At 64.8% G+C, this 56746-nt stretch carries 47 protein-coding genes, 3 tRNA genes and 2 pseudogenes; 24 read left to right on the top strand and 28 right to left on the bottom strand.

The annotated features are described in order from the left end of the window. Nucleotides 1–53: 53 nt before the first annotated feature. The gene (locus RS027_RS05965; protein ID WP_311955010.1) at nt 54–926 is read right to left on the bottom strand and encodes a phosphoribulokinase; all 873 of its coding nucleotides are present in this window, start codon (nt 924–926) and stop codon (nt 54–56) included. Then, entirely contained in the window at nt 926–2236 is a 1311-nt protein-coding gene (gene purD / locus RS027_RS05960; protein WP_311955009.1) for a phosphoribosylamine--glycine ligase, read from the bottom strand. The genes RS027_RS05965 and purD overlap by 1 nt, the downstream gene beginning before the upstream one ends. Nucleotides 2237–2408: 172 nt before the next feature. On the opposite strand from purD, the gene RS027_RS05955 reads away from it, so the two are divergent. Next, on the top strand, nt 2409–3122 hold the full coding sequence (locus RS027_RS05955) for a 16S rRNA (uracil(1498)-N(3))-methyltransferase (RefSeq protein ID WP_311955008.1): 714 nt from the start codon (nt 2409–2411) through the stop codon (nt 3120–3122). Between the two features lie 17 nt (nt 3123–3139). On the opposite strand, the gene rloA3 is transcribed toward RS027_RS05955, so the two are convergent. The 12 genes and pseudogenes from rloA3 to rnr all read right to left on the bottom strand — a co-directional run. Next, a complete protein-coding gene (gene rloA3 / locus RS027_RS05950; RefSeq protein ID WP_311955007.1) occupies nt 3140–3703 on the bottom strand; it encodes a retropepsin-like aspartic peptidase RloA3 in 564 nt (187 codons plus the stop codon). 95 nt (nt 3704–3798) lie between these two features. Beyond that, on the bottom strand, nt 3799–5001 hold the full coding sequence (locus RS027_RS05945; RefSeq protein WP_376717582.1) for a lytic murein transglycosylase: 1203 nt from the start codon (nt 4999–5001) through the stop codon (nt 3799–3801). Between the two features lie 188 nt (nt 5002–5189). Beyond that, on the bottom strand, nt 5190–6281 hold the full coding sequence (gene hemH / locus RS027_RS05940; RefSeq protein WP_311955005.1) for a ferrochelatase: 1092 nt from the start codon (nt 6279–6281) through the stop codon (nt 5190–5192). 171 nt (nt 6282–6452) lie between these two features. Next, nucleotides 6453–6755, bottom strand: a complete 303-nt coding sequence (locus RS027_RS05935; protein ID WP_311955004.1) for a DUF6482 family protein — start codon at nt 6753–6755, stop codon at nt 6453–6455. Nucleotides 6756–6929: 174 nt separating this feature from the next. Further along, nucleotides 6930–7217, bottom strand: a complete 288-nt coding sequence (locus RS027_RS05930; protein WP_311955003.1) for a hypothetical protein — start codon at nt 7215–7217, stop codon at nt 6930–6932. Between the two features lie 104 nt (nt 7218–7321). Further along, entirely contained in the window at nt 7322–9547 is a 2226-nt protein-coding gene (dnaB, locus tag RS027_RS05925; protein WP_311955002.1) for a replicative DNA helicase, read from the bottom strand. Between the two features lie 160 nt (nt 9548–9707). Next, nucleotides 9708–10154, bottom strand: a complete 447-nt coding sequence (rplI, locus tag RS027_RS05920; RefSeq protein WP_311955000.1) for a 50S ribosomal protein L9 — start codon at nt 10152–10154, stop codon at nt 9708–9710. A 28-nt stretch (nt 10155–10182) separates the two neighbouring features. After that, a complete protein-coding gene (locus tag RS027_RS05915; RefSeq protein ID WP_311954998.1) occupies nt 10183–11034 on the bottom strand; it encodes a hypothetical protein in 852 nt (283 codons plus the stop codon). 12 nt (nt 11035–11046) lie between these two features. Continuing rightward, nucleotides 11047–11274 carry a 30S ribosomal protein S18 gene (gene rpsR / locus RS027_RS05910; RefSeq protein ID WP_311954996.1) on the bottom strand — a complete coding sequence of 76 codons (228 nt, stop codon included), beginning with the start codon at nt 11272–11274 and terminating at the stop codon, nt 11047–11049. A 62-nt stretch (nt 11275–11336) separates the two neighbouring features. Then, complete coding sequence (gene rpsF / locus RS027_RS05905; protein WP_311954995.1) at nt 11337–11750, bottom strand: 30S ribosomal protein S6; 414 nt, start codon at nt 11748–11750, stop codon at nt 11337–11339. Nucleotides 11751–11903: 153 nt separating this feature from the next. Beyond that, nucleotides 11904–12659 carry a 23S rRNA (guanosine(2251)-2'-O)-methyltransferase RlmB gene (gene rlmB, locus RS027_RS05900; protein ID WP_376717581.1) on the bottom strand — a complete coding sequence of 252 codons (756 nt, stop codon included), beginning with the start codon at nt 12657–12659 and terminating at the stop codon, nt 11904–11906. Between the two features lie 12 nt (nt 12660–12671). Further along, nucleotides 12672–15016, bottom strand: a pseudogene (rnr, locus tag RS027_RS05895) (ribonuclease R); the annotation flags it as partial. A gap of 336 nt (nt 15017–15352) precedes the next feature. On the opposite strand from rnr, the gene RS027_RS05890 reads away from it, so the two are divergent. From RS027_RS05890 to RS027_RS05880, 3 genes are all read left to right on the top strand, one after another. Further along, nucleotides 15353–15439, top strand: a tRNA-Leu gene (locus tag RS027_RS05890). A 62-nt stretch (nt 15440–15501) separates the two neighbouring features. Next, nucleotides 15502–15588, top strand: a tRNA-Leu gene (locus RS027_RS05885). A 43-nt stretch (nt 15589–15631) separates the two neighbouring features. Then, a tRNA-Leu gene (locus tag RS027_RS05880) sits at nt 15632–15718 on the top strand. A 162-nt stretch (nt 15719–15880) separates the two neighbouring features. Here the strand turns inward: RS027_RS05880 and RS027_RS05875 are convergent. Both RS027_RS05875 and RS027_RS05870 read right to left on the bottom strand, forming a co-directional pair. Continuing rightward, nucleotides 15881–16738 carry a DNA/RNA non-specific endonuclease gene (locus RS027_RS05875; RefSeq protein WP_311954992.1) on the bottom strand — a complete coding sequence of 286 codons (858 nt, stop codon included), beginning with the start codon at nt 16736–16738 and terminating at the stop codon, nt 15881–15883. A 30-nt stretch (nt 16739–16768) separates the two neighbouring features. After that, entirely contained in the window at nt 16769–17044 is a 276-nt protein-coding gene (locus RS027_RS05870; protein ID WP_311954991.1) for an Lrp/AsnC family transcriptional regulator, read from the bottom strand. 200 nt (nt 17045–17244) lie between these two features. Between RS027_RS05870 and RS027_RS05865 the strand changes: the two genes are divergently transcribed. Beyond that, entirely contained in the window at nt 17245–17559 is a 315-nt protein-coding gene (locus RS027_RS05865; RefSeq protein ID WP_311954990.1) for a high-potential iron-sulfur protein, read from the top strand. A 15-nt stretch (nt 17560–17574) separates the two neighbouring features. On the opposite strand, the gene RS027_RS05860 is transcribed toward RS027_RS05865, so the two are convergent. Then, on the bottom strand, nt 17575–19599 hold the full coding sequence (locus RS027_RS05860; RefSeq protein ID WP_311954989.1) for an oxidoreductase: 2025 nt from the start codon (nt 19597–19599) through the stop codon (nt 17575–17577). A gap of 303 nt (nt 19600–19902) precedes the next feature. Here RS027_RS05860 and RS027_RS05855 point away from each other — a divergent pair, with 303 nt between their 5' ends. Further along, nucleotides 19903–20244, top strand: coding sequence for a hypothetical protein (locus tag RS027_RS05855; protein WP_311954988.1), 342 nt, complete (start codon nt 19903–19905; stop codon nt 20242–20244). Between the two features lie 139 nt (nt 20245–20383). Beyond that, the gene (locus RS027_RS05850) at nt 20384–21973 is read left to right on the top strand and encodes a GNAT family N-acetyltransferase (RefSeq protein WP_311954986.1); all 1590 of its coding nucleotides are present in this window, start codon (nt 20384–20386) and stop codon (nt 21971–21973) included. 20 nt (nt 21974–21993) lie between these two features. Here the strand turns inward: RS027_RS05850 and RS027_RS05845 are convergent, their stop codons facing one another. Together RS027_RS05845 and RS027_RS05840 are read right to left on the bottom strand one after the other, a co-directional pair. Next, nucleotides 21994–22290: an MGMT family protein gene (locus tag RS027_RS05845; RefSeq protein ID WP_311954985.1), complete on the bottom strand. Its 297-nt coding sequence runs from the start codon at nt 22288–22290 to the stop codon at nt 21994–21996. A 25-nt stretch (nt 22291–22315) separates the two neighbouring features. Continuing rightward, nucleotides 22316–23785 carry an alanine/glycine:cation symporter family protein gene (locus tag RS027_RS05840; RefSeq protein WP_311954984.1) on the bottom strand — a complete coding sequence of 490 codons (1470 nt, stop codon included), beginning with the start codon at nt 23783–23785 and terminating at the stop codon, nt 22316–22318. 236 nt (nt 23786–24021) lie between these two features. Between RS027_RS05840 and RS027_RS05835 the strand changes: the two genes are divergently transcribed. From RS027_RS05835 to RS027_RS05815, 5 genes are all read left to right on the top strand, one after another. Then, nucleotides 24022–25020 carry a succinylglutamate desuccinylase gene (locus RS027_RS05835; RefSeq protein ID WP_311954983.1) on the top strand — a complete coding sequence of 333 codons (999 nt, stop codon included), beginning with the start codon at nt 24022–24024 and terminating at the stop codon, nt 25018–25020. Between the two features lie 132 nt (nt 25021–25152). After that, entirely contained in the window at nt 25153–25923 is a 771-nt protein-coding gene (locus RS027_RS05830; protein ID WP_311954982.1) for an ABC transporter ATP-binding protein, read from the top strand. 55 nt (nt 25924–25978) lie between these two features. After that, nucleotides 25979–26683: an ABC transporter permease gene (locus RS027_RS05825; RefSeq protein WP_311954981.1), complete on the top strand. Its 705-nt coding sequence runs from the start codon at nt 25979–25981 to the stop codon at nt 26681–26683. Then, nucleotides 26683–27411 carry an ABC transporter permease gene (locus RS027_RS05820; RefSeq protein ID WP_311954980.1) on the top strand — a complete coding sequence of 243 codons (729 nt, stop codon included), beginning with the start codon at nt 26683–26685 and terminating at the stop codon, nt 27409–27411. The genes RS027_RS05825 and RS027_RS05820 overlap by 1 nt, the downstream gene beginning before the upstream one ends. Before the next feature lie 114 nt (nt 27412–27525). Then, on the top strand, nt 27526–28296 hold the full coding sequence (locus RS027_RS05815) for a transporter substrate-binding domain-containing protein (RefSeq protein ID WP_311954979.1): 771 nt from the start codon (nt 27526–27528) through the stop codon (nt 28294–28296). Between the two features lie 18 nt (nt 28297–28314). Here the strand turns inward: RS027_RS05815 and RS027_RS05810 are convergent, their stop codons facing one another. Continuing rightward, entirely contained in the window at nt 28315–29430 is a 1116-nt protein-coding gene (locus tag RS027_RS05810) for a 5-(carboxyamino)imidazole ribonucleotide synthase (RefSeq protein WP_311954978.1), read from the bottom strand. A gap of 46 nt (nt 29431–29476) precedes the next feature. Further along, nucleotides 29477–29977: a 5-(carboxyamino)imidazole ribonucleotide mutase gene (gene purE, locus RS027_RS05805; RefSeq protein ID WP_311954977.1), complete on the bottom strand. Its 501-nt coding sequence runs from the start codon at nt 29975–29977 to the stop codon at nt 29477–29479. Nucleotides 29978–30179: 202 nt separating this feature from the next. Here purE and RS027_RS05800 point away from each other — a divergent pair, with 202 nt between their 5' ends. The 4 genes from RS027_RS05800 to RS027_RS05785 all read left to right on the top strand — a co-directional run bounded on the left by RS027_RS05800 (nt 30180) and on the right by RS027_RS05785 (nt 35809). Next, nucleotides 30180–30461: a hypothetical protein gene (locus RS027_RS05800; protein ID WP_311954976.1), complete on the top strand. Its 282-nt coding sequence runs from the start codon at nt 30180–30182 to the stop codon at nt 30459–30461. A gap of 285 nt (nt 30462–30746) precedes the next feature. Then, entirely contained in the window at nt 30747–31523 is a 777-nt protein-coding gene (gene dsrO / locus RS027_RS05795) for a sulfate reduction electron transfer complex DsrMKJOP subunit DsrO (RefSeq protein ID WP_311954975.1), read from the top strand. Further along, nucleotides 31507–32721 (top strand): NrfD/PsrC family molybdoenzyme membrane anchor subunit, encoded by a 1215-nt coding sequence (gene nrfD / locus RS027_RS05790; protein WP_311954974.1) that lies wholly within the window; start codon nt 31507–31509, stop codon nt 32719–32721. Before dsrO ends, nrfD begins: the two co-directional genes overlap by 17 nt. After that, nucleotides 32714–35809, top strand: a complete 3096-nt coding sequence (locus RS027_RS05785) for a molybdopterin dinucleotide binding domain-containing protein (RefSeq protein ID WP_311954973.1) — start codon at nt 32714–32716, stop codon at nt 35807–35809. Before nrfD ends, RS027_RS05785 begins: the two co-directional genes overlap by 8 nt. 31 nt (nt 35810–35840) lie before the next feature. On the opposite strand, the gene ilvD is transcribed toward RS027_RS05785, so the two are convergent. Beyond that, on the bottom strand, nt 35841–37523 hold the full coding sequence (gene ilvD / locus RS027_RS05780) for a dihydroxy-acid dehydratase (protein ID WP_311954972.1): 1683 nt from the start codon (nt 37521–37523) through the stop codon (nt 35841–35843). Nucleotides 37524–37670: 147 nt separating this feature from the next. Between ilvD and recC the strand changes: the two genes are divergently transcribed. The 6 genes from recC to RS027_RS05750 all read left to right on the top strand — a co-directional run bounded on the left by recC (nt 37671) and on the right by RS027_RS05750 (nt 49961). Beyond that, entirely contained in the window at nt 37671–41279 is a 3609-nt protein-coding gene (recC, locus tag RS027_RS05775; RefSeq protein WP_311954971.1) for an exodeoxyribonuclease V subunit gamma, read from the top strand. Further along, nucleotides 41276–44998 carry an exodeoxyribonuclease V subunit beta gene (gene recB / locus RS027_RS05770; protein WP_311954970.1) on the top strand — a complete coding sequence of 1241 codons (3723 nt, stop codon included), beginning with the start codon at nt 41276–41278 and terminating at the stop codon, nt 44996–44998. Before recC ends, recB begins: the two co-directional genes overlap by 4 nt. Beyond that, entirely contained in the window at nt 44998–47097 is a 2100-nt protein-coding gene (gene recD / locus RS027_RS05765) for an exodeoxyribonuclease V subunit alpha (RefSeq protein ID WP_311954969.1), read from the top strand. The genes recB and recD overlap by 1 nt, the downstream gene beginning before the upstream one ends. Before the next feature lie 275 nt (nt 47098–47372). Continuing rightward, a complete protein-coding gene (locus RS027_RS05760; protein WP_311954968.1) occupies nt 47373–48050 on the top strand; it encodes a FadR/GntR family transcriptional regulator in 678 nt (225 codons plus the stop codon). A gap of 42 nt (nt 48051–48092) precedes the next feature. Then, a complete protein-coding gene (locus RS027_RS05755) occupies nt 48093–49070 on the top strand; it encodes a bile acid:sodium symporter family protein (protein ID WP_311954967.1) in 978 nt (325 codons plus the stop codon). Between the two features lie 117 nt (nt 49071–49187). Continuing rightward, entirely contained in the window at nt 49188–49961 is a 774-nt protein-coding gene (locus RS027_RS05750) for a DUF1499 domain-containing protein (protein ID WP_311954966.1), read from the top strand. On the opposite strand, the gene RS027_RS05745 is transcribed toward RS027_RS05750, so the two are convergent. Beyond that, complete coding sequence (locus tag RS027_RS05745; protein WP_311954965.1) at nt 49962–50591, bottom strand: SDR family oxidoreductase; 630 nt, start codon at nt 50589–50591, stop codon at nt 49962–49964. A 144-nt stretch (nt 50592–50735) separates the two neighbouring features. Between RS027_RS05745 and arfB the strand changes: the two genes are divergently transcribed. Next, complete coding sequence (arfB, locus tag RS027_RS05740; RefSeq protein ID WP_311954964.1) at nt 50736–51149, top strand: alternative ribosome rescue aminoacyl-tRNA hydrolase ArfB; 414 nt, start codon at nt 50736–50738, stop codon at nt 51147–51149. Nucleotides 51150–51169: 20 nt separating this feature from the next. On the opposite strand, the gene RS027_RS05735 is transcribed toward arfB, so the two are convergent. Together RS027_RS05735 and RS027_RS05730 are read right to left on the bottom strand one after the other, a co-directional pair. Continuing rightward, entirely contained in the window at nt 51170–52228 is a 1059-nt protein-coding gene (locus RS027_RS05735) for a proline racemase family protein (RefSeq protein ID WP_311954963.1), read from the bottom strand. After that, nucleotides 52225–53409, bottom strand: a complete 1185-nt coding sequence (locus RS027_RS05730; protein ID WP_311954962.1) for a zinc-binding dehydrogenase — start codon at nt 53407–53409, stop codon at nt 52225–52227. Before RS027_RS05730 ends, RS027_RS05735 begins: the two co-directional genes overlap by 4 nt. A gap of 134 nt (nt 53410–53543) precedes the next feature. Between RS027_RS05730 and RS027_RS05725 the strand changes: the two genes are divergently transcribed. Beyond that, nucleotides 53544–54017, top strand: coding sequence for a methylated-DNA--[protein]-cysteine S-methyltransferase (locus RS027_RS05725; RefSeq protein ID WP_311954961.1), 474 nt, complete (start codon nt 53544–53546; stop codon nt 54015–54017). A gap of 9 nt (nt 54018–54026) precedes the next feature. On the opposite strand, the gene RS027_RS05720 is transcribed toward RS027_RS05725, so the two are convergent. The 3 genes and pseudogenes from RS027_RS05720 to RS027_RS13505 form a co-directional block, all read right to left on the bottom strand. Then, a complete protein-coding gene (locus RS027_RS05720) occupies nt 54027–55454 on the bottom strand; it encodes an aspartate ammonia-lyase (protein ID WP_311954960.1) in 1428 nt (475 codons plus the stop codon). Between the two features lie 131 nt (nt 55455–55585). Continuing rightward, the gene (locus RS027_RS05715) at nt 55586–56293 is read right to left on the bottom strand and encodes a DUF3581 family protein (protein ID WP_311954959.1); all 708 of its coding nucleotides are present in this window, start codon (nt 56291–56293) and stop codon (nt 55586–55588) included. 179 nt (nt 56294–56472) lie between these two features. Beyond that, nucleotides 56473–56625, bottom strand: a pseudogene (locus tag RS027_RS13505) (IS3-like element ISPsy37 family transposase); the annotation flags it as partial. Between the last annotated feature and the right edge of the window lie 121 nt (nt 56626–56746).

Here is a 56746-nt window from a genome sequence, read left to right as displayed (position 1 = left end):
GCACGGCTGCGCTTACGGTAGCGTTTTTGCCCGGCAGTTGCCATCGGCCGCGGCTAGTAAAAGCGTCGCTCGGCCAGCAGCTGGCGCAAAAGCGGCCCCAGAATCAGCTCCATGGCTAGCGCCAGCCGCGCTCCGGGGACCACCAGGGTATGCGGCCGGGTCATGAAAGAGTCGTTGATCATGGCCAGCAGCCAGGGAAAATCCACCCGGGAATGGTCGCGAAAACGGATGACGATGAACGACTCGCCGTCGGTAGGAATATCCTGCACCTCAAAGGGATTCGAGGTGTCCACCACGGGCACGCGATGCAGGTTGATGTGCGTGCGGGAAAACTGCGGCTGGATGCAGCGCACGTAGTCGCCCATGCGCCCAAGGATGGTGTCGATCACCGCTTCCTGGGAATAGCCGCGCATCCGGGTATCGCGATCGATTTTTTGAATCCACTCAAGATTCATCGCCGGGGCCACGCCGATCAGCAGATCCACGTGCCGGGCAATATCGTAGTCCTCGGTGACCAGCCCGCCGTGCAGCCCTTCGTAAAATAGTAGGTCAGTGCTGCTGGGCAGCGGCCGCCACTCGGTGAAGGTGCCAACCCGGTAGCCCGCCTCGATTTTCTGTTTGTCTTCGGCATGAATATAGTGGCGATATTCGCCGCTGCCGTGCTCGCCGTACTCCATGAACAGCGCTTCAAGGCGGTCCAGAAGGTTGGCGCCCGGCGAAAAGTGGGACAGCTTTTCGTAGCGCTCGGGTTCGGCGCAGTACATGCGGTGCAGGTCGTCGCGGGTATAGCGGTGAAAGGCGTCGCCGTCGACCATGGCGGCGTGGACGTCTTCCCGCTGAAACATGCGCTCGAAGCTGCGCCGCACCGTGGTAGTGCCGGCCCCGGAGGAGCCGGTGACGGCGATGATGGGAAATTCGCGTGACATCAGCTACCCCGCGCCTGGGCCCGAGTGGCTTCCCGCGCGAGGGCGCGGTGGGCAATGTCGCGGCGATATTCCGCGCCCTCCCAGCGCACGCAGTCCACGCCCCGGTAGACGGCCTCCCGGGCTTCGAGCACGCTGTCGCCCAGGGCGGTCACGCAGAGAACGCGCCCGCCGGCGGTGACCGTACTGCCGTCGGCAGCACTTGCGGTACCGGCCTGAAATACCTTGCAGCCGCTTTGCTCGGCAGCGTCGATACCGCTGATGGCATGGCCCTTTTCATAGCTGCCCGGGTAGCCGCCGGCGGCCATGACCACGCCCACCGCCGCTCGGCTGTCCCAGCAACACCGGTGCCCGGCAAGCTCGCCGTTGGCCCCGGCCAGGCACAGCTCGGCGAAGTCCGAGGTCAGTCGCAGCATGATCGGCTGGGTTTCGGGGTCGCCGAAGCGGCAGTTGTATTCGATGACTTTCGGATTGCCCGCGGCGTCGATCATCAGCCCGGCATAAAGAAAGCCGCTATAGGGCGTGCCTTCTTCCGCCATGCCGCGCACCGTGGGCTCGATGACTTGGCTCATGATGCGCGCGTCCACCTCCGGGGTTACCACCGGCGCCGGCGAATAGGCGCCCATGCCGCCGGTGTTGGGGCCGGTGTCGCCGTCATAGGCGCGCTTGTGATCCTGGCTGGTAGCCATGGGCACGACGCTATCGCCGTCGACCAAAACGATATAGCTGGCCTCTTCGCCCTCGAGAAACTCCTCGACTACCACCTGGGCGCCGGCAGCGCCGAAGGCGTTGGCTTCCAGCATGTCGCGAATGGCCGCCTCGGCTTCGCTTTCGGTCGCCGCGACCACCACGCCCTTGCCCGCCGCCAGGCCGTCGGCCTTGATGACGATGGGCGCGCCGACCTTGCTCACGTAGTCAAGCGCCGGGGCGACGTCGGTAAAGGTCTGATAGGCCGCGGAAGGGATGGCGTGGCGGGCGAGAAAATCCTTGGAGAACGCCTTGGAGCCTTCCAGTTGAGCCGCCGCCCGGGTGGGGCCAAAAATCGTCAGGCCGGCGGCCTGAAAGCGGTCGACCACGCCCTCTACCAGCGGCGCTTCGGGCCCGACCACGGTCAGCCCGACCTGCCTTTTTTCGGCCAGCGCCACCAGGGCGTCAATGTCGGTGGCGGCCACGTCGACGTTGACAAGCTTGGGCTCGCCGGCGGTGCCGGCGTTACCCGGCGCCACCAGCACCTGCTCGACCATTGGCGACTGGGCCATCTTCCACGCCAGCGCGTGTTCGCGGCCACCGCCGCCTATGAGTAATACTTCCATGCTATCCCTTTTGAGCTTCGTTCAGCCGTTACCGCGTTCGCCACGCGCGCTACTCGGGCGTATTATGCCACAGCCCGGAGCACGGCCGGGCAGGTCGCGCCGGCGTTTTTACCGGCGGGCCTCGGCCACCCGAAGTGCCGCCGTGCTTCACACGCCACCAGCCAGACACGCCATGAACCTGATTTTACTCAGCCCCGACGATATTACCGCCGACGGCGGCGCCACGATCCGCGATCCGCGCCGCCTGCGCCACCTGCGCGAGGTGCACCGGGCAGCACCCGGCCAGCGCTTGACCGTGGGCGTTGCCGGCGGCGCCATGGGTACGGCCGAGCTCACCGCGCTTGACGCTGACCGGGCCACCTTTGCCCTGGCGCCGCTGGAGGAAGCCCCGCCGCCGGCGCTGCCCGTGCACCTGGTGCTGGCCCTGCCGCGCCCGCGCATGCTGGCGCGCACCCTTGAGCACGTGACGGCGCTCGGAGTGAAAGAGATCACCCTGCTGCACACCCGGCGCGTGGAGAAAAGCTACTGGCAGTCGCCGGAGCTTGACCCCGACAAGATCCGCCAGCACCTGGTGCTGGGGCTCGAGCAGGCCCGGGATACGGTGATGCCGGCGGTGACGCGGCAGCGCGGCTTTCGGCCCTTTGCCGAAGACGTGCTGCCCGAACTGCTGACGCACCGTCGCGGGCTGGTCGCGCATCCGGGCATGGCCCGGCCCTGTCCCCGGGGGCTAACCGAGCCGGTCGCGCTGGTGGTCGGGCCCGAGGGCGGTTTTATCGACTGGGAAATCGAGCGGCTGCTCGCCGCCGGCTGCGAGGGCATGCACCTGGGACCGCGCATTCTGCGCGTGGAAACCGCCGTCACTGCCCTGCTGGCGCGGCTGTTCTAAGCCTGCCTGCGCCGGGGCTAGTCGTCGTCCCTGTCTTCTTCGGGCTCGTGCTCGACGAACTCGGCATCCTCACCGCATGCGGGATCCTGGATAAACGTCTTGCTCACGTCCAGATGCCCCAGATGGCCGATGGTGCGACGCCCGAGCAGCACCGGGTAGAACATTTCGCCGCGGTCGCGCAGGCTGAACTGCTCTTCATAGACGGTATCGCCCACGCACAGATTGAGCAGCACCACCGGGCGCTCGTCCCGGCCGCCGGCGCCGCGCACGGTCAGGGAGCGGTAAAGCGGGCGCTCGACCTCTTCGCTCGCGGTCTCACCGCTGTCTTCGTCTTCCATCTCAAAGCGAAAACGCACCCAGTCCTCGTCGTCCTTGGTAAAGGTTTCAATGTCCCGGGCGTCAATGGACGACGTCAGCGCGCCGCTGTCGAGCTTGGCCTTGACCTTGATGTCCCAGGGCTTGAGCTCGGCTTTTTCCACCCAGCCGAACACCTGGGTCGAATCGTCGGCAAGGGCTGCGCCCGCGCTCAGCAGCCACCCGGCGGCAAGGCCGGCAGCCACTCGCTTTACTGATGGTGTCATACGCTATTCTCCGTTAGCCGATTGGCATGGGTATTCAAAGGCCGAGACGCCGGGCACCCCGGGGTATTTCGTGATTGCGGTATGGGTCAGCAGGCTCAGGCGTTTTCCAGCCGCGCAAGCAGCGCCTGGGTGGCAAAGCCGTCCGCCGTCAGCCCCTGGTCGCGCTGAAACGCGCGCAGGCCCTTACGGGTATTGGGGCCCATGATGCCGTCGGCACCGCCCACGTCGTGCCCCAGCCGATTGAGCAGCTGCTGCAGCCGGAAGACGTCGTCCCGGGTGAGCGGCGCCTGCTCCCGGGGCCAGCTCTGAACGATGCCTTCGCGTTCGGCAATGGCGTCGCCTAGCTTGGCCACGGCCAGCGCGTAGCTGGTGGCGTTGTTGTAGCGCAGGATGCTGCGAAAGTTGGGGCCGGTGAGAAACGCCGGCCCCTGGGCGCCGGCGGGTACGATCACCTCGGCGCTTGAGAATTCGGGCAGCGTGTCGTTTATCGCGCGCACGCCCTGGCGGCGCCACTCAGCGGTGCTCCGCCGCCCGGTCTGCGCGTAGTCGAAGTCGTCCGGCAGACGGACCTCGGCGCCCCAGGGCTTGCCCGGCTGCCAGCTGGCTCGCTTGAGGTAGTTGGCCGTCGAGGCCATGACGTCGGGGATGCTGTCCCAGATATCGCGCCGGCCGTCGCCGTCGCCGTCCACGGCGTAGGCCATGAAGCTCGAGGGAATGAACTGGGTATGCCCCATGGCGCCGGCCCAGGAGCCCACCATGTCGTCGGCAGAGATATCGCCGGCGTCGACGATCTTGAGCGCGGCGAGCAGCTCCTGGCGGGCAAAGTCGCGCCGGCGCCCGTCGAAGGCCAGGGTGGCAAAGGCATCCAGGGTGGAATAGCTGCCGAAGTGGCTGCCGTAGTTGCTCTCGATGCCCCAGATCGCCACGATTATCTCGGCGGGCACGCCGTAGCGGCGCTCCATTTCCCGGGCGGTGTCGCCGTGGGCGGCGAGCTTTTCGCGCCCGGTCGTTACTCGGGCGCTGGAAACGGCGGTATCCAGATACTGCCAGATCGGCCGGACGAACTCCGGCTGATGGCGGTCATGCTCGATGATCTTGGCCCGATAGCGCACGCCGTCGAGCGCCCGGGTCAGCGTCTGCTCGCTAACCCCCTGGGCGGCGGCGTGGCGGCGAAACCCGGCAAGCCACTGCTCAAAGCCGGCGCGCTGCTGCTCGCCCGCTGCCGCGTCCTTGGCCGTGCGGCCGTCGACCTCGCTCATCAGCCCGCCTTCGGCCTGGACAGCGCCCGCGGTGAGCATAAGCCCCAGCAGCGACGCCCGGAGGAGCCCTCGCCGGACGGCAAACGGCTGAGCGATAGACAATCTCTGGGTAAAAGACAACATGGCGCTCCTCAAGCGTGGCAGGCAAAGAAGCGATGATCCCTTACAACGCCAGCCAACGCCAGCCTTTACTGCATACCGGGCAGCCCTCGGTGCCTCACCGCCAATCAGGCGGTGTTCGACACGGGCAGCACCCAGCCGCCAAGCTCGTTGTTGGCGATGTCCACCAGCGCCTCGATGTGATCGTCGCGGTCGTTCAGGCAGGGGATATAGGTGAAGGTTTCGCCGCCGGCGGCCATGAAGCTTTCGCGGATTTCGTCCTCGATCTCTTCCAGGGTTTCCACGCAGTCGGCGGTAAACGCCGGCGAAATCACCGCGATGTGCTTATGGCCCTGCTTGGCAAGCTCGGCGACGTGATCCACCGTTGCCGGCCCCAGCCATTTTTCCGGGCCAAACTTGGACTGGAAGGCCGTGTCGATATCGCCCTTCTCCCAGCCCAGCTGCTCGCGCAGCAGACGGGTGGTTTTCTGGCACTGGCAGTGGTAGGGGTCGCCGTCGAGCAAAAAGCGCTCGGGTACGCCGTGGTAGCTGGCCACCAGCTTGCTGGGCCGCTCGCTCAATGGCTCATAGACATCGGTGACGGAATTGGCCAGCGCGCGCAAATACCCTGGATGCTCGAAATAAGCGGGCACGGTGCGGATGGACGGCTGCCATTTCATTTTCATCAGCGCCCGAAAGGCCTGGTCGTTGGCCGTGGCCGTGGTCGGCGAGCCGTATTGCGGATACAGCGGGAAGAACACGATGCGCTCGCAGCCGTTTTCCACCAGCCGCGTCAGCACGCTTTCCGTTGAGGGGTTGCCGTAGCGCATACAGAAGTCCACGACTACCTCATCGCCGTAAAGCGCCTGCATTTGCGCGGCGAACTTTTCCGTTTGCGCCCGGGTTATGGTCAGTAGCGGACTTTCGTCTTTCTCTGTATTCCAGATGCTTTTATAGGCCTGGCCCGACAGAAACGGGCGGCGGGTGAGGACGATCAGCTGCAGGATCGGCTGCCACTTCCAGCGGGCGTAGTCCACCACGCGCTGGTCGGAGAGGAATTCGCCGAGGTAGCGCCGCATGGACCAGTAGTCGGTATTGTCCGGCGTGCCAAGGTTAACCAGTACCACGCCGACTTTCGCTCGGGCAATGGGAGGGTGATCAGTCTGGGTATGCTCAAGGCGGCCCTCACCCGGCTGATCCTTGGCTATCGTGGTACTCATGGCGTCTCTCCTGAAATCCGGCATTTCGACACTCCCGGATGGTAGCACTTTTACCGCTGGCGGCGACAAAAACTTGTGCTAAAAAGAGCCGCTGTATAACTATTGGCAAAATAGCCGTTATGCAAACGGCGCTGGCCAAACGCCCGCCGCTGGATTGCCACCTTGCCGCGGCTAAAAAATCAGAGGGAGACGGGCCGCTGCAGGCTCGTGATGGAAGGCATCGTGGCCGACCAGCTCGTCGTGGGGAATGTACTGGATCAGGCAGGCACGGTAAATGCCGGCGCGCCTGAGTTCGGTATAGACCTCGTCGAGGGCACGAAACAGCATTGGCTTATTGCCCTGCATCAGCAGGTGGTGACGCCCTTCCACGTCCTCGAGTTCGACCTGGTAAAGCTGGCTGCCCGTATGGGTGATTACGCGGATATCAAAATTGTCGTGCTGGCTGGCAAACTGCCTGAGCTCTTTCAGTTCCATAAGCTCCCTCCTGTGGATTACACGCTTGTCAGCATAAATGCGACAGCCGGGTAACGGCACGGCCGGACGGTACGAGATGTACCGCCCGGCTGACGGGCCATTACGCCGGTAGATTACTGTTATGACGGCAAAAGTGCCGTTAAGTTCCCCGGCGGCGAACGCCGGCACCGGGGCCTACTGATATTCGGACGGATCGATGGCCTTGCCCAGCGAGTTGCGATCCACCCAGTTGCCGGCTTTGGTTTCCTTGTAGCGAAATACCACCCGATCGCCAATGGCAACGGGAAGCTCGGCGTCTTCGGTCTGGTAGCTGTATTCCTCGCCGTCTACCGTCAGCGCATAGCGATACAGATCGGGCATGCCCAGCCATTCCTGGAACGGCCCTTCGCGTTTTACGGCCTGAAGCTCTCCGCGAGCCTCCAGTTTGGGCGTGCGTTTACCGCGGCGAAAACCACCTGCCATGGTGCATCCTCTTCATGATGTGTGGGTTGGATACCGGCGCCGTCTTCAACGGGCCGGGCATTATACGTGCTCGCCCACGAGTCTCAAGCGCCCAGGCGGGGCACTTACGAGCCGAAGGCTTCGCCGTAGCTGTCCGGCGCCAGATCCTCAAAGCGCGTGTACTTGCCGATGAACGCCATGTGAACGGTGCCGATCGGGCCGTTACGCTGCTTGCCGACAATCAGTTCGGCAAGCCCCTGGTTGTCGGGATTATCCGGATTGTAGACCTCGTCGCGATAAACAAAGGCGATGACGTCGGCATCCTGCTCGATGGCGCCGGATTCGCGCAGATCCGACATCACCGGGCGCTTGTTGGGCCGCTGCTCCAGCGAGCGGTTGAGCTGGGAGAGCGCCACTACGGGGCAGCCAAACTCCTTGGCCAGCCCCTTCAGCGAGCGCGAAATCTCCGATATCTCCCCGGTGCGGTTTTCGGAAAAGCCTGGAATCTGCATCAGCTGCAGGTAGTCGATCATGATCAGCGCCATGTTGCCGTGCTCACGCACCACGCGGCGAATCCGCGAGCGCATCTCGTTGGGCGACAGCGCCGCGGTATCGTCGATGAAAAGCTGCTTGTCCTTGAGGATGTTGACCGCCGAGGTCAGCCGCGGCCAGTCCTCGTCTTCCAGCTGCCCGGTGCGCACCCGGGTCTGGTCGATCCGCCCAAGCGATGACAGCATGCGCAACATCAGCGACTCCGCGGGCATCTCCATGGAAAACACCATCACCGGCTTGTCGCTGGAAATGACCGCGTGCTCGACCATGTTCATGGCAAGCGTGGTGTTATGTACGCAGATATCCTCGGCAATGAAGTTGTGCGTGCCGTCCACGGTGAGGTCATAAACCTGCTGATAGCCCAGCGGCTCGATCTCGACAATCCTGTCCCAGTACACATCTGAATGTTGCGCAGCCACCAAGCGTGCTTGCTCGCTCGGCATATTGATCTCAGTGGTAAAGATTTCTGCGTCCTCACCCTCCAGAATCTGCAGCTCCAAAGCTGTACAGTTCGAAGCTGTATCTTGCACGACCTTTTTCCGCACCTTGGCTAAAATGCCAAAACGCAGCAACAAATGCTGTACTTCACGGAGCTGATCACGGCTGGAGGAAGCATAGCTCGGTAAAGGCTGGTCGCTCGTCTGCAAATAGGCGCTTCCATTACCGGCAAACAGGCAATTTAAAAACAGCGCAAGCTGGTGCCTCGGCAAGCGGAATACTGCAGGCGGCAGACGACTCTGCAATCCGCCTTCTTTTTCGACCTGATTTGCCAGCTGAATGACCTCATGCTCGGGCATGCTTTCCTGACCAAATACCGGCAGAGACCGCGGCACGGCAACCCTGTCCCCTACCGCCATGTCCCCTAAGGGCTTCCAGCCTCCAGCGGTCAGAAACGGGTGCGTCAGCGTCGTGGCAATTTCACGCCCCAGCGCCGTGCGTACCTTGAATACCGGCTTTTGGCCATCGTCGACAAAGGCCGATGCACAGGACGGCGTCAACGTAAAATTGTCGCTCAGGGTTAGCAGCCCTGCCTGCTTGCGCTCGACCAGCTCATCAATGGTGACCAGCGCTCCGCTATCCGGATCCACCAGGCGTGACCCGGCCATGATGCATTTGCCCATCGACGGCCTTCCGGCAATGATCACCAGATCCGACGGCTGCAGCCCGGTGGTCATTTCGTCGAAGTCGCGAAAGCCCGAGGGTAGCCCGGTCATCTCTCCCTTGAGATTAAAGAGCTCGTCGATGCGATCCACTGCCTTGGTCAGAAGGTCGCTCATACCGATGGGGCCGCCGGTCTTGGGGCGTTCCTCGGCGATCTGGAACACCAGCCGCTCGGCTTCGTTGAGCAGCTCATCCGCCGGGCGCCCCTGGGAGGCGAAGGCACCGTCGGCAATCTGGTTGGCGGCGCGGATCAGCTTGCGCAGGGTGGCCCGCTCGCGCACGATCTCGGCATAGGCACGGATGTTGCTGGCCGACGGCGTATTGCGCGCCAGCTCGGCAAGAAACCCGAGCCCGCCGACAGCACTCAGCTGGTCCCGGGCTTCCAGGGCCTCGGAGAGCGTGACCACGTCCAGGGGCTGGCCGGCTTCGGCCAGATGCGCCATGACGTTGAAGATCAGGCGGTGTTCGTAGCGGTAGAAGTCATCGGCCGCCAGGTGGTCCGAGATATGGTCCCAGGCCGGATTGTCGAGCATCAGCCCGCCGAGCACCGACTGTTCGGCCTCCAGGGAATGGGGCGGCAGCTTCAGCGCCGCGGTTTCCTGATCCACGGGCAGCGCCTCATGGGTGGCGTCCGGCATGGCAAGCTCCTTGGCAGTACGGTCAACGAAAGGATACGGCATCCGGCCGGGAGCCGGGAACACAAAGGGCGCGGGGAGTCTCCCCGCGCCCTTGCATAGCGTCAAGCCAAGCGCCGCTATTGCGCCCCCAGGGGCGCAGCGTCGCTTATGCGGTCAGGGGTTATTCACCCACCACCACGATGCGCACCACGGCGTCGACTTCAGCGTGCAGGTGCAGCGTGATGTCGTATTCGCCGGTCTGGCGCAGCGGCCCTTCCGGCATGCGCACTTCGCTCCGGGATACGTCGATACCCGCGGAGGAGATCGCATCGGCCAGGTCGCGCGGCCCGATTGAACCGAACAGCTTGCCTTCATCACCGGCCTTGGAGACCAGCGACAGCTCAATGTCGTTGAGCTGCTCGGCGCGCGCTTCCGCCTCGGCGCGGCGCTCGGCCGCCTGGGCTTCAAGCTCGGCGCGCTGGGCTTCAAACGCGGCGATGTTGTCTTTGGTGGCCGGTACGGCGTGGCCGTAGGGTACCAGGTAGTTACGTCCGTAACCGGGCTTGACGGTGACCTGATCACCCAGGCCGCCCAGCTTGCCAATATTGTCGAGCAGAATGACTTCCATCTCGTAAACCTCTTGTCAGTTGCTACTGTCAGTTGCTGCGGGCAAGGCGTGCGCGAACGTTGGCGAACGAATCAATCAGCCCTGACAGCAGCACAATGAGAATCATGGGCCAGGTGGTAATCAGCAGCAGGTAAAATGCGCCGAGCCACAGCCCGTTCATCTCCTTTAATCCAATAATTCCGTGTACCAGCGCCACGCCGGCAATCAGCAGCGGCACCCAGCCAATCAGCGCAAATCCCGCTATATCGAACAGCATGCTGATGGCGCCGAGCCCTACCAGCAGGGCAAGCTCCCGGGGCGTCAGGCGCAAGGCGTGAAACTCCTGGCGAAAGCCGCCGGGGTTATAAAGCCCCGCCTGCCAGCTGCGCGCAAGCGCTAAACAGGCAATCGCCAGCAGTATCACCACCAGGCCGGTCACCCCGTTGATGACCAGATCGGCCAGCAGCGAGGTGTCGTACCCCGTATTGCCAAGCTCGGTGACCAGGCGATCGAACTCGCTAGAGTTCTGGCGCAGCTGCTCCAGCATGGCGTCGCTGCCGCCAGGCGGGCTGAAAATGCCCAGCTGAATCATGGCGGCGCAGGCCAAAGTGCCGACAATCAGTGCTTCGCCCCAGCGCATGCGCTCGCGCAGAATCACACTCATCAGCGTTGCCAGCAGCACGCTGGAAAGCGGCACCACGTCGCCCTGGGTCCACCACCATCCCGCCGGGATAGCCGCGGCCAGAATCACCGGCAGCGCGGCGGCAAACCCCTTGCGAAGGGTCACCAGAGCGGCAATCGCCGCCCCCAGCCAGAAAAGCCAGGGCACCAGCGAGGCCAGCACTGCCGCACCCACGGCGTAGCTCGGCCGCTGCATCAGCCAACGGGCAAAAGCCAGCATGGCGTGGGCGGCTTACTGGTGGCTATCGGTATAGGGCAGCAGGGCCAGGTAGCGCGCCCGCTTGACGGCGCCGGCCAGCTGGCGCTGGTAGCGCGCCTTGGTGCCGGTAATACGGCTGGGTACGATCTTGCCGGTCTCGGTGACGTAGGCCTTCAGCGTGTCCAGATCCTTGTAGTCGATCTGCTTGACGCCTTCAGCGGTAAAGCGGCAAAACTTGCGGCGACGGAAAAAACGTGCCATGAAATAGCTCCTTGATACGTGCAGTAGTAAAGCGTTGGCCGCAGCGGGCGACCGTGGCGATGTTACGCGGACTCGCTCTGCGGCTTGTCGTCGCGCGGCTTCTCATCACGCGGCTTGTCGTCGCGAGGCTTGTCGTCACGGCGCTGGCGCTTCTCTTCCACCGGCTTCATCATCGGTGACGCCTCGGTGATCGCTTCCTTGCAGCGCATAACCAGGCTGCGGATGATGGCGTCGTTGAAGCGGAAGATGTTTTCCAGCTCTTCAAGCGTCTCGCCTTCGCACTCGACGTTCATCAGCACGTAGTGGGCCTTGTGGATCTTGTTGATCGGGTACGCCATGTGGCGACGGCCCCAATCTTCCAGGCGATGCAGGGTGCCGCCGTTTTCGGTGACAATGCTGGTGTAGCGCTCGACCATGGCCGGCACCTGCTCGCTCTGGTCCGGGTGGACCATGAACACGATTTCATAATGACGCATGGAATCTCCTTGCGGTTTGGCAGCTTCCATTGGGCGCGGCGCCTCAAGGAAGCAAGGAGTCATACTACAATGCGCCGGGTACGCGCGGTGCGCCGCCGGGCATCAAGCAGAACTGATAAAAATGCCCGCCGGTAAAAAGCGGGCGCAGGCATTCTAGGGAAGCGGGGCTTGACTTGCAAGCCGGCGCTGGCGCAGCGCCTCGAACAGACAGATACCGGTGGCCACGGAAACGTTGAGGCTTTCCACCTGCCCCGCCATGGGCAGCTTGGCCAGATAGTCGCAGGCCTCTCGGGTGAGCCGGCGCATGCCTTTGCCCTCGGCGCCCATGACCAGCGCCACGGGGCCGCTGAAGTCGATCTCGTAGACGCTCTCCCGGGCCTCGCCGGCGGTGCCGGTTATCCATACGCCGGCGTCTCGCAAGGCGCCAAGCGTACGCGCCAGGTTGGTTACCTGGTAGACCGGCACGCTTTCTGCCGCGCCGCAGGCGACCTTGCGCACCGTGGCGTTCAGCGGCGCGGCCTTGTCCTTGGCAACGATCACGCCGTGGGCGCCGGCGGCATCGGCGCTTCGCAGGCAGGCGCCAAAGTTGTGCACGTCGGTCACGCCATCAAGCACCAGCAGTAGCGGCGGCTCAGCCGCGGGCCAGGCCTTGAGCTTGAGCATCAACGAGGCTTCGCTTTCCGCTACCAGCGGCGGGCAGAACGCCACCACGCCCTGGTGGGTGCCCCCCCGAGTGAGCTGATCGAGCGCCTCCCGGGGGTGCTCCTTCACCGTCGCCCCGGCGTCCTTAGCCCGGCGGATCATCGCCTGCAGGCGCTTGCTCGCACCCTGCTGCACCCACAGCTCCCGGGGCGCCTCGCCCCGCTCCAGCAGGCTTTCGAGCGCGTGTACGCCGAAGACGTGATCCAGCCCTTCCGGGGGCCGCGGCCCCCGCCGCGAAGCAGGTGACTTCGCGCTCACGCCGAGTCTTCCTTGGCGCCCGAACCGCTACGGCGGCGGCGCGAAGGACGCTGGGGCTTCGGCGGGCGTTCGTCGGCGAGGCTGAAGTCGATCTTGCGGTCGTCCATGTCGACCCGCGCCACCTGCACGGTGACGCTGTCGCCGAGCCGGTAGGTGGTGCCGGTGCGCTCGCCCTTGAGGCGGTGCTTCTCGGCTTCGTAATGATAATAGTCCGAGGGCAGCGAGCTGATATGCAAAAGGCCCTCGACAAAGAACGCGTCCAGGCGGACGAAAAGGCCGAACTGAGTCACCGCGGCCACGCTGCCGTCGAAGGTCTCGCCCAGCTTGTCGGACATGAACTCGCACTTGAGCCAGCTTTCCACGTCCCGGGTGGCGTCGTCGGCGCGGCGCTCGGTCATCGAGCAGTGCTCGCCGAATTCGAGCATCTGCTCGAAGGTGTAGGGGCACCACTGGCTCGGCGGCTCTACCGGTGCGCCCTCGGCGCGCAGCACGGTTCCGGTCTTGCGCGGCCCGCGGATGACCGAGCGGATGGCGCGGTGCACCAGCAGGTCCGGGTAGCGGCGGATTGGCGACGTAAAGTGGGCGTAGGCGTCGTAAGCCAGACCGAAGTGGCCTTCGTTCTGGGGCGAGTAGACGGCCTGGTTCATCGAGCGCAGCATCACCGTCTGGATGACGTCGGCATCGGGCCGGTCGGCGATGCTTTCCCGCAGCGCCTGAAAGTCCTGGGGCGTCGGGTCGTCGCCGTTGGGCAGGGTCAGCCCCAGCTCGTTGAGAAACAGGCGCAGCTTCTCCAGCCGCTCAGCCGAGGGCTTCTCGTGGATGCGGTAAAGCCCCGGCAGGTCGTGAATGCTGAGGAAGCGCGCGGTAGCGACGTTGGCCGCCAGCATGCACTCCTCGATCATCTTGTGGGCATCGTTGCGGCTGCGCGGCACGATCTTTTCGATCTTGCGCTCGTCGTTGAACACGATCGCGGTTTCGGTAGTATCGAACTCGATGGCGCCGCGGGCCTCCCGGGCCTGGCGCAGTGCGCGATACAGCCCGTGCAGCTGCTCCAGGGGCTTGACCAGGGCAGCGTATTCCTCGCGCAGGGCCGCGCCCTCTTCGCTGTCCTTGTCGAGGATCGCCGCTACCTTGTTGTAGGTCAGCCGGGCGTGGGAGTTCATCACCGCTTCGTAAAAGCGATAGTCCCCGACCTCCCCGGCAGCGGAGATATTCAGCTCGCAGACCAGCACCAGCCGGTCGACCTTCGGGTTCAGCGAACACAGCCCGTTGGACAAGAGCTCCGGCAGCATGGGCACTACCTGGCCGGGGAAGTACACCGAGTTGCCGCGCCGGCGGCCCTCGTCGTCCAGCGGCGTTCCCGGGCGCACGTAGTGCGAGACGTCGGCAATGGCGACCAGCAGCTTCCACTCGCCGGTATCGGTCTGCCAGGCGCAGATGGCGTCGTCGAAATCCTTGGCCGTCTCGTCGTCGATGGTGACCAGCGGCACGTCGCGCAGGTCGATGCGGTGACGCTTGTCGTCTTCTTCGACCTCGGCGGGGATCGTGGCAATCTGGTCGAGCACCTCGGGCGGAAACTCGGCGGGGATCTCGTAGCTGCGGATGGCTATGTCGATTTCCATGCCCGGGTCCATGCGCTCGCCCAGCACCTCGGCCACCTCGCCCACCGGCTGCACCCGGGTCTCGGGCTGCTGGGTGATGTTGACCGACACCACCTGACCGTCCTGAGCGCCGGCGCAGACGCTGTGCGGCACAATGACTTCCTGGGTGATGCGCGGGTTTTCCGGAATCATCACGCCGAACTCGGGGGTGTTGCGCCGATAGATGCCCACCATGGTCTGGGTATTGCGCGCCAGCACCTCGACGATGGTGGCCTCATCGCGCCCGCGACGGTCGCGGCCGCTGACCCTTACCAGCACGTAATCGCCGTGGAAAACCCGGCGCATCTGCCGGGGCTGGAGCACCAGGTCGGGCTTCTTGCCGTCGTCGCGCAGGAGAAAGCCGAAGCCTTCGCGGTGCCCGATGATCTTGCCCTTGATCAGGTCAAGCTTGTCGATCAGCGCGTAGGCGCCGCCGCGGTTGCGCAGCACCTGGCCGTCGCGCTCCATAGCCGCCAGCCGGCGGCGCACGGCCTCCTGAAGCTCCTCATCATCCAGGCCGAGCACGCGGCTCATGGTGTCGTGGGTGATGGGCTTGCCGTAGGCCTCGAGGGCGGCCAGCAGGTATTCGCGGCTGGGCGCCGGATTGGAGTACTTGTGCGCTTCACGCTTGGCGTGCGCGTCATCGCTTAACGTCCATTCTTTCATGCGGTAAGCATCCTTGAGGGCGTGCATGGAAGGCAGTGAAGCCTGGCAGGCGCAGAGCGCGGCGTGCAACGATAGTCAGCGCCCGGGGCGCTGGCGAAAGAAAGCGTTCTTTCGGATATTTTTATGGACCGTGTTCTTTTCATCATGCGGGCAGTATAGCGCTGCCCGCGCTATCACCCAACCGCCAAATGCTCTCGCTTTTCCACCGACGCCTGGCTGACTGCCTTGCCGGCGCCCCGAAGGGGCAGAGCGGCAGGCCACTCCGCCCCCGATGATCTGTTCCCCGATGAAAAAAGCTTGCGTTTTGTTATTACGGCGGTATCATACGCGCCACTTGCCCGGGTGGCGGAATTGGTAGACGCGCTAGCTTCAGGTGCTAGTGTCCGTATGGACGTGGAGGTTCAAGTCCTCTCCCGGGCACCAATTCATCGACGGACAGCATGATTTACGCTGCCGATCATGCATTGGTGCACAAGGTTGTATTCGCCCAGGTGGCGGAATGGGTAGACGCGCCAGCTTCAGGTGCTGGTATCCTCGCGGATGTGGAGGTTCAAGTCCTCTCCTGGGCACCACGCGAATACGACCCCAAAAGCAAGTACTTCAAGGCAACGATGCGCCCGGGTGGCGGAATGGGTAGACGCGCCAGCTTCAGGTGCTGGTATCCTCACGGATGTGGAGGTTCAAGTCCTCTCCCGGGCACCATCGCCACGATGGCTGCCCACGCATCATGCTCCTCCTGCCTTCTCTGTTATTCCCCTTTTCATATTCGCTCCCGCGAGCTTACGCTTACGCACTGGCCGCCCCGGGCGACTTATGCCTGCCTGCAATGCTGCCGTTTTTTGCTGCCTTACTGATTTTGCTGCCCTACTGATAACGTCCGGGCTTGCGTGCCACCGTGTCCAGCGCCCAGCCGTCCGTTTGTTTCTGCCCTTCCAGGCGCTTTTCCGTGGCCTGCGGCAAGTCGGGGAAAAAATCCAGCCCGGTTCTCCCTTCCACCTCGTCAATGCTGACCAGGTAATCATCCAGCGGCTCGTCGCCCCGTACGTCCTGGGGCATGATAAAGGCAAGCGCCCTGGGGTCGCCGGCGTTCGGCGCGACGATAATCTTGTAAAAAGCCGCCGGTACTTCCACCAGCCCCACGCGGTTGAGCAGGTTATCCATGAAATCGGGCGGGTAGACTGGCCCGGTCACCACCTGAAGACGCTCGAATCGCGGCGCAAAGTGATCCATGACCGCCTCTTCCAGGCGCTGCCAAAGCTGGCGGTTGAGCTTTGGCGTCTGGGGCAGCATGTTGCTCATCAGGAAGGTATTGACCTGGGCGTCGCGGCCGTGCACCGCGGCAATGGCGTAGTTGGGGGCCAAGTGGCCGCGGTCGTAGCCGCTGCCCAAATAGCTCGCCGGGGTGATCGGCCACAGCGTGCGCCAATCCGCCTGAAAATCCGGGCGCGAACCGATGCCGCTGTCGTCCACGGCCTCCACCTGGTAGCTCACCCAGAGCGCGCCGGCGCGCACGTCGGACCAGCCCACCAGATAGCCGTCGTTACGCAGCACGCGGTGGACGCTGGTTAGCGTCAGCTCGTCCCAGGTGGGCACGCCCATCCAGGTGTAGTCGTCGCGGTACTGGCGCTCCTGATACTGCCAGAGCCCGGTGATCGCCACCACGAAAAGCAGCGTAACCCCCAGGCGACGCCCGTGTCGTCGAAAGCGTAACGGCTTGGCCACATCGGGCTCCTGTCAGGGCATGTGAGCCGGCTACCAGCCCAGAGAGAACATGCTTTCCAGATCGTGGCGGGAATGCACCTGCATGGCGTTGAGCGTTTCCGTATCGCTGATGCCTTCCACGGCGTTCAGCCGCTCGGTGACCAGCTCGGCCAGGCTCTCGAAATCCCGGGTGCGGGCAATGGCGACCAGGTCGTAGCGGCCGCAGGTGGAGTACACCTCGCTGATGCCGTCCACTTCCGCCAGCCGCTCGGCGACGGGCTTGACCTGGCCTTTCTCGGTGTTGATCAGGATTACTGCGTTTTGCATAACCTCCCCTTGCGCACGCCTTCGGTGCAACGCTGTGTCGAATGGTCAATGGCGATTGCTGCGAGTATATCAGCACAGCGCCAAGCCGCGCAGCCGCTGCCGGGCGCTCGCACCTGAGGCGCGGTTCCGCTAGCATAAGAAGTCGTCATAAGTACCTATCGCGGCCGCTATCTGCCCACCGACATCGTCAAGGAGACACCATGGCCGATCAAAACCGCCGTCGTTTCATGCGCCAAAGCGCGCTGGGCCTTGCCGCCCTGCCGCTGGGCGCCGGCGTTCTGTCGCGCGCGGCGCAGGCGCAGTCCCTGCCCCGGCTGGATCCGTCCAGCAGCAACGCCCGGGCACTCAACTACGTGGAAAAGGCCAGCGACGCCAGCGACCACCCGGCCTACGAGTCGGGCGAAACCTGCGCCAACTGCATGTTTTATACCGCTGACACCCAGGGCTGCCAGCTGTTTCCCCAGCACAGCGTGGCGTCCGGCGGCTGGTGCCAGTCCTGGACCGAAGCCGGGTAGACAGCGGTGTTCGGCTTATAGCGCAGCCGCCACCCGGGTGCCCTGGTCGATGGCCCGCTTGGCGTCAAGTTCAACGGCCCGGTCGGCGCCGCCGATCACGTGGACCCGGCTGCCCCGGCGCTCGAGCGGCGCTAATAGCCCACGCACCGGCTCCTGGCCGGCGCACACCACGACGGTATCCGCGACCAGGTACTCCGCCCGGCCGTCGCGCTGCAGGTAGAGCCCGCTTTTATCCAGCCGCTGATACTCGCATCCGGCCAGCATGGTCACGCCGTGCTTTCTGAGCGACGCCCGATGCACCCAGCCGGTGGTTGCGCCAAGGTCCTTGCCCGGCTTGCTGGTTTTACGCTGCAGCATCGTTACCCGGCGCGGCACCCGCGGCGGCTCCGGCGCCTGCAGGCCGCCGGGCGCCCCAACGGTTAAGTCCACCCCCCATTCGCGGCACCAGGCGTCAACGTCCAGCGCGGTAGCCGCCTGGCTGACGAGCCGTTCGGCGACGTCAAAGCCGATGCCGCCGGCGCCGATGATCGCCACCTGCCCCCCTACCCGCTCCGGGTGCTCGATGGCTTCCGCGTAGGTCAGCACCTGGCCTCTTTCTCTACCTTCTACAATGCCCGGCAGCTCAATCTCCCGGGGGCGCACGCCGGTGGCCAGTATCACTTCGTCACATTCCGCCAGGCTCTCGGCGTCGACGGCGGCGTTCAGGCGAACGTCGACGGCGTACTTTTCCAGCATGACGCGGTAGTAGCGCAGCGTTTCGCTGAACTCTTCCTTGCCGGGAACCTGCCGCGCGTAGTTGAACTGCCCGCCAAGCGCGCCCTGCTGCTCAAACAGCACTACCCGGTGCCCGCGGCTTGCCGCCGTTACCGCGGCGGCAAGCCCGGCGGGCCCGCCACCCACCACGGCAACGGCTTTCGGCGTTTGCGCCGGCTCAATGACAAGCTCGGTTTCATGGCAGGCACGCGGGTTGACCAGGCACGACGCCAGCTTGCCGGCAAAGGCGTGATCCAGACAGGCCTGGTTGCAGGCGATGCAGGTATTGATCTCCTCGGCCTTGCCGGCTCTGGCCTTGGCGATCCACTCGGCATCTGCCAGAAACGGCCGCGCCATAGAGACCATGTCCGCATGGCACTCGGCGATGATGCGCTCGGCGACGTCGGGCATGTTAATGCGGTTGGTGGCAATCAGCGGGATGGAAAGCTCCGTCCGCATACGCCGGGTCACCCGGATAAACGCCGCCCGGGGGACGCTGGTGACAATGGTCGGCACCCGAGCCTCGTGCCAGCCGATACCGGTATTGATCGCGTCGGCGCCGGCAGCTTCGATGGCGCGCCCCAGGGCCACGGCCTCCTCCCAGGTACTGCCGTCTTCCACCAGGTCGAGCATGGACAGGCGAAAGATCAGCGCGAAGCCTTCTCCGGTGGCCTCCCGGATACGGCGCACGACCTCCACGGCAAAGCGAATGCGACGGGCGAAGCTGCCGCCCCATTCGTCGTCGCGCCGGTTGGTGCGCCGGCAGAGAAACTGGTTGATCAGATAACCTTCGGAGCCCATGACCTCGACGCCGTCGTAGCCGGCCCGCTGGGCAAGCGCGGCACAGCGCACGTAGTCGCGTATCTGCTGCTCGACCTCATCAGCCAAAAGCGCCCGGGGCGCAAAAGGGCTGATCGGCGCCTGAATGGCCGACGGCGCCACCGCCTCCGGCGAATAGGCGTAGCGCCCGGCGTGCAAAATCTGCAGGCAGATATGGCTGCCCTCGGCGTGCACCGCATCGACGACTCGACGGTGGTCAGCCAGCTGGGACTCAGCGGTCAGGGCGTGCGCGCCCTGAAACACCGCGCCTTCCGGATTCGGCGCCATGCCGCCGGTCACCATCAGCGAAACGCCGGCCCGGGCGCGCTCGGCGTAAAACGCCGCCAGGCGCGCAAAACCGTTCGGCGCTTCTTCCAGGTTGGTATGCATGGAGCCCATCAATACGCGGTTTTCAAGCTCAAGCGGGCCCAGCCGGAGCGGCTGGAAAAGCCCGGGATACGTCGTCATCGCCCTCTCCTGTGGCTATATTCACCTGCGGCTATATTCAAACAAGCGTATGACATCGACGAACGAACGTACACCTGGCCTTCAGGCTTGGCGCATAGCCGGCCGGAACGAAAGCTTTCATCCGGGGTCTCAGTAAGATACGTTGACCCTGAAGTTCGCGCTGCGTAAAGAAGCGATACCTTATTTTTTGCAACATCTATACTTGTAATATTTCTTGTATGGATTATGTTTATAGGTAGGTCAATGAAAGCCCGGCACTCACGCAGAGCCAATGTCTTAACAACCGCACGATAAGAGGTGTCTATGAAAACGTCACTCAAGTATGGTCTGAAGACAATCGCCGTTGCCAGTGCCTTTAGCCTGGCGTCCGGCATGGCGTTCGCCGCCGAGCCCGGCAACGATCCCCAAAACGCCGTGCATCCGGACCAGGCCACGGATTCCGCCAACAACCCGGATGACGTTCAGAACAGGACGCAGGATCAGGGGCAGGTGGATCCCAATGAGCCGGCTGTTAACCCGGCGGACAGCACCAACAGCGCAAGCGATCCGTCCGATACGCCGACACCCAACGGCGAACTGCCGGAAAATGACGATCTGGACGAAGACCACGGCGTGAATTCCGACAACGTGCCCATGGACGAATAGTGCCTCACTCGCACGCTTGATGCCCCCGCATCGCATGAACAAAACCCGGCTTTTGCCGGGTTTTTTGCGTCGCCTCGTAACTGCGCCGCCTGACGCGCGTGCTACTATTCAGCGTCTTTTTTATCCCCGGGGCCTTGCCATGTCGCTTGAAGATCTGCACCTGAACCTGCGCAACCTGACGCCTGCAGATTACCCGCAGCTCAAGACGCTGATGGACGCCGTGTACCACGATCTCGGCGGTGCCTGGCCCGAACGCACCATCGACACGCTGATCCACGCCTTTCCCGACGGGCAGATCGCTATTGAAAACGACGGCGTGATCGTCGGCGTGGCGCTAACCGTCCAGGTGGACTACGACGCCTTTTCCAACCCCCACCGCTACGACGACCTGATCGACCAGCGCGAGATGGTCCTCAACGACGCCGACGGCGACGCCATGTACGGGCTCGACGTGCTGATCCATCCGGACTACCGCGGCTACCGCCTGGGGCGGCGACTTTACGAAGCGCGCAAGGAGCTGTGCCGCTCGATGAACCTGCGCGCGATACTTGCCGGCGGGCGCATTCCCCGGTACCACGAGCACGCCGACGCGCTGGCCCCAAGCGAGTACATCGAAAAAGTCGCGCGCAAGGAGCTGTACGACCCGATTCTGTCCTTTCAGCTGGCCAACGACTTCCAGGTCAAGCGGCTTTTGCGCAAGTACCTACCCGAAGACGCCCAGTCCCGGGGCTACGCCACCCTGCTCGAGTGGAACAATATCCTCTTCGAGCCCGCCGAGCGCGTGCTCAACACCCGCCCCACCCAGGTGCGCGTGGGCGCGGTGCAGTGGCAGATGCGCGAATTTTCCTCGGTGGAAGCTGCGCTGCAGCAGATCGAGTACTTCGTCGATGCGCTCTCGGACTACCAGAGCGACTTTGCCGTCTTCCCGGAGCTGTTCAACGCCCCGCTGATCGGGCTTCAGGACCGCGCCGCCCAGCAGGACCCCATCGGCGCCATCCGCTTTCTCGCCGGCTTCACCGAGCCGTTCAAGGCCGAGCTTTCGCGCATGGCGGTGGCCTACAACATCAATATTATCGGCGGCTCCATGGTCGAGGTCGGCGACGACGATCGGCTCTACAACATCGCCTACCTGTTCCACCGCGACGGCAGCGTCGAGCGCCAGGCCAAGCTGCACATTACGCCCCAGGAGCGCCGGGACTGGGTGATCGAAGGCGGCGACGAGCTACGTGTATTCGACACCGACGCCGGCCGGGTGGGCATCCTGATCTGCTACGACGTGGAATTTCCCGAGCTGTCGCGCCTGCTGGCCGACCAGGACATGGATATTCTGTTCGTGCCTTTCTGGACCGACACCAAGAACGGCTATCTGCGGGTGCGTCACTGCGCCCAGGCCCGGGCCATCGAGAACGAGTGCTACGTGGTGCTGTGCGGCAGTGTGGGTAACCTGCCCTCCATCGAGAACCTGGACATCCAGTACGCCCAGTCGGCGGTGTTCTCGCCCTCGGACTTTGCCTTCCCTCACGACGCGGTGCTGGCGGAAACCACCCCCAACACCGAAATGATCTTCTTTTCCGACCTTGATCTCACCCGGCTCACCGTGGTGCGCGCCGAAGGCTCGGTCACCAACCTCAAGGACCGCCGCCAGGACCTTTTTGACCTGCGCTGGCGGGACTGGTCATGGAAGTCCGGCGCCAACCTGGAGCACGAGAGCCGGCGCGACGGCGACTAGCCGCCGCGCCCGGGAGCGGCTCAGGGCCACAGCAAATGCGCCGGGATACGACCGGCGGCATCGAAGACCACGCCTTCGGCGGTGAGCCTGTCGCGCTGGCGATCGGCGCCGCCGTGGTCGGCCAGCTTGCGGGTGGCCGCCACCACCCGGTGCCAGGGCAGCTCGCTGCCCGCAGGCAGCTTGCGCATGGCGGTGCCGACCATCCGCGCCGTCGCGCCTTCGGTCATTTTCGCCACGCGGCCGTAGGTAGTGACCCGCCCAGGCGGCACCTGCGCTACCACGGTATGGATCTGCTCCAGCAGCTCAGGGCGCGCCATGAATCCTCCCGCATCGATGAAAACGTTATTTTTTCTCGCGGCCCGCCTCGCGAGCCGGCCAGGCGTCCGAGTCTACCTTACCGGCAAGTTTGGGAAACTGCGCCGGGTCGAAGACCGGCTCTATCCCGGCCCTGAGCTGGCGCTCGTAGTCGCGAAACAGCGCGAAAGCCACCGGCGAGAGCAGCAGGATGGCAACCAGGTTGATAATGGCCATCATACCCATGGACAGATCGGCAAAGTTCCAGATCGGGCCGAGGCTCGCCACGGAGCCGACCATGACCATGGCCAGCACCGCCAGCCGGTAGACCAGCACCGCCGTCGGCGCGCGGCGGCCGGCCAGGTATTCGACGTTGACTTCGCCGTAGGAGTAGTTGGCAATCACCGAGGTGAAGGCAAACAGCAGGATCGCCACGGCGACAAACATGCCGCCCCACTGGCCCACGTGGCTGGAAAGCGCCATCTGGGTCAGCTGGATGCCGTTGGCCTCGTCGCCGGCCAGCAGCTCCGGCCCGGCCATGATGATGATCGCCGCGGTGGCGGTACAGATCACCAGCGTATCGAGAAACACCCCGAGCATCTGGATGAAGCCCTGGGCCGCAGGGTGGTCGGGCTTGGTAGTGGCCGTGGCGGCAGCGTTAGGCGCCGAGCCCATGCCCGCCTCGTTGGAAAACAGCCCGCGCTGGATGCCGTTCATGATCGCCTGGGACACGGCATAGGCCACGGCGCCGCCGGCGGCCTGCTCCAGCCCGAAGGCGCTATTGACGATGGCGGCAATGGCCCCGGGCAGCTCGGCGGCATTCATGGCGACCACCGCCAGCGCCAGGATCAGATACAGCAGCGCCATCAGCGGCACGACCAGCTCGGCCACCCGGGCAATGGACTTGAGCCCGCCGAAGATGATCGGGGTGACCACCACGACCAGCAGCACGCCGATGGCCCAGGTGGGCACCGCAAACGCCTGCTCCATGGCCTGGGCAATGGAGTTGGCCTGCACGCTGTTGAACGCCAGGCCAAAGGCAATGATCAGGCACACCGAAAACGCCGCCGCCAGCCAGCGCAGCCCCAGGCCGCGCTCGATATAGCGCGCCGGGCCGCCGCGAAAGGTGCCGTCGCCGTGATCGGTCTTGAACGCCTGGGCCAGGGTCGACTCGATAAAGCTGGTGGCCATGCCCACCATGGCCGTCATCCACATCCAGAACACCGCCCCGGGGCCGCCCAGGGAAATCGCCACGGCAACCCCGGCGAGGTTGCCGGTGCCCACTCGCGCCGCCAGACTGGTGGAAAGCGCCTGGAACGAAGAGATGCCGCCGTCAGACTCCCGGGAGTGGCGCAACAGCTTGAACATGTGGCCGAAGTAGCGCAGCTGGATGCCCCGGGTCATGATCGTGAAGTAAAGGCCCGCGCCCAGCAGCAGGTAAATCAGCACGCTGCCCCATAAAAGGCCGTTGCCGGCATCGACCAGCCCGGTGAAGGCGGCAAGAAAAGCGTTGTCCATGACGTTTGTCCGTTGCGAATGGTAGTGATATGCCTGCCCGGGATGACGCTATTCGGACAGCGATAATGGCAGTGCCGGGCAAAGGGAGCGCAGACGCAGGCATAACGCCGCGCTGGCCGTGCTTCCGCATTCGGTCTACCCTTTTTGGGCCCGGCACAAAATAGCAATAAATACGGTTTTGAGTAAAAAATTCAGCGCGATTTATCAAAAAATCGCCCAGGCTCAGGGGAACGGTGATGCTCGACCAATGGCTGGACATGACGCTGGACGGCAAGACGCCGCCGACGCGCTCCGGCGTGCTGGCCTCGGGCCGCTACCGGCTGCACGCGCCGGGCGTGCTGGAGCTAGTGCCCGACATTCAGGCGACCGGGGCCCGGGCCTGCGTGTTTTCCGCCGCCGTTCACGGTAACGAAACCGCGCCGGTGGAGCTGGTGGGCGCATTACTCGGCGCTGTTGAGGCCGGCACGCTGCGCCTGGGCGCGCCGCTGCTGGTGATTCTCGGCAATATTCCGGCCCTGCGCGCCGGCACGCGCTATATCGACACCAACCTCAATCGGCTCTTCAAGCGCGGTCTGGACACCTCAGGCGACGAGCCCGACCGCGCCCGGGAGCTTATGGCTCAGGTCGATGCGTTTTACGCTCGCCACTCGGCGCTGCCCCCGCTGCACTACGACCTGCACACCGCCATACGCGAAAGCCTGTACCCGCGCTTTGTCGCGGTGCCATTTTCTGCCACCCCCACGGCGTCGGAGCAGTGGCGCTGGCTCGCCGCCGCCGGCATTCAGGCGGTGCTCGACCAGCACTGCCACAGCTGGACTTTTTCTCACTACAGCCGCCACTACCACAGCGCGCAGGCCTTTACTCTGGAGCTTGGCCGAGTAGCGCCTTTCGGTCACAATGACCTGGCAGCGCTTGGGCCCATGCTTGACCTGCTCAAAGCGCTGGCCGGCGGTGCCGAACCCGCCCGAGCGCCCGCCGACGCCATGAGTTTTTTCCGCGTCGCTCGGGAGGTCAGGCGCGAAAGCGACAAATTTTGCCTATGCTTTGCCGACGATACGCCCAACTTCACCGCCTTTGCCCCGGGCACGCGGCTGGCCCGGGACGCCCGCGCGGGCGATACGGTGGTTGGCCATACGCCGCTGCGCGTGGTCTTCCCCAACGCCCAGGTGGAAATCGGCGCTCGGGCGGCCCTATTGGTAGAGTCTGCCGCACAGCCTAAAACCAAAGTCGAATAAATAGTCATTCAAACAAGACGCGATCGGCCGGGGCGGCCTGTTAAAATCGCCTGCTTTTTTGTGCGCCGATACGTTTTTCCCTGATCGATACGCGACGGTTGCTGCGGCAACCCCTGCTCTGGAGTCCCTTCTATGGCCGCCACTCCTCTGCCCCTTGAAGTGCGCAACATTACCAAGCGCTTTGGCGATACGGACGTTTTGAAAGGCCTTTCCCTCGAAGCCCACAAAGGCGATGTCATTACCCTGATCGGCGCCTCCGGCTCGGGCAAAAGCACTTTTCTGCGCTGCATGAATTTGCTCGAGCAGCCCGATGCCGGCGACCTGATCGTCCACGGCGAAACCGTTCGCTTCAAGACCACCGCCAGGGGCCGAGAGCCCGCCGACTGGAAGCAGGTGGTGCGCATGCGCGCCAAGCTTTCCATGGTGTTCCAGGGCTTTAACCTCTGGGCGCACATGACGGTGCTGGAGAATATCATCGAAGCGCCGATTCACGTGCTCGGCAAATCGAAAAAGGAGGCCATCGAGCACGCCGAGGCGCTGCTCGAACGCGTCGGTTTAAGCCACCGCGCCAACGCCTACCCGACGCAAATTTCCGGCGGCCAGCAGCAGCGCGGTGCCATTGCCCGGGCGCTGGCCATGGACCCGGAAGTGATGCTGTTCGACGAGCCCACTTCGGCGCTGGACCCGGAGCTTGTCGGCGATGTGCTCAAGGTCATGCACGATCTGGCCGACGAAGGCCGCACCATGGTGGTCGTCACCCACGAAATGAGCTTTGCCCGAAATGTCTCGAGTGAAGTGATGTATCTCCACGAAGGCCGAGTGGAAGAAGCCGGCAAACCCGCCGACGTGCTCGGCAACCCGCAATCGCCGCGCCTCAAACAGTTTCTGGCGCCCAAGTACTGATCGCCCAGGTGCTGATTCAGGTACTGATTTTCGAGGATTTCCGGAGGCTGGATCCATGCTGGATTTACAGGGCTACGGCCCCCGACTGCTGGAAGGCGCCGGCGTCACCGTGTCGCTTGCCGTGCTGTCGCTGGCGCTTGCCATCGCGCTGGGGCTGGTCACTGCCAGCGCCAAGATGTCGCGCAGCGTCATCGCCCACCGCGCCGCGACGCTTTACACCACGCTGATCCGCGGCGTGCCCGACCTGGTGCTGATGATGCTGCTGTTCTTCGGCGGCCAGATCGGCGTCAACGCCGCCACCGACTGGCTCTACTACACCTTTGACGTAGATATCTTCATCAACATCAACGAGTTTGTCGCCGGCGTCGTCACCATCGGGCTGATTTTCGGCGCCTACATGGGCGAAACCTTTCGCGGCGCCTTCATGGCCGTGGATCAGGGCCAGATCGAGGCCGGCAAGGCCTACGGCATGAACAATCGCCTGGTGTTCTGGCGCATTCGCTTTCCGCAGATGATGCGCCACGCCCTGCCGGGGCTTTCCAACAACTGGATGGTGCTTCTCAAGACCACCGCGCTGGTCTCGATCATCGGCCTTTCCGACATGGTGCGCATTGCCGCCGAGGCCTCCAAGGCCACCCGGGAGCCCTTTACCTTCATGATGGTGGTGGCCGTGATCTATCTGCTGATCGCAAGCGTCTCCGAGTGGATCTTTGCCCGGCTGCAAAAACGCTACAGCATCGGCTACGGGGAGGGTGACTAATGCAGGCACTTCTTGAAAGGCTCGACGCTTTGCTCGCCGACAACAGCATTTTCACGCTGCAAACCCTGTCCTACTACGGCGACGGGCTTGCCACCACCGTGCAGCTGGTGTTTCTCTCGCTGCTCATCGGCCTGGTGCTGGCGGTGCCGCTGGCCGTGGGCCGCTGCTCGCGCCACCGCTGGATCAAGCTGCCGATTTTTGCCTACACCTACGTGTTTCGCGGCACCCCCCTGCTGGTGCAGCTCTACCTGATCTACTACGGCGTGGTGTTTGTCGAAGGCGTGCAGGAATCCTGGCTGTGGCCGCTGATCAAGGATCCGTTCATGCCCGCGCTGTTGGCGTTTACCCTGAATACGGCGGCCTACACCACGGAGATATTTCGCGGCGCAATCAAGGCGACGCCCAGGGGCGAAATCGAGGCCGCCCGAGCCTACGGCATGTCGCCGGCACTGGCGCTCAAGCGCATTGTGCTGCCCAGCGCCTTCCGCCGCGCCCTGCCGGCCTACGGCAACGAAGTGATTTTCATGCTCCACGCCAGCGCTATAGCAAGCGTCGTCACGCTGATGGACCTGACCGGCGCGGCGCGCTTTGTCTACGCCCGCTTCTATGCGCCCTTTGACGCCTTCTTGTTCGTGGCGGCGATCTATCTGTGCCTGACGTTTACCATTCTTTACTTCTTCCGCTTTCTGGAAAAGCGCCTGCTGGGTCACCTGACGCCGGCGTCCTAGCCGGCCCGGGGCCCGGAAACGGAAAAAAGCCTTTGCCCCGCCGCCGCCGGCAAGGGTAAGTTGTGACGGAGGCACCGCCCGACGGTGCCTCCCTTTCGCAAGGAGATACTTATAATGAAAAAACTGCTGACGTTTTCCCTGCTGAGCCTTGCCGTGGCCGCCACCAGCGCCCAGGCGCGCAGCGACGACCAGATCCGCATTGCCGTGGACGTGCCCTACGAGCCCATGGAATACCGCACGCCCGACGGCGAGCTCACCGGCTTCGACATCGACCTGGGCAACGCCCTGTGCGCCGAGCTAAACAAGGACTGCGAGTGGATTGTGCAAGGCTGGGACGGCATTATTCCCGGCCTTATGGCGCGCAAGTACGACGCTATCATGTCGTCGATGACCATCAACGATAAACGCCGCGAAAAGGTGCTGTTCTCCGAGCCCTACTTCACGCCGCCCTCGGCCTGGTTCGCCCCGGCGGAAAGCCAGCTCGAAAGCACCACCGAGGAGACTCTCGACGGCCTGACCATCGGCGTACAGCGCGGCACCCTGCAGGACAACTACGCCACCGACATGTACGGCAGCGTCGCCGACGTCAACCGCTACTCCACCGCCGACGACATGGTGCTGGACATGGACGCCGAGCGGCTGGATATCGTCTTTCTTGACTACCCGGTAGGCCAGTCAACGCTGCTGGAAAGCGAAAGCGGCGACTACAAGGTCGTCGGCGAGATGATCACCGAGCCCAAGCAGTACTTCGGCGACGGCTTCGGTATCGCCTTCCGCCAGCGCGACAAAGACCTTGCCGAGCAGTTCAACCAGGCGCTGGAAACGCTCAAGGACAACGGCACCTACGACGAGATCAAGGCGCGCTACTTCGACGACGCTGAATAACGACGACGCCGAATAACGTCAGGAAACGAAGCTGAACGCCGGGGCCGGCGCCTCGGGTAGCAATGACGCCAGAGCGTCAAGCTGCTTCGCGAGCTCAGCGTGATTTTGGGCCACCAGGTTAACGTGGCCCAGCTTGCGCCCGGGCCGCTCGGCCTTGCCGTAGCGGTGCAGATGCACGTCAGCCTGGCGTAGCACCTCGGCGCTATCCGGCTCCCGGCCGATCACGTTGGCCATACAGGTGGGAAAACGCGCCCGGGTGTCGCCCAGGGGCAGCCCCTGCACCGCGCGCAGGTGATTTTCGAACTGGCTGGTCACCGCGCCATCCATGGTCCAGTGGCCGGAGTTGTGCACCCGGGGCGCCATCTCGTTGGCCAAAAGCCGGCCGTCCCGAGCCTGAAACAGCTCAAGCGCCAGCACGCCGACGTAGTCCAGCTCGTCGAGCAGCGCGCGAATGTAGCCGTCGGCGGTTTTCTGCACGGCGTCGTCCAGGTCCGGCAGCGGCGCTACGGAATAGCGCAGGATGCCGTCGACGTGGCGGTTTTCCGCCATGGGGTAAAAGCGCACCTCGCCGTCGCGGCCGCGCACGGCAATGATCGACACCTCGCGGACGAAATCGACAAAGGCTTCCACCACCAGCTGGGTATGGCCGATGGCCGCCCAGGCGCTCTCAGCGTCGTCGGGCGTTTTAAGCACCGCCTGACCCTTGCCGTCGTAGCCTTCCGTCGTGGACTTGGCCACTACCGGGCAGCCCAGCTCCCGGGCAGCGCTTTCCAGCGCCTCGGCGCTTTCGACCACACGATACTCGGGAGTGGGGATCGCCAGCCGGTCGAACAGCGCCTTTTCCTCCACCCGGTTCTGGCACACGGCAATGGCGCGGCTGCTCGGATACACCGGCTTATGCGCTTCTATCTCGCGGATCAGGGATACGGGAAGATGCTCGAACTCGTAGGTCACCACGTCGACCCGCTCAAGAAAGGCGTCCAGGCGGCGGTGTTCCGGGTCGCTGATGATCTCGCCGATGGCCGCGCTGTGGCCGCCGGTGGTATCGAGAAAGGTAAAGCGGTTGCCCAGCGGGTAGCCGGCAAGGGCGAGCATCTGCCCCAGCTGGCCGGCACCGAGGATGCCAATGTTCATGTTGAATCTCCTGGAGTAGCGTTGCTCGTGATGCAGCCCGATCCATTCAGGGGCGCGGGTCCGGATTATCCAGCACGGTCTGAGTCTGCTCGGCGCGAAACGCCTCGACGTTGGTGCGCACCTGGGCATTGGCAAGCCCCACCACCTGGGCGGCCAGCAGCCCCGCGTTGGTAGCCCCGGCCTTGCCGATGGCAAGGGTGCCGACGGCCACGCCGCCGGGCATCTGGGCGATGGATAGAAGCGAGTCCAGTCCCTTGAGCGCCTTTGACTCCACCGGGACGCCAAATACCGGCAGCGGCGTTTGGGATGCCACCATGCCCGGCAGGTGCGCCGCCCCGCCGGCCCCGGCGACGATCACCTGGAGGCCGCGATCGGCCGCGCCCTTGGCATAGTCAAACAGAAGATCCGGCGTGCGGTGGGCCGAGACCACCCGGGTCTCGTAGGCCACGCCCAGGCGTTCGAGCATGGCAACGGCGTGCTCCATGACCGGCCAGTCCGACTGTGACCCCATGATGACTCCGACAACAGGTGGGCTTGCTGACGCCATGGCTTTGCTCCCCGGCTGGAATTGCGCTGATAAAAGTGAAAACAGACCGCCGAATCAGCAGCCTTGGAAGAAGGCACAGAGTTTACCAGCACCGCCTTGCCTGCGAACATTGTTGCGGCGGTAAATTTTCATGCCGCGGGCATTGCAAAGCGCCCCGCTTGGCGGCATTGTTGATGCTGTCACTTCCCATTGATGGAGACTCATGAGCACGGCACGTTCGTCTGCCCACGCAGAACTGACTGACCCTCCCCGAACCGGCCCTGACGACTTTAACGTCAGGGAATTGGAAAAACGCACGCGCCTGATGCGCATCATTACCCGGCTAATGGCCATCTCAGAGCTTGGCAGCCGCGACATCGCTCGCCGCGCCGGGCTGCCCGTGCAAAAGGTAAGCGATCTGCTGGCCGGAAAACTTGAGCACCTCAATGCCGACGAGCTCAACGTCCTGCGCCGCACGCTGGAGCCGGAGGCGCCATTGCACTAATCCGGACATGGGATATCCCGCGACTCAGGCGGCCAACGCCCGGCCGCTATAACGCGCCAAGAAAACCAGCCTGCGGGCTGGTTTTTTTATGTCTGCCACTTTTCTGTCTTCCAATATTTTATCAAAACAATCAATGCCTTATGATGTCATTAAGGCAACATTAAAAAAGCTTTTTATTTCCTTGATGCATATCAACTTATAGGCACCTCCTTGGGCCTAACCTGAATCTACCCCGACGATTCACCGAGGCAGCCCGCTACGCTGCTCTCAACCACAGGAGGCGCCATGGATCCCATACGCCGTTCGCTACTCGGCCAGCTGGCACGCCTGAGCGCCGGCGCTGCCATGGTGCCGCTATCAAGCGTCGCCAGCGCCGGCATCAACGACCAGCCGCCGCGCCGGGAAGGCGACCCGGAAAAACGCTACGGCATGCTCATCGACCTGCGCCAGTGCATCGGCTGCCAGGCCTGCACCGTGTCGTGCCATATCGAAAACGACGCCCCGCTGGGCAACTTCCGCACCGTTGTCTCGCAGTTCGAGGTCGAGCAAGAAGGTACCGGCGAGGTCGCCACCTTCATGCTCCCAAGGCTCTGCAACCACTGCGATAACCCGCCCTGCGTGCCGGTCTGCCCGGTGCAGGCCACCTATCAGCGCAAGGACGGCATCGTAGTGGTAGACAGCGACCGCTGCGTGGGCTGCGCCTACTGCGTCAATGCCTGCCCGTATGATGCCCGCTTTATCAACGAAAAGACTCAAACCGCGGATAAGTGTACCTTCTGCGCCCACCGCCTGGAGGCCGGGCTTTTGCCCGCCTGCGTGGAGTCCTGCGTGGGCGGCGCGCGGATCATCGGCGATATGCGCGACCCGGACAGCCAGATCAGCCGAATGATGGCCGAATATCGCGACGAGCTGATGGTGCTGCAGCCGGAAAAAGGCACCCACCCCCAGGTGTTCTACTTAGGCATGGACGAACGCTTTACCCAGCGCCCCGACGCGGCCCCGGGTATTTGGGACATCATCAACGACGCGGGCAAGGAGCTGGACTATGAGTTTGGTCACTGAGGTTGTCGTGCCGCGCTACGGCATCGCCTGGTACCCCTGGGCGGTGCAGTATTTCTTCTTGATTGCGCTGTCCTATACCAGTCTCTGGGTCGCCGCGCCCGGGATTATTCTGGGCAAACAGCACTGGCTTGCCACCTCTCGGCTGGCGCTGCTCGCCTGCGTGTCTACCACGCTCGTGGCGCCGGTGGCGCTTCTCGCCGACCTGCACCAGCCGCTGCGCTTCTGGCACTTTTACGCCCACCCCACCCTCTGGTCGTGGATGTCGCTGGGCAGCTTTCTGCTGCCGCTGCACCTGGTCGCCACGGTGCTTTTAGCCTGGCTTGCCTGGCGCCCGGCGCTTAAATCTCGCGCCCAGTCGAATGACGGCTGGTTTTCGCGCATCGCCGGCTGGATCGCCTGGGGCGACTGGCAGGTATCGCGCAAAGTCATGGTGCTTGTCGGGCTTGCCGCGCTTGCCACCTCGGTGGGCATGATGGTCTACACCGGCGCGGAAGTGGCCATCGTCAAGGGCCGGCCGCTGTGGCACACCGCCTGGCTGCCGTTCATGTTCGTCGCCACCGGCACCATCGGCGTCTGCGGGCTGATTTTGCTGCTCAACCGGATTTCCGGCATGCGCAGCCCCGACACCAACCGCCAAATGCTCGGGATTCTCGCCGGCGCCTGCGTGGCCGCGGGCTTTATCGCGCTCACCTGGTTTCTCGACGGCGCCAACGCGGTATCCGGCTCGGTGGCCGCCGCGCTTGACTCCGTTGACCAGAGCGCGGCCTGGCGCAGCACCGCCGTGGAAGGCGGCATTGCCGGCGTGCTGCTGGCCGTGCTGGCCTTTGTGGCACGCCGCGGGCCCACGCGCCGCAAGCTTTTTGGCTGGGTGCTGGGCCTGCTCGCTCTGCACGTGGCCTGGATGTTCCGCTGGGTGGTGCTGATGAACGTGCAAACCGTAGCGCGCAACAGCGCCGGCTTTCACGACTACCACGTCGCCTTCGGCTCCTACGGGATTACCGGCATCATCGGCATTTTCGGCCTCTGGCTTACCGCCCTGCTGGTGATTGAGCTGTTCGTGCCCTGGCGCGAAGCGTCCCTTGACCCCCAGCGTGACGCTCCGGCTAATACCACCCCTGCCGCCGACGCGCCCACTTCCAGCGCCTCTGTTTCCGCCGCTTCGCCCGTTTCTCCCGCTTCAGGAGTCCGCCATGGATAATTCACGTCGTCGTCTGCTCAAGGGCGCCGCTGCCACCGGCGGCGCGGCGGCCTTCGCCGCCGGCTACTCCGGCCCGCTGGTCAAGATGGCCAAGGGCGTTACCGGCAGCGCCGGGGAAAAGCCCGCACACAACATCTACGGCAACGCCCTGGCGCCGGAGTACCGCGTTGACCTCGAGTCCGGCGAGCTGACCCTGAACCCGGACCAGCGCACCGCCTTCACCGTGTGCTACGGCTGCACCACCAAATGCGGCGTGCGGGTGCGTGTGGATAACAATACGGATGAAGTGCTGCGCACCATTGGTAACCCCTACCACCCGCTCTCAAGCGAGCCGCACCTGCCCATGCGCACCCCGGTCATTGATGCGCTCAAGCACGTCAGCGCCCTTGACGAGCAGGGTCTGGCCGGGCGTTCCACCGCCTGCGCCCGGGGCAACGCGATGATCGGGCAGATCCAAAGCCCCCACCGCGTTACCCACTGCCTGAAGCGCGTGGGCGGACGCGGCGAGCGGCGCTGGGAGCGCATCTCCTTTGAAAAGCTCATTGAGGAAATCTGCGAAGGTGGGGATCTGTTCGACGAAGGCCAGGTGGACGGCCTGCGCGCCATCCACAACCACGACGAGCCCGTCGACGCCGCTAACCCCGAGTACGGCCCCAAGGCCAACCAGCTATTGCTGATGGAAGCCACCGACTACGGCCGCTCGGCGATTCTCAAGCGCTTTGGCTTCAACGCCTTCGGCACCCGCAACTACGGCCACCACGGCTCCTACTGTGGGCTCGCTTTCCGTATGGGATCCGGCGCGCTGATGGACGACATGGCCAAGTTTGCCCACGTCAAACCCGACTACACCCGGGCGAAGTTTGCGCTGTTCATCGGCACCGCGCCCAGCCAGGCGGGCAACCCCTTCAAGCGCCAGGGCCGGCTTCTGGCCGAGGCGCGCGCCACCGGCAGCCTGGACTACGTGGTCGTCGACCCCGGGCTTAACGCCAGCGCCTCCCACGCCGCCGCCGAGCGCAACCGCTGGGTGCCCATCCGCCCGGCAAGCGACACTGCCTTCGCCATGGCGATGATCCAGTGGCTGATCGAGCACGAGGCCTACGCCGCCGACTACCTGGCCATGCCCAGCCCCGAAGCGGTAGAGGCCGCCGGCGAAATCGGCCACACCAACGCCACTCACCTGGTGATCGAAAGCGCCGATCATCCGCGCTTTGGGCACTTCCTGCGCCGCTCGGACATTGAGGACGACGTGGAGGCCGGAAGCGACGCCGACGACGTGATGGTCGTGAATCGCGACGGCGAACTGAAGCCCAGCCGCGAGGTGCGCCAGGCCACGCTGTTTGTCGAGCGCGATATCGACACACCCGACGGCACCCTTCAGGTCAAAAGCAGCCTGGCCAAACTGCGCGATACCGCCAACGAGCACAGCCTGGAAGAGTACGCCGAGCACTGCGGCATCGAGGCTCGGGTGATCAAGCACATCGCCGAACGCTTCGCCGCCTACGGCCGTGACGCCGTGGTCGATACCCACGGCGGCATGATGTCGGCCACCGGCTTTTACGGCGCCTACGGGCTTTTGATGCTCAACCTGCTGGCCGGCAGCTTCAACCGCCAGGGCGGCGCCGCACTTGGCGGCGGCAAGTTCAACGGCACCGGCAAAGGCCCACGCTACGACCTCGCCGACTTCCCCGGCAAGCGCGGCCCCGAAGGCGTGTTCGTCTCGCGCACGCGCTTTGCCTACGAGGACACCTCGGAGTATCAGCGCAAGGTGGACGCCGGCGAGAATCCCTACCCGGCCAAAGCCCCCTGGCGGCCGCTCGCTCCGCCGATTCTCACCGAACAACTGGCCTCGGCGCTCGATGGCTATCCCTACCCCATCAAGGCGGTGATCGGCTGCATGGCCAACCCGCTGTACGGCCAGGCCGGGCTTCACGACACCATTATCGACAAGCTCAAGGACCCCAAAAACCTCGGGCTTTACGTGGCGGTAGACGGCTTTATCAACGAAACCAACCGCTTCGCCGACTACATCGTGCCGGACTCGGTGATGTACGAAGTCTGGGGCTTTACCGGCGCCTGGAGCGGCACGCTGAGCAAGATGACCACGGCCTGCTGGCCGATTGTCGAGCCGCGCCAGGACAAGACCGAAGACGGCGAGCCCATCAGCATGGAGAGCTTCTTCATCGCCACCGCCAAGCGGCTGGGGCTGCCGGGCTTCGGCGACAGGGCCATCCCCGGCGCCGACGGCAAGCTCTATCCGTTAAACCGCGCCGAGGATTTTTTCCTGCGCGCCGCGGCCAACATCGCTTACATGAATAATCCGCTGCCCAAAGCGGAAAAAAGCGACGTCATGCACAGCGGCATCGAGCCGCTATTGCCCAAGCTTACCCGCACCCTGCCGGTGGAAGAGCGCGGCCGTGTGGCCTACCTCTACGCCCGGGGCGGGCGCTTCGAGGACCACGAGGACGCCTTTGACGGGGATAAAAAGCTCGCCCACGCCTGGTCCCGGGCGCTGTGCGTGTACAACCCCCAGGTCGGCACCACCGTCAACAGCCAGACCGGCGAGCGCCTGTCCGGCACGCCCTGCCTGCAGGCGGCAAAAATGGCCGACGGCACGCCCATGCGCGAGGTATACCCGCAGAATGAATGGCCGCTGCTGGCGTTTTCCTACAAGTCCAACGTGATGAACTCCTACGCCATCGGCCTTGAGCGGCTGCGCATGATCAAGCCGTACAACCCGGTGCTGCTGCACACCCACGACGCCGAACGCGCAGGCGTTGCCCACGGCGATACCGTGCTGATCGAAAGCCCGGGACGGGCGGTGAAGGCGCTGGCGCTGGTGAGCAACGGCGTCATGAAAGGGGCGCTTGGCATCGAGCATAGTTTCGGCCATACCGAGCTGGGCGCCAGCGAGCATCAGGTAGACGGCAAGCCGTTTTCCGGCAACCAGTGGATCGGCGCCGGGATCAACATCAACGACCTGGGCTTTGCCGACCCCACCCGCCGGGTGGCGGGCACCTGGCTTGAAGGGGTCAGCGGCGCTTCCGTGCGCCAGGGGCTGCCCGTCCGTGTCAGCCGTGTGGAGGGGTAAAGCGGAGGATTAAGGCGTATGGCCGACGGCGTCAGTCGTCGTCGGTCACCGCGCCGGTGCTGGCCGAGCTGACGAGCTTCGCGTACTTGGCCAGCACGCCTTTGGTATAGCGCGGCGCCGGACGCTGCCAGGCTGCGTGGCGCTGCTCGATATCCTCACCGCCGACGGCCACGTCGATGGTGTTGGCTTCGGCGTCGATGGTGATCACGTCGCCGTCTTCCACCAGCGCCAGCGGGCCGCCGTCAAAGGCTTCGGGGGCCATGTGGCCCACCACAAAGCCGTGGCTGCCGCCGGAGAAGCGGCCGTCGGTGATCAACGCCACATCGTTGCCCAGCCCTCGGCCCATGATGGCGGAAGTGGGCGTGAGCATTTCGCGCATGCCCGGCCCGCCCTTGGGGCCTTCGTAGCGGATGACCACCACGTCGCCGGCAACCACGGTGCCGTCGTTGATCCCCGCCTGGGCTTCTTCCTCGGAGTTGAACACCCGCGCGGTGCCGCGGAAGTGGGTGCCTTCCTTACCGGTAATCTTGGCCACCGCGCCTTCCGGGGCGAGGTTGCCGTAGAGAATCCGCAGGTGGCTTTCCGCCTTCACCGGCTCGTCCAGCGGCGCGATGATCTCCTGGGCGTCGGGGTAGCCCTCGACGCCTGCGAGGTTGTCGGCAAGCGTCTTGCCGGTGACGGTGAGGCAGTCACCGTGGAGCAGGCCGGCGTCGAGCAGCAGCTTCATCAGCGGCTGAATGCCGCCGATGGCAACCAGCTCGCTCATCATGTAGTGGCCGCTGGGGCGAAGGTCGGCGACCACCGGCACGCGCTTGCCGATGGCGGTAAAGTCGGAAAGCGCAAGCTCAACGCCGGCGGTACGCGCCATGCCGATCAGGTGGAGCACGGCGTTGGTCGAGCCGCCCAGCGCAATCACCACGGTAATCGCGTTTTCAAACGCCTCCCGGGTCATGATGTCGGAGGGCTTGATGTCGCGCTTCAGAAGCTCGAGCACCGCTTCGCCGGCGGCTTCGCAGTCGTCGCGCTTGTCGTTGGACACGGCGTTTTGCGCTGAGCTTCCCGGCAGGCTCATGCCCAGCGCCTCAATCGCCGAAGCCATGGTGTTGGCGGTGTACATGCCGCCGCAGGAGCCCGGCCCGGGAATCGCGGTTTCCTCGATGTTCTTGAGCTCGATGCGGTCGATATCGCCCCGGGAGTGCGCGCCCATGGCCTCGAATACCGACACGATGTCGGTGTGGCCTTCACCGGGCAGAATGGTGCCGCCGTAGACGAACACGCCGGGGCGATCGAGCCGCGCCAGGCCCATCATGCAGCCGGGCATGTTCTTGTCGCAGCCGCCGATGGCGACCAGGCCATCAAAGCCTTCGCAGCCGGCCACGGTTTCGATGGAGTCGGCGATCACCTCGCGCGATACCAGCGAGTACTTCATGCCTTCAGTGCCGTTGGCGATGCCGTCGGAGATGGTGATGGTGTTAAAAATCACGCCCTTGCCGCCGGCGCGGTCGGCGCCGTCCCGGGCGTGCTCGGCCAGCTCGTTGATGTGGCTGTTGCACGGCGTCACCATGCTCCAGGTCGAGGCCACGCCCACCTGGGGCTTTTTGAAGTCGTCGTCGTTAAAGCCCACCGCGCGCAGCATCGCGCGGCTGGCCGATTTGCCCACGCCGTCAACCACCCGGGACGAATGGCGGCGGGTACTGTCGGACTGATCGGTCATGAAAGTCTCCTCTGTCTTTCCCGTTGCATTATCACGCAGCGCTATAGCTTGGCGCGCCAGCGCGCCTCCCGCAATACATATGTCTATGGCACCCTGCGTTTATGGCACCATAGCCGTTTGTTGCCCACGCCGTGAAGGATCGCCGCCATGCCGCTTTTATCCGCCCAAACGCTTACCCCGGGCTTTATGGCGGTGCACGCCAACCGCCTGGAAGACCTCCGCGGCCTTGCCATTGAATGGATGCAGCGCCACCCGCTCGCGCCGCTGGAAAACGAAACCCTGCTGGTACAGAGCAACGGCATCGGCCAGTGGCTCAAGCTGGCGCTGGCGGCGGACCCGGCCGACGGCGGCGCGGGCATTGCGGCGGCTCTCGATGTGACCCTTCCCGCGCGCTTTTTATGGCAGTCCTACCGCACCGTGCTTGAGCACGCCCCGGGCGACCACGCCGGCGTGCCGGAAACCTCACCCTTTGATAAATCGCGGCTGGTATGGCGACTGCTGCGACTATTGCCCGAGCTTGTGGAAGACGAAACCTACGCCCCGCTCCAGCGCTTTCTGGCCGTCGACCGCGACCAGCGCAAGCACTACCAGTTAGCCGAGCGGCTGGCGGATCTGTTCGACCAGTATCAGGTCTACCGCGCCGACTGGCTGGACGCCTGGGCCCGGGGCGAGGACGTGCTGATTACCGCCCGGGGCGAGGCACGCCCGCTGGACGAGAACCAGCGCTGGCAGGCCGCCCTGTGGCGCACCCTGCGCGATGACGTGGCCCAAAGCCTGGGCGCAAGCGGGCTTGCCAGCAGCCGCGCCGAAGTCCACCGACGCTTTCTCGCCGCCGCCGAGAGCCTAACGCCGGAAACGCGCCCGCCCGGCCTGCCCCGCCGGCTGATCATCTTCGGCATTTCTTCGCTGCCCCAGCAAACTCTGGAGGCGCTGGCCGCACTGTCGCGCTGCTGCCAGGTGGTGCTTTGCGTGCACAACCCCTGCCAGTTCTACTGGGCAGATATCATCGAACACAAGGACCTTTTGCGTGCCGCGCGCTACCGCCAAACGCGCAAGGCCGGCATGCCCGGCGAGCTTGACGTGCTGGGCACCGGAGACGCCGACGAGGCGCTGCACCTGCACGCCCAGCCGCTGCTCGCCGCCTGGGGCAAGCAGGGCCGCGATTACCTGCGCCTGCTCGACGAGCACGACGATACCGCCGACTACCAGGGGCTATTCGAGCAGCAATCGCTGCGCATCGACATCTTCGAGCCGTTTGCCGACGCCGTCGCGCCGCGCCTGCTCCACCAGCTCCAGGACGACATTCGCGAGCTGCGCCCGCTGGCCGAAACCCGCCAGGACTGGCCGGCGGTGGACGTCGCCCAGGACGACTCGCTGGTGTTTCATATTGCCCACGGCACCCAGCGCGAGGTGGAAATCCTCCACGACCAGCTGCTCGCCGCCTTCAGCGCCGACCCCACCCTGCGCCCGCGGGACATTATCGTCATGGTGCCGGATATCGACCAGTACGCACCGCACGTTCAGGCGGTGTTCGGCCAGTACCCCCAAAGCGACGCCCGGCATATCCCCTACACCCTGTCGGACCAGGCCAGCCGCCAGCGCCAGCCGCTGATGATCGCGCTGGAAACCCTGCTGCGCCTGCCGGAGCTGCGGCTGTCGGTCAGCGACGTGCTGGAGCTTCTGGAAGTACCGGCCTTACGCCAGCGCTTCGGGATTGACGAGCGCGACCTTGCGGTTATCGGCCGCTGGATCGAAGGCGCGGGTATTCGCTGGGGGCTTAACGCCCGTCAGCGCGAGCGCCTGGAGCTGCCTGACGGGCTTGAGCACAACACCTGGGCCTTCGGCCTGCGCCGGCTGCTGCTGGGCTACGCCGTGGGCGGCGGCGAGCGCTGGCAGGGCATCGAGCCCTACGACGACATCGGCGGGCTCGATGCCGCCGTGGCCGGCCCGCTCGCCCACCTGCTGGAAAAGCTCGAAGACGCCTGGCACACGCTCTGCCAGCCGGCCAGCGCCGAACAATGGGTGGCTCGGCTGCGCGGGCTGCTGGAGACGTTCTTCACCACCGAAGACGCCGGCGAAACCGCCCTGCTCGCGCGTCTGGAAGCGGGGCTGGAACAGCTGTATGAAAGCACTCGGGAAGCCCGGCTCGACGCCGAGCTGCCGCTGCCCATGGTGCGCGAGCACTGGCTCTCCCAGGTCGACGAGCACAGCCTGTCCCAGCGCTTTCTTGCCGGCGCGGTGAACTTCGCCACGCTGATGCCCATGCGCGCGATTCCGTTTCGCCGCGTCTGCCTGTTGGGCATGAACGACGGCGACTACCCGCGCACCCAGCCGCCGCTGGACTTTGACCTGATGGGTCAGGACTACCGCCCCGGCGACCGCTCCCGGCGGGAAGACGACCGCTACCTGTTTCTGGAAGCGCTGCTCTCGGCCCGGGACCAGCTCTACATCAGCTGGATGGGCCGCAGCCAGACCGACAACGCCGAGCTGCCCCCGTCAGTGCTGGTTGGCCAGCTGCGCGACCACCTGGCCGACGGCTGGCAGACCCAGGACGGCACGCCGCTGCTTGAAGCGCTCACCACCGAGCACCCGCTGCAGCCGTTCAGCCGTGCGTATTTTCACAGCCCGGCGAATAGCAAGCTGTTTACCTACGCCGCCGAGTGGCGCGAAGCCCACGACCCGAGCGACGCCGAAGCCGATGGCCATGACGAACTCGCGCCGCTCAGCCAGAAAGCGGACGACAACGCCGTTGAGGTTACGCTTGCCCAGCTCGGGCGCTTTTTGCGCGAGCCGGCCAAGGCGTTTTTCAACGAGCGGCTGGGGGTGTACTTCGAGCAGGAGGACGCCGCCGACCTCGACGTCGAGCCGTTTACCCTTAACGGGCTGGAAAACTGGCAGCTTCAGGACCGGCTGATCGCCGCCCAGCGCCGCGCGGTGGATAGCGGCGAATCGCGTATCGAAGCCCTCGACGCCACCCTTGAACGCTTTGCAGGCCAGGGAGTACTGGCCTACGGCGCCATGGGCGAGCGCATGCGCGAGGCGCTGGCCGAGCCCATGGAGGCGCTGTTTCACAAGTACGCCGAAGCGCTGGAAGAATGGCCGCTGGCGCTTGACGGCGGCGAGGCCGTGCAGCACACCCTGGCCGGTGACGACGCCACGCCAACCATCACCCTCAACGGCCGACTGGACGAGCTGCGCCAGTCCACAAACGGGCAGCGCTGCCGGCTGGTGCTGGCAAGCTCAAGCCTGGTCAAGGACGGCAAGTACCGCTGGGAGCCGCTGCTGCGCCACTGGGTGGCGCATCTGGCCGGCAACCTGTCTGCGCCCATGGCAAGCCTGCTGATATCCAAGGCCGGCGACGTACGCCTGGAGCCGCTGAACGCCGACGACGCCCAGCGGCTGCTGGAGACTTTGATCACCCTGCATCAGGACGCCCTGACCGCCCCGCTGCCGCTGGCGGCACAAAGTGCCTTTGCCTGGCTGGACGCTCGGCAAAAAAAGGGCAAGAAAGACCCTCAGGAAGCCGCCCGCAGCGCCTACGAAGGCGGCTTCCAGCACGCCGGTGAGGTAGCGCAAAGCGCATACCTGGCTCATCAGTGGCCGGACTTTGCGCGGCTGGACGCAGCGACCACCGCTCAGGGGCATACCTTCGCCAATTTGGCCGGTGCCCTTTACGCCCCGCTCTATCAACTCGTTAAGCACAAAACGCTCGTCACGCACACAGCGCCCGGCGCCGATCAGGGAGATACGCCATGAACCCCGCTATTCTTGACCCGCTAACGCTACCCCTGCGCGGCAGCCGCCTGATCGAAGCCAGCGCCGGTACCGGCAAGACGTTTACCATCGCCCTGCTCTACGTGCGCCTGGTGCTCGGCGGCCGCGATCCGGACGATGCTAGCGCCTTTGCCCGCCCGCTGACGCCGCCGGAAATACTGGTGATGACGTTTACCAACGCCGCCACCCAGGAGCTGCGCGAGCGCATCCGCCGCCGGCTGGTGGAAGCCTCCGAGGCGTTTGCGGGCGAAGCTGACGCGGGCACTCACGACGCGCTGCTGCTGGCGCTGCGCGCCCAGTACCCCCAGAGCCACTGGCCCGCCTGCGCGCGGCGGCTAGCGCTGGCCGCCGAGTGGATGGACGAGGCCGCGGTATCCACCATTCACAGCTGGTGCTACCGCATGCTGCGCGAGCACGCCTTCGACAGCGGCAGCCTGTTTTCTCTGGATCTGGAGCACGACCAGCGCGAGCTGGAGCTGGAGGTGGTGCGCGACTACTGGCGCTGCTTTTACTATTCGCTTGACGCCGACAGCATGGGCCAGATCAGCGGCTACTGGGGCTCGCCGGAAACCCTCTACGCCGCCGTTCGCCCGCTGCTTAACGAAAGCCAGGCGCTGCCCGACGCCCCGCCGCCGCCGGATACGCTCAAGCAGGCGCAAGAGGAGCGCACTCGGCTGCTCGGCGAGCTCAAGGCCCCCTGGCCCGCCATGCTCGATGAGATCGAACCGGTGCTGGCAGAGGCCGCCCAACAAAAGGCCTTCGACGGGCGCAAGCTGCGCAGCGACAGCCGGCAAAAATGGCTGGGGGCGCTGCGCGAATGGGCCGAAAACCCAGCCGTTGACCGGCCTTCGCTCACCGACGCCGCCTGGAAGCGCTTGACCCCGAGCGGCATGCGAGACATCTGGAAAGACGGCGAGCCGCCCTTTATCGAGGCCTGGGCCGCCGTAGAGGCGCTGCCCGCCGCGCTTGCCAAGCTGCCCGAGCCCCGCGCCAACCTGCTGGCCCACGCCGTACACTGGTGCCGCGCACGCCTTGAGCGCGAGCAGGAGCGCCGCGCCGAAATGGGCCCCAACGATCTACTCACGCACCTGGACCGCGCCCTTGCCGGCCCCAACCGCGAGGCGCTGGCCGAGCAGATTCGCCGCCAGTTCCCCGTGGCGCTGGTCGACGAGTTTCAGGACACCGACCCGGTGCAGTACCGAATTTTCAACGCCGTTTACGACATTGCCACTGATGCCGACGACCGCGCGATTATGCTCATCGGCGACCCCAAGCAGGCGATCTACGCCTTCCGCGGGGCAGATATCTTCACCTACCTGCAGGCCCGGGAAGACACCGCCGGCCGTCACGTCACCCTGGGCACCAACTTCCGCTCAAGCGAGGCCATGGTTGCAGCGGTCAACCACTGCTTTGCTTACGCTGACAAACCCGCCGACGCCAACCCCAGCGGCGCCTTTATGTTTCGCGACGGCGACCACAACCCGCTGCCGTTTGTGCCCGTCAGCGCCCGGGGCCGCGACGATACGCTGACCCTCGACGGCGACGCCGTGGACGCCATGACGCTCTGGCGCCTGGATAGCGACGACGGCAAACCGCTGGGCAAAGGCGCCTACCAAAACGCCGTGGCCCAAAGCTGCGCCAGCCACATGGTCAGGCTGCTTAACGCCGGCCAGCGCGGGCAGGCGGGCTTTGCAAAGGGTGATGCGAATGAGTCTGATGCGCTGACCCCGCTCAGGCCCTCGGACATGGCGGTGCTGGTCAATAACGGCACCGAGGCCGGGCTGATTCGTAACGAGCTTTCTCGCCGCGGGGTCAAAAGCGTTTATCTCTCGGAGCAGGACAAGGTATTCAGCTCGCCCGTGGCCGCCCAGGTAGCCTTGTGGCTTGCCGCCTGCAGCGAACCGCTGGCCAGCTCCCGCCAGGCGCAGTCCCGGGTGCGCGCCGCCCTGGCCACCCGAGCGCTGGGGCTAAGCTTTGCCCGGCTGGACCATCTACAGCACAACGAGCTTGCCTGGGAAGCGGAGATCAAGCGCTTTAGCGACTACCACCGCCTCTGGCAGCGCCAGGGCGTGCTGCCGCTGTTGCGCCGGATCATGGTGGATTTTGCCGTGCCCGCGCGGCTATTGGGGCAAAGCGGCGCGGAAAGCCGCGGCGAGCGCGAGCTGACCGACCTTCTCCATCTGGGCGAGCTATTGCAGGCGGCAAGCCAGGAGCTCGACGGCGAGCACGCCCTGCTGCGCTTTCTCGATGAGGCCATCGCCGACCCCGACGGCTACGGCGACAGCCACCGGCTGCGGCTGGAAAGCGACGCCGATCTGGTCAAGGTGGTAACCATTCACAAGTCCAAGGGGCTTGAGTACCCGCTGGTGTTTCTGCCGTTTATCGCCAACCACCGGCCCACCAAGGACAGCGACTCGCCGCTGCGCTGGCACGATAACAACGGCACGCTGCGCATTAGCCTTGTTGCCGACGACGCCGTGGTTGACGCCGTGGACCGCGAGCGCCTGGGCGAAGACATGCGCAAGCTCTACGTCGCACTCACCCGGGCCAGCCACGCCGTGTGGCTGGGGCTTGCTCCGCTGAAAGACATGGACAAGTCCGCCGTGGGCCATCTGCTGGGCGGCCAGTCCATCGACAACGGCGCGCTGGAAGCGCTGGTAGAAGGCAGCGAAATAGCCCTTGAGCCCGCCCCCGAGGCCAGCGACGAGCGCTTTACCCCGCCGCTTGAGGCCGCCGAGCTGGCACCGGCACGCACCCCCAAACGCCGCGCCAAGGAGCACTGGTGGATCGCCAGCTACTCGGCGCTTACGCTTTCCGGCGCGCTGACCCGGCCGGCGGACCTATCCCCCGCCGCCGCGGAGCCGGCCACCGCCCAGGACGCCACCGCCCTTGAGGTAATCGACGAGCCAAGAGACGTTGACACCACAAGCGACTCGGCCGCCCACCTGCACCGCTTCCCCCGCGGCCCGGGGCCGGGCACCTTTTTGCACGGCCTGCTGGAATGGGCCGGCCGCGAAGGCTTTGCCAAAGCGCTCAATGACGCCGAAGCGCTTGACGACACCCTGCGCCGCCGCCTGCAGCTGCGCGGCTGGCAGTCCTGGCACGAGGTGCTGGGCAGCTGGCTGGGCGAGCTTGCCGCCGCTCCTCTGCCGCTGCCCGCCGTGCCGGAGACGCCGCCCGATTGGGTCACGCTTACCGAGCTTGGCGACTATCAGGTGGAGCTGGAGTTCTGGTTCAGCGCCGGCCGTGTAGACACCCGCGAGCTTGACCGCATCGTCTGCGCCCACCTGATGCCCGGCATTGCCCGCCCGGCGCTTGAGCGCGACACCCTCAACGGCATGCTCAAGGGCTTTATCGACCTGGCCTTTGCCCATCGGGGGCGGTTTTACGTGCTCGACTGGAAGTCCAACTATCTGGGCCGCGATGACGACGCCTACAGCGCCGAGGCCATGCGCCGCGCGGTGCTCGACAAGCGCTACGACGTGCAGTCGGCGCTGTACCTGTTGGCCATGCACCGCCTGCTCAAGGCGCGCCTGACGGACTACAACCCCGAGCACCATCTGGGCGGGGCGATGACGGTATTTTTGCGCGGCAGCCGCACTCAAGCCCGGGGCGTTCACGCCGAGCCTGCTACGGCCGCGCTGGTCAATGACCTGGACGCGCTATTTTCCCCCGACGCTACCCGCCAGGAGGCCAGCTAATGAGCCCACAGCACGCAGCTTCTCAACCCGCCGCTCATCCGGCTCTGAGCGATACCCAAGCCTTATTGTCACTGCTGGAACGCTGGGTAGCACGCGGCTGGCTGCGCGACCTCGACCGCGCGCTGGTGCGGTTTTTCCACGCCGAGGTAGACGACGCCCCACCGCTACTGCTGCTGGGTGCGGCCCTTGCCAGCCACCAGCTGGGCCACGGCCACGTCTGCCTGGATGTGGCGGCCACGCTTGAAGAGCCCAACCTGGCGCTGTCGCTGCCGCCGGAAGGCGACGCCATGAGCGACCCGCCGCCGCTGCCCGGCGAGCTGCTGGCCGGCCTGACCCTGGAGCAGTGGCGGGAGGCGCTTACCCACCCCGAGCTTGTCGGCCAGGGCCCCGGCAGCTCGCCGCTGGTGCGCGTGGATAACGGCGCCAACACGCGGCTTTACCTGCGCCGCTACTGGCAGTACGAACAGACCCTGCAAACGCACATCCACCGGCGGCTGGCGCTGGCCGAGGCCGACGAGCCCGGCCCCAAGGCGACGCTTGCCCGAGCCACCCTGGATACGCTGTTTGGCGAGCCCCAGGGCGAATCCAGGTCACACACCTTCAACTGGCAGAAAGCCGCCTGCGCGCTGGCCGCCCAAAGCCCCTTTGCGATTATCACCGGCGGCCCCGGCACCGGCAAAACCACCACCGTGGTGCGCCTGCTGGCGCTGTTGCAAACCCTCGAGCAGGCCGAAAGCGATGCCGAACCGCTGGGCATCCGCCTGGCCGCGCCCACCGGCAAGGCCGCCGCACGGCTTGGCGAGTCCATCGCCCAGCAGGTCAACGGCCTGCCGCTGGATAAAACTCTTCGCGAGACAATTCCGACCGAGGTGACCACGCTGCACCGGCTGCTCGGCGCGCGGCCGGATACCCGCCACTTCCGCCACCACGCCGATAACCCCTTGAACCTTGACGTGCTGGTGATCGACGAAGCCTCCATGGTGGATATCGAAATGCTCACCGCCGTGCTCGGCGCGCTGCCGGCCCACGCCCGGCTGATACTGCTGGGCGATAAAGACCAGCTGGCCTCGGTGGAAGCCGGCTCGATTCTGGGCGATCTGTGCCGCCGCGCCGACGCCGGCCACTACACGCCGCGCACCGCCGAGTGGCTGGAACAGACCACCGGTGAGGCGCTGCCGGACGCCTACCTGGACGCTAACGGCACGCCCCAGGATCAGGCCATCGCCATGCTGCGAGAAAGCTACCGCTTTGGCGCCGCAAGCGGCATCGGCCGGCTGGCAAGTGCGGTCAACGGCGCGGATAAAAACGCGGTACGCAAGGTGCTAAGCGACGGCTACGCCGACCTGCACCACCAGGTGCTGGAAAGCGAAAGCGACGCCGCCCTCAAGCACACGGTGCTCAACGGCGGCCCGGGGCACGCCTGGGCGGATACCGAGCGGCCGGCGGGCTACCGCCACTATTTAAGCGTGATGCACGACCAGCGCCCCGAGCCAAGCGTCGACTTTGCGCAAAACCCCGACGCCTATGCCACCTGGGCCGAAGCGGTGCTTAACGCCTACGGCGAATTCCAGCTGCTGTGCGCGCTGCGCAAGGGCGTGTGGGGCATCGAAGGGCTGAACCTGCGGGTGGGCAAAGCGCTGCGCCAGGCCGGGCTGATCAAAGCGAGCGACGCCGCGCTGGAACACGGCTGGTTTGCCGGCCGGCCGGTGCTGGTCACCCAAAACGATTACGGGCTTGCGCTGATGAACGGCGATATCGGCGTAGCACTTGAGGTGATCGAAGCCGGCGAAGCGCGGCTGCGGGTGGCGTTTCCCACCGGCGACCCGAACCGCCCCGTGCGCTGGGTGCTGCCGTCACGGCTGGACGCCATCGAGACCGTGTTTGCCATGACGGTGCACAAGTCCCAGGGCTCGGAGTTTCGCCACGCCGCCCTGCTGCTGCCCAGCCGCATGAGCCCGGTGCTCACCCGGGAGCTGGTCTATACCGGCCTGACCCGCGCCCGAAGCTGGCTCACCCTGATCGAAGCCCGCGAAGGCATTCTCGATGAGGCGGTAGGCCGGCAGGTGCTCCGCGCCAGCGGCATTGGCGAAGCGGGCTAAACGACTCGGGCCCGCAGAGTAGCGGAGCCGTCGACAAGATTCTGAGGGGGCGCTGTAAATCCCTCCCTGGACGCTACCTACGCCATCTGACCGCCAAGGATGGCGGAAATGCCGGAACTGCATGGAGCTTTGCTCCGGCCCTGGCGTAGAACCCCCTCAGAATCTTATCCCCGCTCCGCCGTATCTGACACTCAACGCGAGCTATGCCTATTCGCTTGGCTTTGTCGGCCAAAAATCATAGGATGACCAATCATCCCATGAATAAGGTGTTCGCTATGGCCCATTCTCGCCGCCATCGGCCTTCGCTGGTAGATGAAGTGATTGCCAACCTCAAAACGGCGCTTGAGCAGGGCCGCTGGGCGGTGGGCGAACGCCTGCCGGTGGAGGCCAGCCTGGCTGAGGATTTTGCCGTCAGCCGCAACACCGTGCGCGAAGCGGTGCGAGTGCTGTGCCACACCGGCGTGCTGGAAACCCGCCAGGGCGCCGGCACCTTTGTGCGCGCGCTGCGCGGCGCCGGCGATACCCTGCGCGAGGTCGAGCGCGCCCGCCTGCGCGACCAGCTTGAAGTCCGCCAGACGCTGGAAAGCGACGCCGCCCGCCTGGCCGCCCTGCGCCGAAGCGACGCCGACGTGGCCGCTATGCGCGAGGCGCTTAACGCCCGGGAAGCCGCCGGCGAGGATATCGACGCGCGCATTGAGCACGACCAGCGCTTTCACCTGGCCGTGGTCCAGGCCGCGCACAACGAAGCCCTCGCCACGCTGTACGAATACTTTGCCTGCTCCGTTGCGCACACCATCGAGCAGACCGAGCGCAACCGCCATCTACCCGAGCCCGGCCACGCCGAGCACGTTGCCCTGCTCAAGGCCATCGAGGCCGGCCATACCGACGACGCCGAACATATTGCCCGGGCCATGCTCGCCCCCAGCCTCGGCGCCCTGACCGAAGCCTCCTAAGCCATCCAGCCAATGCGACACTGCCCGACACTAGGAGCCCTCATGCGCGCCCGTCTTGATCCCTTTACGCTCGTATTGCTTGCCACCATCGCCGTCGCCTCATTTTTCCCCGCCCGGCCGCCGCTTGACGGCTGGCTGGACCACGCCGGCGTGTTTGCCGTGGCCATGCTGTTCTTTCTCCACGGCGCGGCGCTCTCGCGCGATGAAGTGCTCAACGGCGCCATGCACTGGCGGCTGCACCTGGTCATCGCTTCGCTTACGTTTATCGTCTTCCCGCTGCTGGTGGTGCCGACGACCCTGCTGGCACCTGCCCTGATCCCCAACGACCTGGCGGTAGGCTTTCTGTACCTGGGCGTGCTGCCCTCGGCGGTATCGTCGTCCATTGCCTTTACCGCCATGGCCCGGGGCAACGTGCCCGCCGCCATCTGCAGCGCGGCGGCGTCCAACGTGTTCGGCATGATGCTCACGCCGTTTTTGCTGATTCTGTTGGTGAGCTCTTCCGGCGGGAGCTTTGCCGTGGGCGAGGCGCTACGCGATATCTTTTTGCAGCTTTTGCTCCCCTTCGCCGCCGGCCAGGCCGTGCGCCCGCTGATCGGCAGGTTTCTCAACCGCCACAAGTCACTGACCGGCCGCTATGACCAAGGCGTGATCCTGCTCATCGTCTACACCGCGTTTTCCCAGTCCGTGGCCGACGGGCTGTGGCAGAAGCTGCCGCTGCTGGCGATCTTTGCCGCCATCGCGCTGTGCGGGCTGCTGCTGACGGTGGTGATTCTCATCGCCCAGGTGGCCTCCCGGCGCTTTGGCTTCACCCTGGCCGACGAGGCCGCAGTGGTGTTCTGCGGCTCGAAGAAAAGTCTCGCTTCGGGGTTGCCCATGGCCAAGGTTCTGTTCGCCGGCAATCCGGGGTTTGGCATGATCGTGCTGCCGATCATGTGCTACAACCAGATCCAGATTCTGGTCGGCGCCTTTCTCGCCCGCCGCTACGAGGGCCGCATTCAGGCGGCGGGTGCCCACGAATAGGTGTGTCAGACCAACAACATAGCCCGTTCACACGTGCAATTCCGGCAGCCAGATGCCAAGCTATACACAGCTGCAAACGGCACTATACAAACGTTCACCTGATGACCGGGAGTCACTATGGCCCACCAACCGATTATCAACCGCCCTGCCAAAAGCCGCTGGCCGCGCCGGCTGGCCTGGGCAAGCGTTATTCTGCTGCTGATTGCCGCGGTGTTCATCGCCGCGGCGGGCCCGGCCTACCGCATGGAGCTCCTGGCGCTGGGTGGGGCGTTCAGCCTGCTGCGCTACGCCACCTACGCAGCCATTGCCGCCGCGGCGCTGGGGCTTATCACGTTGTTTGCCGCCGCGCTCAAGCGCCGCTTCGGTTCGGGCTTTACCGCGGTGCTGGTCATGGTCGCCGCTGTGGCACTGCTGTACGTGCCCTGGCAGCACTGGCAGCGCGCCCAGGCGGTACCGGCAATTCACGACATTACCACCGACATGGATAACCCGCCGGCGTTCGAGGCGGTCGCCAACGCCCGGGAAGAGGCACCCAACGAGGTAGACTATCCCGGCGAGAGCACCGCCGAGCAGCAGCGCGCCGCCTACCCCGAGGTCGAGCCGCTGATGCTCGACGCGCCGCTCAAGACGGTGCTGGCCGCCACCCAGGCAGAAATGCAGGACGCCGGCTGGCAGATAGCCGACGTCGGCGCTCAGCGCATCGAGGCCACGGCCACCACGCGCTGGTTCGGCTTCAAGGATGACGTAGTAGTACGTCTGAGCGAAGAGGACGATATGACCCGGGTCGACATGCGCTCGGCCTCGCGGCTGGGCAAAAGCGACGTGGGCACCAACGCCGCGCGCGTACACGCCTTTCTCGAATCGCTCGAGGCCCGGGTGGCCGGCGAGTAATCAGGCCATGACGTCGGCCAGGTCGCGCTCACCGTCCAGCAGAGTAAACTCGGCGTTGGCAAGCCCCGTCTGCTGGACGGCATAAAGCAGCGAAAGCGCGACGTTGTCCCGGGAAATCCGGTTGTCGCCGGCTTCGTCGACGTCGGCGGCAAATCGCTCGCTTGCCGGCTCATCGGTCAGCCGGCCGGGCTTGAGAATCACGTAGGGCAGCGCGCTTTGGCGCAGGTGGGCGTCGGCGGCAAACTTGGCCGCCATGTACGGACGGAGCTTTTCCGGCGCGCTCATAGGGTCTTCGGCGCGCATGGCGCTGACCATGACAAAGCGTTCAAGGCCCTTTTCCACGGCGATGTCCACCGCGCGAATGGCCCCGTACAGGTCAATCAGCAGCGTCTTTTCCGGTCCGGTATGCGGGCCCGAGCCGGCGGTGAATATCGCCTGGTCGCAGCCGTCAAAGGCGTGGACAAAGTCGTCTTCCAGGTCGGCCACCACCGTTTCGATGCCGCGCCTGGCGAACCAGTCGGCCTGGTCTTCATGACGAATCATCGCCCGGACCGGCTCGCCGGCCTCACGGGCGCGTTCACAAAACTGCTTGCCGATCTGGCCGTTGGCCCCGATTACCAGTGTTGTCATATTGCCTCCTGTGGCATGGTCCGGCGTGCGGCCTCCAACAGCCGCTGCCACTGACCCAAGGTGCGGCTGACCGGCGCGAGTTTCAACCGGACGGACTCGCGGCAACCTGCTACCGTATAGCCCAGCATCCTATCGGGAGGTGCCATGCTGCGAATATCCAACAACGTTTCCATTGCTGACTGGGAAATTCAGATTGAGCAGGTCCGCGCCCAGGGGCCCGGCGGGCAGAACGTCAACAAGGTGGCGTCCGCCGTGCACCTGCGCTTTGATATCCAACGCTCGACGCTGCCGCCCTTTTACAAGGAGCGGCTGCTGGCGCTTTCCGACCAGCGTATCACCCGGGACGGCGTGATCGTGATCAAGGCACAAAAGCACCGCACCCTGGAGCTGAACAAGGAAGACGCCCTGGCGCGGCTGAAAGCGCTGATCAAAAGCGCCACGGCCCAGCAAAAAGTCCGCCGCCCGACGCGTCCCAGCCGCCGCGCCAAGCGCAAGCGGCTGGACAACAAAACCCGCCGGGGCCAGACCAAGGCGCTTCGCGGCAGGGTCAAGCCGTAATCACCGACTGCTTAGGCTTGTTAGGGCTTACCCGGCAGAGAGGCCTGGCGATCGCTGAGGATATGGTGCAGCCCGGCGCACTCTACCAGCGGGTCGTCGCAGTTAATCACCACATCCGAGTGCGCCAGCACGTAGCTACGCCCGGTCACGGTGTTATCCACCACGTCGAGCTGCCCTTCCCGGCGGATGCCGGTAACGGTGCCGATAAAGCCGGTTTCGCGCAGGGAAATGGTTTCCAGCCGGTCGCCGGCCCGGAGCCTGCCTTCGTAGTGCATCAGCGCCAGCCGAGCGGAAGTACCGGTGCCGGTGGTGCTGCGGCAGATCACTCCGGGATGTACGTAGGTCGCCGAGCGGGAACGATAATACCCCTCGGCTACGTGCTCTTCCGGGCCCATGAAATGCAGAAACGGCAGCGGCCCCACGTCGCCCAGAGTGTAGTGGGAAAAGCCCCGCTCGGCCTGGATGGCCTCAACGATTTTGGCGGCGCAGTCGGCAAGCTCGCGCTCTTCGTCGCGCACCAGGCTGAAGCCCAGGGACGCCGCGTCGACCAGGGCGTAAAAGCCGCCGCTGTAGGCCACCGTATAGGTGACCTCCCGCAGTCCGGGCACGTTGACGCTCGCCCGGTAGGTGTCGATGTAGCTGGGCAGGCCTTCGCAGGTCACCGATTCGACGACGCCGTTGTGCACTCGGGCCTCGATCTGCACCAGCCCCGCCGGGGATTCCAGCTTGAACCGGGAAAGCCCCTCCTTTTTGGGCACGATGCCGGCTTCCATCACCGCCGTGGCGGTGCACAGGGTGTTGGAGCCGGAGTAGATCGGGTAGCCCATGACCTCCATGATGATGTAGCCGGCGGCCGCTGCCGGATCCGTGGCCGGCACTAGCAGGTCCACCGACATTTCGGGAATGCCGTAGGGCTCGGCCAGCAAAAGCTCGCGCAGGCCGTCGGCGCTGTCGCGCAGATATTCCATCTGCTCGCGCACGCTGGCGCCGGGCAGAAGGTCGATACCGCCGGTGACGATACGGCTGACGTCGCCCCCGGCGTGGGTATCCATCAGCTGCAGCTGGTGGGGCGCATTCATGAATCACTCTCCTCCTGACCCAGGGCAAACGGCGCGCCGTGGGCCTCCCACTGGCTGTCGGGCACGATGACGATTTTGCCCAGATAGCCGCTGCCGCGATTGACGAAATAGCGCTCGGCCTCGTGCAGCGCAGAAAGCCGAAAGGCACCGTGGAGCACGGGCTTGAGCTGCCCATCGCGAATCCATTCGATAAGCTGCTCGGCCTCGGCCCGGGTGCCGTGCGACACCCCGGCAATGCGTACCTGATAGAGGTAGATCCGCGTCCACAGGATTTCGCTGACGTTACCCCCGCTGGCCCCGGCAATGGACAGCCGCGGATAGGTCTCCCGGCACGTCATATCCTGAATCATTGTGTCGATGAAGCGCGTGGTCATCTCGCCGCCCACCAGGTCCATCACCGCGTCAACGGGCGCGCCGCCGGTAGCCTTGAGCACCCGCTCGACAAAAGTGGGCAGGTCGCGACGGTCGATAACCGCCTCGGCGCCGAGCGCCTCGAGCGCCTCCGCCTTGGCCGGCGTGCTCACCGCGTAGGGCACGGCACCCAGGATACGGCACAGCTGAATCAGCGCGGTGCCCACCCCACCGCTGGCGCCGGTGACCAGCACCCGCTCGCCGGCCTTGACGTCGGCCGAGGTCAGCATGTGGTAGGCGGTCTGGTAGGAGCACATGCCCAGCGCGGCAAGCTCCGCGTCGGCAAGCTCGGGGTTGTCCACGACGTGAAACTGGTCGGCGGGCACGGCCACGTATTCGGCAAAGCCGCCGTCGGCGCCGTGGCCGTAGTAGTCCGGGGTCAGGTTGATGTGACGGCGCGCATCCGGATACAGGTTGAAGTCCAGCAGGCCGCGCTCGCCGATGCGCGACGCGTCCACGCCCTCGCCCACGGCGGCGATACGCCCGGCCACGTCGGCCCCCTGAATCCGCGGGAAAGTGAACGTGGCCTCGCCGCCCATGGCAAAGGAGGTCACGTCGGCCTTGTCCTCGGTAGGATATAGCCCTTCCCGAGCCTTGCGGTCGGTGTTGTTCTTGGCCGTCGCCGTCACCTGAACCAGCACTTCGCCCGGCCCGGGAGACGGCACCGGCACGTCGTGACGGTACTCCAGCTTGTCCACGCCGCCGTGTCCGCGCAGGGACATCGCGGACATGGCCTCGGGCAGAGGGTTAGGCATGGCGGAACGATGCATGGCAAACTCCTTTGGCAGGACGTGGATAGCAGCCGCTATACTGACGGCCATCCGCGACGGATGACCGTTACCAAGGCAGCGCGACTATCATGATAACAACGTTATTTTTTGGCTAAAGCCGGGAGAGCCGGGGCATGTATCTGGACTATTTCGAACCGCCGGCGGATTCGCCGCTAGGAAGGCTGACCCTGACCGCAAGCGACGACGGGCTTACCGCGGTGGATTTTTCTCGAGGGCTTCTGGGCACCAGGCGTGAACACCCGGTGCTCGAGCGCTGCAAGGCGCAGCTGGCGGAATACTTTGCCGGCACGCGCACGGCGTTTGATCTGCCGCTGGCCGCGGAAGGCACGGCGTTTCAACAGGCGGTGTGGCAGGCGCTGAGGGAGATTCCCTACGGCGAAACGCGGAATTACGGCGAGCTTGCCGCAGCGCTTGGCAAGCCCACCGCATCCCGGGCGGTGGGCACGGCCAACGGCAAGAATCCGCTGGCCATTGTGGTGCCCTGCCATCGGGTGGTGGGCGCCGACGGCCGGCTGACCGGCTATTCGGGCGGACTTGCGCGCAAGGAGTGGCTGCTTGCCCACGAGGCCCGCCACGCCCCGAACTAACAGCTGGGGTTAGCGCGGCATGACCATGTTTTCCGGGCGCAGGGCCTCGGCCAGAGTCTCATGGTCCAGCAGGTTTTCTTCCTGCACCAGCTCAAGCACGCCGCGGCCGGTTGCCAGCGCCTTTTGCGCAATGCGGGTCGCGTCATCGTAGCCGATGTACGGATTGAGCGCTGTCACCAGGCCAATGGAGCGCTCAACCAGCTGGCGGCAGTGGGCCTCGTTGGCCGTGATGTCGTCGACACACAGCTCGCGCAGCATGTCCATGGCCCGGGTCAGCAGACGAATCGAGTCGAAGATCTTGTAGACGATCAACGGCTCCATGACGTTGAGCTGGAGCTGGCCGCCCTCCGCCGCCAGGCTCAGCGACAGATCGTTGCCGATGACCTCGAACGCCACCTGGTTAACGGCTTCGGGGATCACCGGGTTTACCTTGCCGGGCATGATCGAGCTGCCCGGCTGGCGTGCCGGCAGGTTGATCTCGTTAAACCCGGTGCGCGGCCCGCTGGAGAGCAGGCGCAGGTCGTTACAGATCTTTGAGAGCTTGACCGCCAGGCGCTTGAGCATGCCCGAGAACATGACGAAGTCGCCCATGTCCGAGGTCGCTTCAATGAGGTCGTGGGCCGGGGACAGCTCGTGTTCGCTGATGGCCGCTAGGCGCTCCACCGCAAGTTTCTGGTAGCGGGCGTCGGTATTGATACCGGTACCGATAGCCGTGCCGCCGAGGTTGACTTCGCGCAGCAGCTCCGGCACGCGCCTTGCCAAAAGCCCGTGATCTTCGCCCAGGGTCGTGGCGAAGGCCTGAAACTCCTGGCCCAGGGTCATGGGCACCGCGTCCTGAAGCTGGGTGCGCCCCATCTTGAGGATATCGGCAAACTCGTCGCCCTTGCGCGAGAACGACTCGCACAGGCGCAACAGGCTTTCCAGCAGGTCGTCATGGCCCAGCAGCAGCCCCAGGCGAATCGCCGTGGGGTAAGCGTCGTTGGTCGACTGCGCCATGTTGATATCGTTGTTGGGATGCAAATGCTGGTAGTCGCCCTTGGCGTGCCCCAGATACTCCAGCCCCAGGTTGGCAATGACTTCGTTGGCGTTCATGTTGGTCGAGGTGCCGGCGCCGCCCTGGATCATGTCCACCACGAACTGGTCGTGGCGCTCGCCGTCGATGAGACGCTGGCAGGCGTGCTCAATGGCCTCGAAGCGCTTGGTTTCCAGCTGGCCCAGATGGTGGTTGGCGTCCGCGGCCGCCTGCTTGACCATGGCCAGCGACACAATCAGCTGGGGATGGTGCGACAGCGGCACGCCGCTCAGGTGGAAGTTATTCACCGCGCGCAGGGTCTGAATACCGTAATAGGCATCGGCGGGCACGTTCAGGCGGCCCAGCAGATCCTTCTCTTCTCGAGTGGCGCCATTTGTTACAGGAAAGCTATCAGATGTCGTCATAATCAAGGGCTATTGTTGTTTACCGTTACGTTCACAGGTGGAAAAGCAAGGCAGAAACCCTAGCACATCGTTAGCTTAGATAGCCATTTAACTTATAGGGTATTCACATAGCGCATAATGGCTGGAAGACGCTATGCCGTCTCCCACGCTGCCTTGAGCCGATAGAACTCGTTCACAATGGCGTCCATCTCGCCGGCGTCGTACTCGCACAGGCCGCTTACCACCAGCTTTTTTGACCCCACGCCAACCGACTTACCGGCGGACTCGATGGTGAAATCGAGCAGCGCATCGGCGCGTTTGCCCTGCACCTCAAGCGAGGAGCGAGAAAGCGCCAGGTCCGGCGCGAAGCCGTCAAGCCGCTCGAGGGTAAAGCTCATGCTGTGGTAAATCACCAGCGGGCGCTTGGGGTTGAACATCACGCCATGGGCTTCCATCAGCGGCTTTAAATAATGCGGGAAGTTTTTCCCCGAAAACGCCACGTAGCAGCGGGTAAAGGCATCCACGGCGGTACCGTCGAACGTCGTCTCACCGCTGCGGACCACTTCCAGATAGCACTTGCCGGCTTCGTCGGTCACGTGGATGTCGCCGCTGGCCGCCTGGCGGAACGTGAGCGGCGTATCCGCGCCAACCATGCTCAGAAAATAAAACTCCATGTGCTGGGACAGCCCGAAGCGCTCGAGCACCAGAGCAAACAGCAGGTCACCGGGCACGCAGAAACGCCGCGCATCGGGGTTATGAATCGGGTTGTAGTCACCGGCCACGCCCTTGGCGAAGCGGCTGGCCTGCTCGGCGGAGATGATCACGGCATCGCCGCGCTGCGAGTAAAAATCCTTGAACATGGCGTTAACTGCCTGCCTAGCGATGTTGTTGAAAGCCCGTCTTGAACGTCGCGCATCATGCCATAAAATGGCCGACTGGCGCATAAAATTTGGCTTTCAGGTTAGGTGGGGTCTGACTTTCGGGCGCTCAGCAAGCGTATTAAAGTAGCCATACAAGCCAGAAAGCACCCGCGGAGCCTGTCAGCATGGTTGGCGTAGTCACGCCGCCAGACGCGCTCCATTTTCAGGTTCAGGAAGAAGCGCTCCATGACCGCATTGTCCCAGCAGTTCCCTTTTCGGCTCATGCTGGGCCGCAAGTGATACTGGGCCAGCAAGGCGCGATGGGCATCGCTAGGGGGCGTTAACAATTAGGCCAGCCATATGGCGGCTGACACGAGGCAGAGGAGTGACTGGTAGTTTCTTGCCAGTCGCTCATAGCGTGTAGATAACCGCCGGAACTTCTTGATTTTCTGA

Origin of the sequence: Halomonas garicola, from assembly GCF_031935715.1 — a bacterium.
In the GTDB taxonomy this organism is placed as follows: domain Bacteria; phylum Pseudomonadota; class Gammaproteobacteria; order Pseudomonadales; family Halomonadaceae; genus Vreelandella; species Vreelandella garicola.
The sequence above is the reverse complement of the archived record's forward strand: the minus strand, read 5'-3'. Positions and strand labels throughout refer to the sequence as shown.

Excerpts from the sequence above, each read along its gene's own strand:
- RS027_RS05965 (WP_311955010.1), bottom strand. The coding sequence starts at position 926 with ATGTCACGCGAATTTCCCATCATCGCCGTCACCGGCTCCTCCGGGGCC.
- purD (WP_311955009.1), bottom strand. The coding sequence starts at position 2,236 with ATGGAAGTATTACTCATAGGCGGCGGTGGCCGCGAACACGCGCTGGCG.
- RS027_RS05955 (WP_311955008.1), top strand. The coding sequence starts at position 2,409 with ATGAACCTGATTTTACTCAGCCCCGACGATATTACCGCCGACGGCGGC.
- rloA3 (WP_311955007.1), bottom strand. The coding sequence starts at position 3,703 with ATGACACCATCAGTAAAGCGAGTGGCTGCCGGCCTTGCCGCCGGGTGG.
- RS027_RS05945 (WP_376717582.1), bottom strand. The coding sequence starts at position 5,001 with ATGCTCACCGCGGGCGCTGTCCAGGCCGAAGGCGGGCTGATGAGCGAG.
- hemH (WP_311955005.1), bottom strand. The coding sequence starts at position 6,281 with ATGAGTACCACGATAGCCAAGGATCAGCCGGGTGAGGGCCGCCTTGAG.
- RS027_RS05935 (WP_311955004.1), bottom strand. The coding sequence starts at position 6,755 with ATGGAACTGAAAGAGCTCAGGCAGTTTGCCAGCCAGCACGACAATTTT.
- RS027_RS05930 (WP_311955003.1), bottom strand. The coding sequence starts at position 7,217 with ATGGCAGGTGGTTTTCGCCGCGGTAAACGCACGCCCAAACTGGAGGCT.
- dnaB (WP_311955002.1), bottom strand. The coding sequence starts at position 9,547 with ATGCCGGACGCCACCCATGAGGCGCTGCCCGTGGATCAGGAAACCGCG.
- rplI (WP_311955000.1), bottom strand. The coding sequence starts at position 10,154 with ATGGAAGTCATTCTGCTCGACAATATTGGCAAGCTGGGCGGCCTGGGT.
- RS027_RS05915 (WP_311954998.1), bottom strand. The coding sequence starts at position 11,034 with ATGCTGGCTTTTGCCCGTTGGCTGATGCAGCGGCCGAGCTACGCCGTG.
- rpsR (WP_311954996.1), bottom strand. The coding sequence starts at position 11,274 with ATGGCACGTTTTTTCCGTCGCCGCAAGTTTTGCCGCTTTACCGCTGAA.
- rpsF (WP_311954995.1), bottom strand. The coding sequence starts at position 11,750 with ATGCGTCATTATGAAATCGTGTTCATGGTCCACCCGGACCAGAGCGAG.
- RS027_RS05870 (WP_311954991.1), bottom strand. The coding sequence starts at position 17,044 with ATGCAAAACGCAGTAATCCTGATCAACACCGAGAAAGGCCAGGTCAAG.
- RS027_RS05865 (WP_311954990.1), top strand. The coding sequence starts at position 17,245 with ATGGCCGATCAAAACCGCCGTCGTTTCATGCGCCAAAGCGCGCTGGGC.
- RS027_RS05860 (WP_311954989.1), bottom strand. The coding sequence starts at position 19,599 with ATGACGACGTATCCCGGGCTTTTCCAGCCGCTCCGGCTGGGCCCGCTT.
- RS027_RS05855 (WP_311954988.1), top strand. The coding sequence starts at position 19,903 with ATGAAAACGTCACTCAAGTATGGTCTGAAGACAATCGCCGTTGCCAGT.
- RS027_RS05850 (WP_311954986.1), top strand. The coding sequence starts at position 20,384 with ATGTCGCTTGAAGATCTGCACCTGAACCTGCGCAACCTGACGCCTGCA.
- RS027_RS05845 (WP_311954985.1), bottom strand. The coding sequence starts at position 22,290 with ATGGCGCGCCCTGAGCTGCTGGAGCAGATCCATACCGTGGTAGCGCAG.
- RS027_RS05840 (WP_311954984.1), bottom strand. The coding sequence starts at position 23,785 with ATGGACAACGCTTTTCTTGCCGCCTTCACCGGGCTGGTCGATGCCGGC.
- RS027_RS05835 (WP_311954983.1), top strand. The coding sequence starts at position 24,022 with ATGCTCGACCAATGGCTGGACATGACGCTGGACGGCAAGACGCCGCCG.
- RS027_RS05830 (WP_311954982.1), top strand. The coding sequence starts at position 25,153 with ATGGCCGCCACTCCTCTGCCCCTTGAAGTGCGCAACATTACCAAGCGC.
- RS027_RS05825 (WP_311954981.1), top strand. The coding sequence starts at position 25,979 with ATGCTGGATTTACAGGGCTACGGCCCCCGACTGCTGGAAGGCGCCGGC.
- RS027_RS05820 (WP_311954980.1), top strand. The coding sequence starts at position 26,683 with ATGCAGGCACTTCTTGAAAGGCTCGACGCTTTGCTCGCCGACAACAGC.
- RS027_RS05815 (WP_311954979.1), top strand. The coding sequence starts at position 27,526 with ATGAAAAAACTGCTGACGTTTTCCCTGCTGAGCCTTGCCGTGGCCGCC.
- RS027_RS05810 (WP_311954978.1), bottom strand. The coding sequence starts at position 29,430 with ATGAACATTGGCATCCTCGGTGCCGGCCAGCTGGGGCAGATGCTCGCC.
- purE (WP_311954977.1), bottom strand. The coding sequence starts at position 29,977 with ATGGCGTCAGCAAGCCCACCTGTTGTCGGAGTCATCATGGGGTCACAG.
- RS027_RS05800 (WP_311954976.1), top strand. The coding sequence starts at position 30,180 with ATGAGCACGGCACGTTCGTCTGCCCACGCAGAACTGACTGACCCTCCC.
- dsrO (WP_311954975.1), top strand. The coding sequence starts at position 30,747 with ATGGATCCCATACGCCGTTCGCTACTCGGCCAGCTGGCACGCCTGAGC.
- nrfD (WP_311954974.1), top strand. The coding sequence starts at position 31,507 with ATGAGTTTGGTCACTGAGGTTGTCGTGCCGCGCTACGGCATCGCCTGG.
- RS027_RS05785 (WP_311954973.1), top strand. The coding sequence starts at position 32,714 with ATGGATAATTCACGTCGTCGTCTGCTCAAGGGCGCCGCTGCCACCGGC.
- ilvD (WP_311954972.1), bottom strand. The coding sequence starts at position 37,523 with ATGACCGATCAGTCCGACAGTACCCGCCGCCATTCGTCCCGGGTGGTT.
- recC (WP_311954971.1), top strand. The coding sequence starts at position 37,671 with ATGCCGCTTTTATCCGCCCAAACGCTTACCCCGGGCTTTATGGCGGTG.
- recB (WP_311954970.1), top strand. The coding sequence starts at position 41,276 with ATGAACCCCGCTATTCTTGACCCGCTAACGCTACCCCTGCGCGGCAGC.
- recD (WP_311954969.1), top strand. The coding sequence starts at position 44,998 with ATGAGCCCACAGCACGCAGCTTCTCAACCCGCCGCTCATCCGGCTCTG.
- RS027_RS05760 (WP_311954968.1), top strand. The coding sequence starts at position 47,373 with ATGGCCCATTCTCGCCGCCATCGGCCTTCGCTGGTAGATGAAGTGATT.
- RS027_RS05755 (WP_311954967.1), top strand. The coding sequence starts at position 48,093 with ATGCGCGCCCGTCTTGATCCCTTTACGCTCGTATTGCTTGCCACCATC.
- RS027_RS05750 (WP_311954966.1), top strand. The coding sequence starts at position 49,188 with ATGGCCCACCAACCGATTATCAACCGCCCTGCCAAAAGCCGCTGGCCG.
- RS027_RS05745 (WP_311954965.1), bottom strand. The coding sequence starts at position 50,591 with ATGACAACACTGGTAATCGGGGCCAACGGCCAGATCGGCAAGCAGTTT.
- arfB (WP_311954964.1), top strand. The coding sequence starts at position 50,736 with ATGCTGCGAATATCCAACAACGTTTCCATTGCTGACTGGGAAATTCAG.
- RS027_RS05735 (WP_311954963.1), bottom strand. The coding sequence starts at position 52,228 with ATGAATGCGCCCCACCAGCTGCAGCTGATGGATACCCACGCCGGGGGC.
- RS027_RS05730 (WP_311954962.1), bottom strand. The coding sequence starts at position 53,409 with ATGCATCGTTCCGCCATGCCTAACCCTCTGCCCGAGGCCATGTCCGCG.
- RS027_RS05725 (WP_311954961.1), top strand. The coding sequence starts at position 53,544 with ATGTATCTGGACTATTTCGAACCGCCGGCGGATTCGCCGCTAGGAAGG.
- RS027_RS05720 (WP_311954960.1), bottom strand. The coding sequence starts at position 55,454 with ATGACGACATCTGATAGCTTTCCTGTAACAAATGGCGCCACTCGAGAA.
- RS027_RS05715 (WP_311954959.1), bottom strand. The coding sequence starts at position 56,293 with ATGTTCAAGGATTTTTACTCGCAGCGCGGCGATGCCGTGATCATCTCC.